A 57671-nucleotide genomic window follows, 5' to 3' on the forward strand; every position below is an offset into this window, starting at 1 on the left:
ATAATACACCAGCAAATAATAGAAAATAAACTCAATGCAACTTTAAAATTGATTTTTTTATTAAAAAATAGAAAAAATAAAGAAAAAACACATGAGATTGAAAATAGATAAATGAAAAAATTAAAATTTGCAAACATGTTTTCTTATGCCTTTTTTATTCTAAAATTGCTGATACTCATATTTTACTTTAACTTCACTGCTACCATTGACGATAGAATCAGAATGATAAAATAAGGTAAACATTAGAAAAAGATATAATAAAAAAGCTTTTATAAAATATTTCATTTAGTAAAATGCTCCACGATAGCTTTATCAGTTAATAACCAACCATATTCCCCCATATGCATAATATCAGTTAATACTCCTGGCTGATATTGTTCTTCAATAAGATTTAAATATCCCATGCCATGAAATTTTATTTTCTCTGATATAATATTTTCAACGGGATTAAAATCATTTGTATCGGTGTATACATAAGGATTTAATGGCTGCATAATAAACAGAGCATCTACATTATATTTCGTCAATAAACTCAATATATTGTCAAGGGCGTTCATTTCTTTGCTGTAATTGATTCCATTAGGGAATGCTTTTTTACTTTTTTTATCCTTTACATATTTTTCATAATATTTTTTATTTACCCATTGCGTCTCCTTACTCATATTTCTAAGTTCAATATTTTTAGCATCGTTAGCTAGATTTAGCCATTGAACTCCGGTATTGACAATTTTAAATTGTTTTTTCGTTAAAGGATCTTCATGAAGGACATAAATATTATCAGATTTAATTTCATGATTGTTGGTTATTATATTTTTGATGTTTATTCTTGCATCTGCTATATAATTTAAAATATTTGCAACTGATGACACTATTGTATTGTCTTTATGAATTAATTTTAATTGGGTAGCGTTTAAATTTTCAAAGTTATTTTTGTTTTCATGGAGATAGTTGGAAAATATATTTTTTGCATTTTTATCATTTGCGAGTTTATTTGCGATATATGATGGAAAGTGAGAATTGTATGCTTGTGGTAACAGATCTGTTTTTTCAAACCATCCTGGAGATAGAATAATGACTATTCTACTATCTTTATTTAAATATTCTTGATAAGCTGATAAATAACCATAAATTGCTAATAATTCAAAATGAGCTTTGCCAATACCTATGGTAGGAATATTTAAATTTTTTGTTAAAAAATTATATGGAATGAATTTATGTGCTCTGTTTGTTAATTCAGAAGATCCAAATAAAATGACATGATTATTTTTAAATCCATATTCAAGTGATTTTTCTTTTGAGAAATCAATAGTATTGTGTTGATCTGTAATCGTAGGTATATAGTTATTCGATTTATTATCGTCTTTGATATATTTGTATTCTAATATTTTCGAATTGAAATTATTAATAAATACTATGATGGATGAAAAAATAATTACTGCGAATAATAACGCTGTAATATTAATAGATATTTTTTTTAACATCATTTCAAGTTGTTCAAATAATTGATAATTGACTTAGGGGTTTCGAGAATAGATTCTGCATCAGTGGCTGATATGTAGCAATCGAACTCCTCTTGTAATTCCAGGATAAGATCTACTGTAGTAATTGAATCTATTAAATTTTTCTTCAAAAGTTCATCATCTAATTCAACATTTTTTCTGGCAATTTTGTTGACTATTGATAATACTTTCTGTTCAATTTCCATATATTGTCCTTTTATGCCAAGATTGTATTTATATAATTTATTGATATTTATAATAGATACTGCTTTATGGCTAGAAAAAAGTAATAGCTACCGCACAAGCTAAAGCGTATTTGCTTGCTAATATAACTGTTATTCCTTTAGCTCATTTGATTGATTTTACATATGTTATTAAACAGTATGGAATATCAATGCCTCAGTTTTAATCGTGATGAATACTAATTGATAGTCTTTTTTTTATCAAGATAATATGATTGCTTTATGCACAATTTTCTAATAAATGAGAAAATAATATTTTTTAAAAAATCTCCTATGGTTTACCATCCCTCAATATAATTAAATGTGTGAGTGAAAGTACTAACCCAATCACACTGAAGTCTAAAACATAAAGAGCCTCACTATCATGAAAATCTATTTAACCTTGCAGTAGCCGTCATTTTTATTCTAGAAATAGGCTATTTCTGTTCATTTTAGAAGAAGATATTTATTGAGTCTTTAAAATGGGGACTGGTATAGATATTCCTACACAATTACTCATTGATAAGTCAAATGATGGATTGACCGTAATATCCCCCTCAGCCTTTTGACGGAGAGGGATATCAGGACCTGAAAAACTATATTGACTCAAATAAACGCTGATGAAGCGTTTGAACAATTTGTTCCGCATCTTTGCCTTGAACAAGTAAACACAAGTTATGGTTACTGGCGCCATGACTGATCATGCGGAGATTAAATCTTTCCAGCACACTAAAAACCTTTTTTCCTAATCCGTTGGTTTGAGAAAGTTGATTACCAATAATTGCCACCAGCGCTAGATCTTCTTCCACTTCAACCCGACACAGTGTCGAAAGCTCAGTCATCAGTGCATTGGTCAGCAGACAGCCATTTGTGCTAGTGGAGCCAGTGGTATCGAGTGTTAATGCCACATTGACTTCAGAGGTGGATATTAAATCCACTGAGATATTATGACGTGACAGAATGGTAAATATTTCAGCCAAAAATCCCTGTGCGTGCAGCATTTTCAGGCTGTGTAGTGTCAGTAATGTCTGTTTCTGGCGCAGGGTAATAGCGCGGAACTGTGGTGGGGCTGCTGTCGTATCGCAAACTAGCGTACCGCCGGCCTGTGGGTCTTTACTAGAGCCGACAAATACTGGAATGCCACAGCGAATAGCAGGAAACAGGGTTGCCGGATGTAGGATTTTGGCGCCAAATGTTGCCATCTCCGCCGCTTCATCAAAGGCAATCTTGTCAATTCGTTGGGCAGTTGGAACGACTCGTGGGTCAGTGGTATAAATGCCCGGAACATCTGTCCAGATATCAACGCGTTTCAGGCCAAGGGCTTCTCCTAAAAGTGCCGCGGTATAATCGCTGCCACCGCGCCCCAGTGTAGTGGTACGGCCGTTCTCTTCACGACCAATAAAGCCTTGGGTGACAACCAGGCTATTTTTCAGATGTGGTAAGAGATGTTCCGTTGCCAATGATTGCAGTTGTTCATGGTTTGGTTCCGCACGGCCAAAACTATTGTCGGTATACATCACTTTGCGTATATCAAACCATTCGGCATCTTTACCACGCTGGCGAAGCAGTTCGGTAAATAATCGTGTGGACATCAGTTCACCGTGGCTGACTAATTCATCTGTCAGAGCCGCAGAGGTTGCCAGAGATGCGGCTTTAGCAAGGGTTTTAATATTTTCCAGTAGACGATTAATCTCTTGACGAATCGTCTCGGATTCATACAAACGATCAATAATTGCGTATTGAATGGAGTGGATCTGTTTCAAGTAGTCAGCCCGCTTATCTGCATGGCAGCCTTCCGATAATGCAACTAATAAGTTGGTTATACCGGCAGAAGCAGACAGTACAACCACACGTACTGCTTTATTTGCCAGTACGATATCTGCACTGCTATTCATGGCATCGAAATTTGCCACGCTGGTACCACCAAATTTTGCGACTACATGCCCGCCAATTTCTGGGCATTGGGATGAAACAGCACTCATTGCGATAACCTTCTGTTAACTGGATAGTCTTTTTAGAAATATCGGGTTAACCGGTTTGAGTCAACGGAGTGAAGAGCTACATCAATATCTTTCATGACACTATGAGAATCATAAAATAAATTGAGGATAGTAGAGAGAAGTGATTGTCTTTTATACGCACAGGCAAATAGAACTAGAAAAACTTAATCGTTTTGACCAATATCAGTGATTAAAGGAAAGGAGACTCCAATCACAGAATTACAGGTTACAATCTCTCTTTACTTCCAATTAATTACAGTCAATTAATAGAGTGCATAGCCATGAAAAATATTAATCCTAGTCAAACCTCAGCCTGGAAAGCATTAGAACAGCATTTTGCACGGATAAAGGATATTCACCTACGTGAATTGTTTGAACAGGACCAAAATCGTTTTGCTAAGTTCTCAATGACGTTCGATGACCAGATACTGGTAGATTTTTCAAAAAATCGCATCACAACCGAGACATTAGAAAAGCTACAGGCACTTGCTAAAGAGACGGATGTTGCCGGGGCTATTCGCAGTATGTTTTCTGGCGAAAAAATTAACCGTACCGAAGATCGCGCTGTATTGCATATTGCTCTACGTAATCGCAGCAACGCCCCGATTATGGTTGATGGGGAAGATGTTATGCAGCAGGTCAACGCGGTGTTGGCAAAAATGAAAGATTTCAGTGAGCGCGTGATTAATGGTGAGTGGAAAGGTTATACCGGTAAGGTGATTACTGATGTTGTGAATATCGGTATCGGTGGTTCAGATCTTGGCCCTTATATGGTGACGGAAGCGCTGAAACCTTATAAGAATCACTTGAATATGCATTTTGTTTCTAATGTTGATGGCACCCATATTGCGGAGACCCTGAAAGCACTTAACCCGGAAACGACGCTGTTTCTGATTGCTTCCAAGACATTCACTACCCAGGAAACGATGACCAATGCTCACTCTGCCCGTGACTGGTTCCTAAAAAGTGCCGGTGATGAAGGGCATATTGCGAAGCATTTTGCGGCGCTTTCCACCAATGGACAGGAAGTTAAGCAATTTGGTATTGATACCAAAAATATGTTTGAGTTTTGGGATTGGGTTGGTGGCCGTTATTCGTTGTGGTCAGCGATTGGTTTGTCTATTGCACTCTCTGTTGGGTTTGAAAATTTTGAACAATTGCTTAGTGGGGCACATGCAATGGATCAGCATTTTGTCAATACCCCATTTGAGCAGAATATTCCGGTATTGCTGGCGTTAATTGGTATTTGGTACAACAATTTCTTTGGCACGGAAACTGAAGCGATTCTGCCATATGATCAGTACATGCATCGCTTTGCTGCCTATTTTCAGCAAGGCAATATGGAATCCAATGGTAAATATATCGATCGCAATGGTCACCCAGTGGATTACCAAACCGGCCCAATCATCTGGGGCGAGCCTGGAACGAATGGTCAACATGCGTTCTATCAGCTTATTCATCAGGGAACTAAATTGATCCCCTGCGATTTTATTGCGCCAGCCATCAGCTATAACCCATTGAGTGACCATCACAGCAAATTGTTATCCAACTTTTTTGCTCAGACGGAAGCATTAGCCTTTGGTAAATCTCGTGAGCAGGTGGATGCTGAATTTGTCGCTAGTGGTAAAACTGCGGTTGAAGTTGAACATGTTGCACCCTTTAAAGTGTTTGAAGGAAATCGCCCGACTAATTCCATTCTGTTACGTGAAATTACCCCATTTAGCTTGGGGGCGTTGATTGCCATGTATGAACATAAAATATTTGTGCAAGGGGCGATTCTCAACATCTTTACTTTTGACCAGTGGGGAGTTGAATTGGGTAAGCAATTGGCTAACCGTATTTTGCCAGAACTTAAGGATGATAATAGGGTTGTCAGCCACGATAGCTCGACAAATGGGTTGATTAACCGTTTTAAAGCATGGCGTTAGTCACTTATTCTGAATCAGAAACTTAATTGATATGAGCGAATTATGTTCATCATAATTCGCTTATTTTTGGTCAACAATATTTATATACCTAATAGACTTCGAGTTGCAGCGCGGCGGCAAGTGAACGAATCCCCAGGAGCATAGATAACGATGTGACTGGGGTGAGTGAAAGCAGCCAACAAAGCAGCAGCTTGAAAGATGAAGGGTATAGAATTTGTTATAACTTTTTATTCTGTATACCTGCAACGTGGTATTCTCTGCGGTGATCAATTGTACTGTCGGATAAAAGAAATTTGTCCTAATGGAAAAGCGTATGTCAACTGACTCAATATTAACAACGGTGCCTATTCAGTGGCTTTCGGCGGATTCGCCCGTTTTGCCTGATGAGGTTTTAGACTGGTTGATGGAATTGGGCTCAATGACCCGCCGTTTTGAGCAATATTGTAACCGTGTGCGTATCATACCGTTCAGAGAATGTTTTATTACCGCGGAGCAACTTTCTGATGAAAGTGAGTGTTTGCTAACTAGCCAAAGATATTGGCTGCGTGAGATCGTACTGTGCGGTGATAATATCCCCTGGCTATTGGGGCGGACGTTAATCCCCGAAACAACATTAACCGGCCCTGATGAAAGTTTGGTTGATTTAGGAACAGTCCCACTGGGACGATATCTTTTTAGTGGTAATAAATTGACGCGGGACTATATTCATGTGGGGCAACAGTGGAACCGTTGGGCAAGGCGATCATTGCTGAGGTTATCCGGCAAGCCGTTATTATTAACCGAAGTCTTTTTACCTGAATCACCAGTATACAAAAGGTAAAATTTAAAAGGGGGAAACAGAAGTGGCGGGAAGTATGGCGCAAAGTAAATGGCTGGCCTATTGCCGTTTATTGCGTATTAATAAACCTATAGGTGCATTGTTGTTGTTGTGGCCGACTTTCTGGGCTTTGTGGATGGCCGGTAAAGGTATCCCGGATATGCACATATTATTGGTTTTTACTGCTGGTGTGTTTCTGATGCGTGCAGCGGGGTGTGCGATTAATGATTTTGCTGACAGAAAATTTGATGGTTATGTTGAACGCACAAAAGCACGTCCCCTGCCTAGCGGTGCTATTAGTGAGAAAGAGAGCAAGATCCTGTTTGTCCTACTGGCGCTGATTTCTTTCGGTCTGGTTCTAACCCTGAATAAAATGGCGATCGGGTTGTCAGTCGTTGGGTTGGCTCTGGCTTGGTTTTACCCCTTTGTTAAACGGTTTAGTCATCTTCCTCAGTTTGTACTAGGGGCAGCTTACGGTTGGGCGATTCCTATGGGATTTGCTGCGGTTAGTGAGTCCTTACCACTAGAGTGTTGGTTATTATTCCTGGTTAATATCTTCTGGTCGGTTATTTATGATACACAGTATGCCATGGTCGATCGAAACGATGATTTAAAAATTGGCGTTAAATCCACCGCTATCCTGTTTGGTCGTTTTGATAAATTGATTATAGGGCTATTACAACTCGCTATGTTACTGGTGCTGGTGCTGGTGGGTTATCTGATGAATCTGGGTGGTATCTACTATTGGTCACTGTTGCTTGCGGGCACACTATTTATTTATCAGCAGAAACTGATTGCCGACCGGGAAAGAACACTTTGTTTCCAGGCATTCCTTAATAATAATTACGTTGGTCTGGTGCTATTCCTTGGCATCTTCTTTAGCTATGTCTGAAACATCTGGTGATAATGATAAATAACCATTATCACCAGTATTCAGAAGATTATCCTTCCTTGGCACTCTCTTCGGTATCGTTATGCTCTGGTGGCAAACTGACACTCTCGATAGTAAGACGAATCTCAGGTGACATTAGTTCACTTAATACCTGATACAGCTCTTGGGTATTTGCTGTAATCGCATTACCACTGTCACTGATATAACCTTCTTCGCGCAGCGTATTTACCGACGTAGTAAACACCGCCTTATCAAAGAATTCAGGTGCGTTGATGCCATGCAATACAGATAAACGTTGCGCTAACATCCGACTCTCTTTTTCCAGCACTCCCCGGCTGACTACTGGGTTGGCGTTCAGTAAAGAGAGTGTGATGGCATAACGTTGCAGTGTTTCACGGATACCGGCTGCCAGCAATTGCAGGGGGCGGATACGTGCTGGATTAAGCACCAGCATGCCATGCTCCTTGTTACAGATAAGGCACTGGCGGGTCAGCTCGTTGAGCAGCGTATTAACCACTTCTGGCAGCTCTGCTTTGCTATAACGCATAAACAGCTCGGCTTTAAGTAGTGGATAAATGATCGCGACCTGGCTTAACAACGCTTCGCGGCTGATACGGCGATGATGAATAACGATGCAGGCAATCAGTGATGGCAGTACTAATAGATGTTGAATATTGTTGCGGTAGTAGGTCATCAAAACTGCACGATCACGTGGCAGAATGATAATGTCGCCCATACTGTCTTTGTCTACCTCGAACTTATCCATTTGCAGAGCGTGTTCTAGCAACTCCTCCGCGGCTTTCTTTGGTACAGTGACATCGGCAGCGTAGGGCGCATTGTGCATGAGCTGTAGATAACAATCCAGTTGCTCAAGCAGTTGCTCACGAGTGAGTGCTCGCTGACGTGATGAAAGCAGGGCAGTTGAACACAAGTTAATGGCGTTAGCCGCCGCCGTGTTGTTGATGTTTACCATAATTTTCCCGGACAGTTGACTGACTGTCGGATTGAACCATTCGGGGCGATGGAATTCTATTGGATCAATAGAATCGCGCCAGCTAGGAACATGATTATTAAGGTATTGGATCAACGGGATGGGTTCGCCAAAGTTCACATAGCCTTGCCCCAGATTACGAAGTTTGCGCAAACCGCGTATCATCTGGAAAAAGCCCTCTTTCTCTTTGGTTGCACCACGTAGCTCTTTGGCATAGGTGGCAACTTCCATCACATGCTCGTAGCCGATATAAATCGGAATAATAGTAATTGGGCGTGATTCGCCTCTCAACAGCGCCTGTAACGTCATGGACAGCGTACCCGTTTTGGGATCGAGTAGACGACCTGTCCTGGAGCGCCCGCCTTCCATAAAGTATTCAACAGAATAACCTCGGGCAAACAACTCACCTAGATATTCCCGGAATATCGTGGCGTAGAGTTTATTACCCTTGAACGTGCGGCGGATGAAAAATGCACCAAGGCGGCGGAATATTGGCCCTGCTGGCCAAAAATTCAGGTTGATGCCAGCGGCGATATGGGGCGGTACTAAACCCTGATGATAGAGCACGTAGGAGAGCAGCAAATAATCCATGTGGCTACGGTGGCAGGGCGCATAAACCAGTTCGTGACCATCCTGTGCCAGACGGCGGATGCGTTCAGCATTGTGAACATTGATCCCTTGATACAGGCGGTTCCAGGTCCAACCTAGTACGCGGCCTGACAGCCGTACCGTTTCATAAGAGAAATTCGCAGCAATCTCTTCCATCATGTTAATGGCATTCTGTCGGGCTTTCTCATGTGAGATTTTCTTGGTACGGGCCTCATCAGAGACTGCTTTTTCTATTGCTTTTGAAGCCAGCAATTTGTTAAACAGCTCTTGCCGAACCGGCAGGCGTGGGCCAACGGCTGCCAGGCGTTGACGTGAATAGTGCATTCGTGCCACACGAGCCAGCTTATGGGCAATAGTCTTGTCAGTGCCATGCTCAGTTGCCATATAGCGTAGAGATACTGTGTTCGAAAAGCGCACAAAACTATCTCGGCCTAGCCAGAGAATGGCAAAGAACTTTTGGATACCATTGAGTAGCTGCAAATGTGGGGTGCTCTGCCCTTCACGTCCGGGGGAACGGCCGAACATGACAGAAACTGGCAGCATTTGAATATCCAAATTTGGATTATTGCGATGCAGATCCAGATAAGCATGGAAAATTTTTACGGATTCCTGCTTTGGTGCACAATAGCGGAATACACGTGGGCCATTATCGATAAAGACATAGCTGGGAAGTTCAGTGTCACCGATCTCCAGTGAATTTAATGGGTCCGGCAGATCCTGCTCAAGACATTGCTGACGTAATGCCAGTAAGTCTGCTTTGGAGTGATACGGCAGCACGTACAGAATCGGGCGTGTCGTATCGAGCCGCAATTCAGTAATAGGATCTGTGGGGATAAGTTTGCTCTTTACCAGTATTTTTAGTGGTAAATTCAATAATTTGTAATATATTTTACGCCAACTTGACATAAATATCTTAAAGCCTCTTGTTAGCAACACGTTGCCAGCATATCAGAAACGGGTGTTGAGATCTGTTGTGTTAAGGCAATAATAAGAGTGGAAAGTGTCAAATAACCTCATATTTGGTGTGAATAATTTATGGCGAATCAATCCAAGGGCTTGGCCCGTATCATTAAAGCAATTGTATATTCGGTGAAGGGCATTAGGGCGACATGGCAAAATGAAGCGGCTTTCCGTCAGGAAATAATTTTAGCGATATTGGCTATGATGGTTGCATTTTATCTGGATATCGGCGCCATTGAGCGCATTTTACTGATTGGTTCAGTGATGCTGGTGTTGATTATGGAAATCCTGAACAGTGCTATTGAAGCAGTTGTTGACCGTATTGGCAGTGAGTTCCATGAATTGTCCGGTCGCGCGAAAGATATGGGATCGGCGGCTGTCTTTCTGACGATGATGTTGTCATTAATTGTCTGGGGGACCATCCTTTGGCGCTATTTTATGGCCTGATTTGGTTTAATAGTTAGGTATTATATTATAATTGGCTGATTTTCTACCCTGGTAGGTTCCCAATCGTTATTTAGCTGTATATACTCACATATTGACTGTATAAACAAACAGGGGACGAAATGAAAGCACTTACCGCCAGGCAGCAGCAAGTTTATGACTTGGTGCGTGACCATATTTCGCAAACAGGTATGCCACCAACGCGTGCTGAAATTGCAGCACGTCTTGGTTTTCGTTCACCTAACGCGGCTGAAGAGCATTTAAAAGCATTGGCTCGTAAAGGGGTGATAGAGATTGTTGCAGGGGCATCCAGGGGTATCCGTTTGCTGTTGGAAGAATCTGGTTTACCGTTAATTGGCCGTGTAGCCGCAGGTGAACCATTGTTGGCACAGGAGCATATTGAAAGTCATTATCAGGTTGATCCTGCATTGTTTAAGCCAAGTGCGGATTTCCTGTTGCGGGTCAGCGGAATGTCTATGAAAGATGTTGGGATTATGGATGGTGATCTGCTGGCTGTGCATAAAACACAAGATGTTCGTAATGGGCAGATTATTGTTGCCCGCATTGAAGATGAAGTGACGGTAAAACGTTTTAAACAGACTGGAAATAGAGTTGAATTGCTGGCGGAAAACCCCGAATTTAAGCCAATTGTGGTGGATTTGCGTGAACAGGGCCTGACAATTGAAGGATTGGCGGTTGGGGTGATTCGTAACGGCAACTGGTCCTGATAGTAAAATATCAAATTGTTGTTTTTGAGATTGTTAAAGAATTGCAATATTCCGGCAGAATCATGTTGTTGAATTTATCGTTGTGATTATCTTAAACGTGATTCTGCGGTTGTTTATTCCAGCCTGACTCTGTGCCAAAAGTAAGTATCTACTTACTATTTATTTCTTTTTACTTCCTTCAATTCTGTGGTCATGCTGGCATTGATCTCGTTTAGTACAGGATTCGATCTCTTCACAAGGTGAACATAAGCCATGCGCTTCGATGACGGTATGACGTAAACTGAACCCGGCTGTTTTTGCTAACTGTTGGATGGCGGATTCAACGGTTCCACCATCTCGCTCTGTAACAGAACCACAACGGTCACAAATAAACATTGCTGAGGTGTGGCTTGGTTGTTCAATATGGTGACATAGGACATAACTGTTGGTGGATTCTATTTTATGAATAAAACCCTGTTCCAACAGAAATTCCAGCGCCCGGTATACGGTAGGTGGTTTAGCCTGTGGTTCTGCTTCCCGTAGCAAATCCAGTAAATCATAAGCACTGATTGCCCCGGGTTGCTCTGAAATTAGCCGCAGAGCCTCAAGCCGCTGTGGAGTAAAGCGGACTCCACGAGCCTGGCAAATAACTTCGGCCTGTTCCAGTAATTTTTTTTGGTTAATCAATTTCATTGCGCCTCTTACAACCAGTACGATGATAATATTGTGATGTTATACCCTTCATCTTTCAAGCTGCTGTTTTGTTGGCTGCTTTCACTCACCCCAGTCACATCGTTATCTATGCTCCTGGGGATTCGTTCACTTGCCGCCGCACTGCAACTCGAAATCTATTAGGTATATCATGTTTCTTCAATAGAAAATATTATCCAGCAAAGTTCATTGCGATTGTCCCCTGATGGAGTTAATTTGGCTAAATTGGTACTCAGTAGCAAAAATAATGTTTCCTTGAAGTTTATGATAATACAGACAAGAATTATCGTATATGGCAGATAATTTTCGGAAAGGAAGCATTTGTGATGAAAGAGCTTTTACAAAATCAGCCTCATTATAGACAGTTCCCTGTTAAAGGCTATCAGGTAATGAAGCATATTATCTATGAAAAAAGAAAGTTACCTTTTCTAAGTGCATTATATGCGTTGATTAATATTTTATTTGTAATTGCGGTATGTATGGGTATTGTATTATCTGTAGCAATTGTTTTATTTATAATAGGTAATGTATTTGTCCCAGATACCGACTATTTACTTCTGGCACAAGTAGGCGGTGTAGCATTATTCGGAGTAATGTTACTCTCGGTTATTATTTATCGCATTGTTAAGCGTCCTGAATGGGAACAACGGCGTTATTATCAACAAGCAGGTTTATCTCTTTTACCAGAAGAGAAGCGTCAAGTATTGCGGTTAAATATTGTTAGTGACTATTGGCTAGGTTTTTGGAGTGAAACGCTAGAGCATTATCCTCTACAATCACGGGTTGCCCATGATAGCTATCGTTACTGTCTGCTTCCATTATCTCCGACCCAGGAACATCAATCCCAATTATACAGCGATTGGGGAATTATTGATGAAGAAGGGTATATGAAAATGCTAACGGGTTTGTGGGAGGGAGTACATTCAAAACATTTTGCTGTTGATGTCGCTCTTAGTGATGGAAAAATGTTTAAAGTACTTGCCAAATTAGTTGAAGTAACACCTGACTATATTCATAAATGTTCCAAACCTATTAATGGACGTCCACCTGAATTAGTGTGGGGATTTGATTTGTGGCTTGCAATCGTTTTAAGTCGTAACTGTTTTTGTGCCGGTTATATCAGTGAAGAAGTCGCATGGAAAAATATGCTGAAAACGGCTGATTATATTTATGAAATCTTCGGTGGTTTTGATGAGTTTTATACCAACTTTCGGCTAGGCAATGCTTACTGGAGTAATGATTTTGACCGGGCTAAAGGGCGGCTGGAGCAATTTAATTATTATAAGTCACATTGTGACTGGCCAATTGCTAGTTTGCCGTGGCCTGAACCAAAAGGCGTTATTATGGAAAGGCAGATGATGACGGGTTTTTCTGCATTAGTAGAAGATGTTTTACGCGGCAACATGGAAGAACAACAAAGTTATGAATTTGATATTACCGAGCTGTCAGCGTCTCGTATACTGCATTAATATTTACATGAAATGTTTCCCCTTGAAGAACATTTCAAGGGGAAGTAAGTAATTAATAATAGGAAATAATGGTGCAAAGTGAGAGAACGGATTTTTCATTATGGGAGCCATTATTTCTAAAGCTAACATAATTTACCCCGTTTCCTGAAATCACCTGCTGCAAATGAAACGGGGCCAATATTTGCTTTATTAGTTCATTGGTTAAATCAAACTAATAAATTTTCTCTCTATATCTTTAATGGCTGCGCATCCTGCCAGCTTCATGCTAAGTTTCAGCTCATCCTTAAGTAGGTTTAAAATGGAAGTTACGCCGGGTGCTCCACCCAATGCCAGCGCATACAAAATGGGTCTACCGATAGCGACAGCCTTGGCACCTAATGCGAGAGCTTTAAACACATGGGTACCGCGGCGGATGCCTCCGTCTAGATAGACTGGAATTTTAGATCCAACAGCTTCAACAATGCTTGGTAATGAAGCGATTGCTGCCGGGACAGTATCCAACTGTCGGCCACCGTGGTTAGAAACTTGAATCGCTGCGGCCCCGTGGTCAACACACTCTTTAGCATTTTCGGCAGATTGAATGCCTTTCACGATGATTGGAAGGCCCGATTCTTTGGCAAGAAACTCCAAATCATTGAAATCAAGATCCCGTTTAAATAGCGCTGTAATCTCTGATAATGCTGCCCCTACGGGAACGCCGGGGATATTAGGGAATGGCAGTGAGCGTGGGAAAACAAATTTATTACGTTTATCTGTTTCTCTGTTACCACTCCACTCTAAATCGACTGTAAAGACGATTGCGGTTGCCCCCATAGCTTTGGCTCGGCGTATCAGTTCACGGTTAATACCCATATCTTTGGTAAAATAAATTTGAAACCATTTGGGGCCGTTACTCACTTTGGCTATCTCTTCAAGAGATGAATTAGACAGAGTTTGTGCAGTAAACAGGGCACCGGCAGCGGCAGCGCCTCTCGCGGTTCCCAATTCAGCGGTCGTATGAGCTAGCCCATGTGCTGCCATTGGGGGAATGAAGATAGGCATATCCACTTTACTGCCGAACAATTCGGTTGTTGTGTCAGGCTCTTTTACTCCTGCGAGATAGCGGGGAATAATTTGGAAATCGTCAAAGGCTCTGGTGTTTTCACGTAGAGTCCATTCATCACCTGAACCGCCGCTGATATAGCCAAATTGGGGCGCAGGAATCAATTTACGTGCTTCTTCTTCCAAGTCATAAAGATTAATAATATCCAGGGATTTTTCTGCGCTATTTGTTTTGTAGGCTCCTGTCAGTTTTATGTTAGCAGTTGCAGCGTTGGCTGAGGATACAGCGGATAGCGTACCGGCAGCAGCAAGACTTAATCCTCCAACTATGACGTCTCTTCTTGATGGCATATAATTCTTCCTTACTTAGTAGGTTTAATAAGTATTGACAATAGAATCTGTCCACATATTAAGAATAGACCTATTCTGAATAATTCAAGCTAATAAATCCTCAAGAATGTTTTTATAAGCTGATCAATCCTATTGGAACTGGCGGTTTTTTGTTGTGAGAGCAGTATCACAAAACTCAGATTAAAGTATGGTGGCTTATCTTATTTGCTTACCTGAGTTTTTGGGGAATAGTTCAAATAGAGGGTCTTTCGGATGCTGAATGTAAATGAATAGCTTAGGTATACATTTGGTTTCAGGTATTGTTCTATTAACATCATCAACTATAATAAAATAATTAATTTCTCTAAGTTATAAAAATATTTCATCATTCCTTGTCAGAAAAAGACTATTATTGAAGTGCAATCTAAAAATTATATACGATGATCAGTTGGATATTTAAATTTTCATTAATTAAGAGTCTTATTTAATGAAAATATCAGTTTTTTCCTTAAGGAGAACTCATGAGTAATAAAAATGACTTTAAAGCTTTTTCTATTAGTCAGGATGCTAATGTTGTTTCTCAAGGAGAATATGAAGAAAGTCAGGAGTTGAATACGGGAATTCCCCCCAATATTATTTCCATTGGTTTATTAAATAAGGTCTTGCGTCAATCGTCAACGATATCATCGGTGGTGGCTAATTTTATCTCTACACAATGTAGTGATGATGTTTTGGATGATGGCGATATAGACAAGCTCGCCACCCAATTAAATATCGCTTTAGAGCAAAAAGCTTTAACAGAGATTCCAAGTGCTTCATTAACACAAAAAGGTGTTATTCAACTTACAGATGCACTTGGTGATAGTAATACGCTGGCAGTCACGCAAAAGCTTGTCCAGGAAATAATAATTTCGTTAAGTGAAAGTATTAATAGCAGAGTACCCAATATCCGGCAGGTGAATGGTAAGGCGTTGTCCGAGGATATTGATCTGGATGCCGTGGATATCGGGGTATACACAAAAGAAGAAGTAGACAATGAAGTTAATGCCAAAGGTAATCGGAATAGTGCCAGTAAAGCGATTAATGGTTGGTGGAGATGTGGAGATACAGGAGTTATCTATCAATGGGGGCGTACTAAGGTCATTGATGCTGGCCGTATAGAACGTATTCGATTGCCAATTAGTTTTTCCAATACGCAATACACCATCAATATTAATCCTATTCAAAGTAAATTAGGTCTTATGGGTGCGTCTGTTGGCTATGTAAATATCATTGATGATTCATCTTTCGATTTATTAAATTCTTGGGTAAATGCCAAATGGGATAGCCCATTCTTTTGGATAGCGATAGGATATTAATTATGTATTATTACAGTGCAAAAGCGAATGCATTCTACCCGGTAGAATTGAGAAAAAATTATATTGCTGCTGGTTCATTGCCGGATGACATTATAGAAGTCAGTAATGATATTTATCAGGAATATGCTGCTAATAATGGGCCAGAAGGAAAACACCGTGTAGCAAATAAAAACGGTTTGCCGGAATGGGCAGATATTCCTCCGCCAACGAAAGATGAATTACGGCAATATGCTGAATATCAGAAGCAACAATTAATGGCTGAGGCAACAAATCAAATTGCACCACTGCAAGATGCTGTTGATTTAGGTATTGCGACTGAGGCAGAGAAAATAGCTTTATTGGCATGGAAAGAATACAGGGTAATACTGAATCGGATAGATGTTTCACAGGTAATGGATATTGATTGGCCGGAAAAACCAGAGGGATAGATAGACGCAATTTTTTTAATTCACCCCCCAATTGACCTGTTTGATTGGGGGGGATATTTGGTTTCAAATTTAATTCTTAATTATCTGCTGTAAGCTAATTTTATTTTTGTTATCTTTTATTTTTATCGTGATTATTTCTAAGTTTACGGCAGGTAAAAAATAGCCCAGAAGATTAGGCTATTGTGAAAGTTGTATTAAGAAAAAACGACTTTAAGGCTACCGGGTGTCCGGCGCGGTTTCCCGATCACAATCTGAACGTCACGTCCTAGTCGATTTAATTATACTAAAGTAGTAAACTTACTCCCCGCGTTCCCCAAAATATTCCTGATAGCAACCTGTACGGTTATACATTAAATCACCTGCAATACTTCTTTATGTCAATTGTCAACAATACCTGATAGTGCCATCAGCGTGAGGGCGTTTCACTATGTTATAATAGGCCATTACTCACCTCTAGGATGCCAGTACACCATTGAGTATGGTGTACCGATAAACCGAAAATAGCCTAAAATATATTGAAATGCACCAAAATAAAGAAATTGAAAAAACTTTTAAATTCAGTGGGAAAGATCAAGAAATGGTTAAATATAGCCTTAACCGTTTCTCCGTTGCCCCGATGTTGGACTGGACAGATCGTCACTGCCGTTATTTCCATCGTTTATTAAGTCAGCAAACGCTGTTATATACCGAAATGGTGACAACCGGCGCGATTATTCATGGTAAAGGCGATTATCTGGCGTACAGCGAAGAAGAACATCCGATAGCATTACAATTGGGTGGTAGTGATCCGCAGGCGTTGGCGCATTGTGCGAAGATTGCGCAGGAACGTGGTTATGATGAAATTAACTTAAACGTCGGTTGTCCTTCTGATCGGGTACAAAATGGTCGTTTTGGCGCTTGCCTGATGGGGGAAGCTGAACTGGTCGCTGATTGCGTCAAAGCCATGCAGGATGTGGTTAATGTGCCGGTGACAGTTAAAACCCGTATTGGTATTGATGAACAAGACAGTTACCAATTCCTGTGTGATTTTATTGATACTGTTGTGCAACGTAGTGACTGCAATATATTTACCATTCATGCCCGTAAAGCGTGGCTTTCTGGTTTGAGTCCAAAAGAGAACCGTGAGATCCCACCGCTGGATTACCCACGAGTTTATCAATTGAAAAAAGATTTCCCTCAATTGATGATTGCTATTAATGGGGGTGTTAAATCGTTGGAAGAAGCGAAACAGCATCTACAACATGTAGATGGAATTATGATGGGGCGTGAAGCTTATCAGAATCCATCTATTCTGGCACAGGTTGATCATGAATTATTTGATGCTTCAATTCCGGTAGTTGATACTATTGCAGTGGTAAGAGCACTTTATCCTTATATAGAGCAAGAACTATCAAAAGGAACATATCTGGGTCATATTACCCGCCATATTTTAGGTATTTTTCAAGGAATTCCGGGGGCGCGTCAGTGGCGTCGTCATCTTAGTGAGAATGCACACAAATCGGGCGCGGATATTTCTGTTGTGGAACAGGCGTTAGCTATGGTGACTGAGCGGATGTAATATCCGCTCGTTTTACTGCTATAAGAATTCTATCCGTGCCACCTACAGCTCCTGGCCCAATGTCACCTAAGATACCAATTATTTTTTTCATTGTATCATTATGGAAAGTAAAATGGTTGAGACCTGAAGTTTAAAAATATTCTTTAGATCTCATACCGGGCCTTACATATGTGATTAAATATTAAATAACTGGCTTGAGGTATTTAAGATAATGATGATCTTAAATAGCCATCGAAAAAATTTTAAGCTAAGAAACGTAATGTATTGATGTAAATTCAAAAAAAGCATTAGCTATTTATGGAGCAAGTAAAGCAAATGCCAGACCATTGGTATATTTTCATCAAGACGAAATCCCACATACGGCTAATGAATCCACCTTCTTCAATCGTTTCCATTACAATAAGTGGTCTTTCCTCAATGGTTTTACTGCCAATCTTAAATGTTATGGTGCCGACTACCTGGTCTTTCTTTATTGGGGCAGTAATCTGAGGGGTATTAAGAATATAGCTGGTTTTTAATTTTTTAAGTTGGTCACGAGGTATGGTAATAGAACCTTGTTTACCCACATTGAGTTTGACTTCTTTTTTATTTCCAAACCATATCCGTTGAGTAATAAAAGTATCTTCAGATTTAATAGGTGTCACTGTTTCAAAGAAGCGAAATCCCCATGTCAGAAGTTTTTCTGATTCCTGGAAACGAACAGAATCCGTCTTGGCTCCCAGAATAATAGAAATTAAGCGCATATCACCCAAGGTTGCTGATGCAACTAAGTTATAACCGGCCTCAGAGGTAGTTCCGGTTTTCATGCCATCTATATTGAGGTTGCTGTTCCATAACAGTCGGTTACGATTGTATTGACGAATCTTATTAAATGTGAATTCTTTCTCTTTATGAATTGCATATTCATCCGGGACATCATGAATGAGGGAGCGAGCTAACAATGCCATGTCTCGTGCTGTACTAAATTGCCCAGGAGCATCTAAACCATGCACTGTTTTAAACGTTGTATTGTTAAGCCCCATTTTTTGTCCATAGCCGTTCATAAGACTTATGAATGCGTCCTGACTGCCAGCTATATAATCAGCTAGTGCAACACAGGCATCATTACCGGATTGAATAACAATCCCTTTGTTAAGGTCTTTCACTGAAACCCTGTCCCCAGGTTTAAGAAACATGACAGAAGACCCGCGTAGAACAGGATTGCCTGTAGCCCAAGCATTTTTATCAATGGTTACAGTATCGGTCAGATGAATTGTACCTAACTTAAGTGCTTGTCCTACAACATAACTGGTCATGAGTTTAGTTAGGCTCGCCGGATCTATCTTTTCATCCGCATTACCTTCCGCCAGAACTTTTCCACTGTTGTAGTCCATTAAGATCCAAGCTTGTGAGTCCACTTGTGGAGTTGCTAGAGCTTCTTCAGCTTGAATGAATGGAGCATTGAGAAACAGTAAAAATGTAGCCGCAAACTGGACTTTCCATGTAAAAAAGGTGATATCTTTCATAAAAAAACCAAATGTCTATTATAAAATTATTAAGCCAATCTATTTTATTTGAACTTTAGAAAACGTTTAGTCCTGAAACTCTGTAAATTCAAACACGGCACGTCTATTCCATTTCTTGGTTTATTCCTTATAGCCAAAAACTACCGGATATGAATCTACCCATGAATTCTATTTACCTAAGTGGATTTATTTTATTGAACTGCTATTTAGATTAAAGTATATGATGTTATCGTTATAAAGTGCCAATAACTTATTTTCGAGATCATTACTGTATTTGCCCTGTATCGGATAATTTAAGTATATTTCCCCCCGTGAATATATACGTTTTAATAAAAACTAATGTATTATACCTAAAATAACAGGGAAAACATTTTTATCTGGCCCTTTGTGACATTCAACCGCTTTCTTTTGATTGTAAATAAAATAATGTTTTTCATTTTCAGAATTTACAATCATCATATCTCCATTCATAAACTGATATACAAGTTTCTTTCCGTTCTTATTAAATAGTTTAGTGGGAGATGGTGATACAATAAAATCATCATCCCACTTCAAAGTCGTTATCCTATAATTTGTATGCATGACAGTCATTTCACTACGGCCTTGACAGTTTAAAGTATACTGCTTCATAGCGTTAACTGGACATGATCTGAAAATAAGTAAAATAACGATATATTTCATAATGTTTTTGTCCATATGACTTGTTTTTCAAGAAAATATAGGGATTTTGATATCGTGTGATGCTTTTGTTCGTCTGGACAGCGCGGCCATAGGTGTTTCCTTCTTCTCAAGATGTTTCTGATGCGTAATAGTGTAGATACGTCTAATATCAATCAATATTTGAAAAGGACTATCTGTTATGAATTATATTGATATTGAGAATATTGACCTCAATTTGCTCAGGGTGTTTGAGGCTTTGATCGAGGAAGGTGGGGCGAGTCGTGCCGCTATTCGGCTTGGATTAACGCAACCTGCGGTAAGCGCAGCTCTTGGGCGTTTAAGACGCGTATACTCCGACCCGCTGTTCGAACGGACGGGGCGCGGGCTACGTCCTACGGTTAGAGCTAATGAGTTAGCACCTCTCGTTGAAGAGGCACTGACGCAATGCCGACAGGCACTAGCTTTAACCACTGCTGGAAAAGAAATAAAGGGTCGCACGGTGACGGTGGGTTTATCAGATGACAGTGAAATTGCTTTAGGGCAAAAGATACTGAAAGAAGTTGACGAGCATCTCCCTGGTTTGCATATCATTTTTCGGCAAACTCATAGTGGCTTGGCTCAGGATATGTTGATGCGTCATCAAATTGACCTTGCTATCACCGCTGGTGGTTTATCATCTCACTTAGTTAAAAGTCACCGTTTAGGAAAGGGGAATTACTTGTGCATAGCCGACAAAAATACTTCGGTGCCGGTAACGGTGGCTGATTACGCACAACGCCCTCATTTATTAGTTTCCTCAGGTGGGTTCGTAGGTGTGGTAGATGAAGCATTAAATGCTGTTGGCTATAAACGCAGTGTCAAGGTTTCTACTACACATTTTGCGGCAGTGCCATTTTTGATGATTGAAACTGATTTAATCACTACGGTGCCATCACATGCAGCACGAGCAATGGAGAAGAACACATCGCTACAAATATTCCCATGCCCCGTTAGCATGCCACCCTATGAACTCGAAATAGGCACACGAGTGGGGAGCAGACATGATAAAGTTCTGCATGAATTAAAATCTATGATAGTGAAGATATGTCAAACACCCGGTTTTTTGTCATGAGTATTGGTATGAATGCCACAGGCTTTATATATACCCGTTATCTTTCAAGTTGCCTCTTTGTTGGCTGCACTCACTCACCCCGGTCACATAGTTCGCTATGCTCCCGGGGATTCGCTCCCTTGCCGTCGCGATACACCTTGAAATACATAGGGTATATAGTCATTTCGTTGTTGAAAATATTTTTATGGACATAAGATTGGCTATCTTGCTTCGAATAAATCGTGAGAGTTACGTGTAGCGAATCAATAGCAAGATGGTTTGGATTTCTGATATAAATACGATTTATTTTAGTTATATTAATAACCAGATTGATTAATAGTGCTTGTGTTAGGTAACCTATTCCATCTTAATCGTTGAATACTGAAATCTGCGCGTTATGAAAATTTTTAATATTGAGTTTTATCTTATTAGAGTGTGATTGGTTATTATATTTAAAATAATATTCTAACTATGTTTTAGCGATTAATGATTTCTTCAAGTGGATTTATATGCAGTAATCAAGAGTGTTAAGACGTAACATTGAAGTTGCCTTTGAGTATACATTACGGGTTGGTTTATATGAAAGAAATTAATGCAACGGAACCTTTAGGAAGAAGAAAGAAGAAAAAAGATAAAAAGATAAAATTAAGTTTCCTTTTTAAGATTATATTGGCCGTTTTATTTTTAGTGTTCTGTTTTGCATTTCTCTACATATATAATTTGGCAGAAAGAATCGATACTATGATAAATGAGAGAGTAAGTAATGGATTCTGGGATATGCCAGCTCAGGTTTATGGCAAGATATATACGTTGAAACTTGGGGAGTATAAAAACAAAGAAAATGTAATAAAGATATTAAATGGTGCCAGATACCATCACGTTGACTCGATAAGAAGTCCTGGCGACTTTCATGAAGATAGAGATAAGGTTTTTATTTACTTACGGGAGTTCTCTTATCCAGACCATTTATCTAAGTCAGTTAAAGTGGAAGTTGAGTTTGACAAAAATAGAATTAAAAAGATAGTGAATTTAGATTTAGGATTGGCTGTTAATAACATACTCATTGAACCGAGGTTAGTGGAAATTATATATTCACCCGGTGATGAACAACGGATATTCATGCCGTTGGAAAACTTCCCTAATGATATGATTAATATGTTGATTTCCACAGAGGACCGAGAGTTTTATAATCATCATGGTCTTAATCCTTATTCTATAGCCAGAGCCTTGTACAAAAATATTAAAGCTGGAAAGCGAATTCAGGGTGGAAGTACGATAACACAGCAGGTTGTGAAAAATATGTTCTTGTCCCGGGATAGGACAATTAGTCGTAAGTTGACTGAGGCTATTATGTCTTTGGTCTTGGAGTTTAAGTTTAACAAGGATAAAATTCTTGAGCTTTATCTGAATGAAATCTATCTGGGACAGAACAGTTCGTTCGGGATTTATGGGTTTCCACTTGCTAGCATTTATTACTTTGGTAGGCCAATCAATGAAATATCTTTAGAGCAGCAAGCATTATTAATAGGGATGGCTAAAGGAGCTTCATTGTATAACCCGTGGACTAAACCGACAGTAGCTATGGAGAGACGTAATCTCGTTTTAAAGTTGTCATCGGAGAGTGGAGTTATTAATAAAGACGACTACTTATCTTCAATGAAAGAAGGTCTCAATGTCCAGGAAAAAGGTTCTGTTTTCACTAAACATCCTTCTTTCATTAGCATGTTAAAAAAAGAGATTAGGAATAATAAAAATATTGTCCTTAATGATTTGTCCGGAGCAAGAGTGTTTTCCACTTTTGATCCTGTGTCACAAGAAGATGCAGAGAATGCAGTAAAAAAAACCATGCCAATGTTAGATAAGAAAACAGGTTTAAAAGATTTGCAATCTGTAATTTTAGTTGTTGATAGAAAATCGGGGGCGCTATTGGCTATTGTGGGAGATAGAAATGTAGACTATAACGGGTTCAACAGAGCTTCAGATACTAAAAGACAAGTCGGTTCACTGATTAAGCCGGCAGTCTACCTTTCTGCACTAACTTCTCCTTACCATTTTAATTTAAATACTTGGATTGAGGATGAACCTCTTAGTATAGATGTTGGTGAAAAAAACTCCTGGTCACCAAAAAACCCTACAAGAACGTACAGGGGGCGAGTAATGCTTTTAGATGCTCTTGCTCATTCTATTAATGTAGCTACAGTAAATTTGGGTATGTCTGTAGGAATTGATAATGTCGCAAAAACACTAAAATCAATAGGAATTCCTTCTGATAGAATAGTAATGGTTCCATCTATGCTGTTAGGCACACTTGATATGGCGCCAGTAGAACTTGTTGAAGGGATTCAGACGATATCTAATCTTGGAAAGCATACGGGTGTTTACACGTTAATTTCAATTCAAGACAGATATGGGAAAGAAATTTACCATAGAACCGAGACTCTAGCACAAGTCGTTCCAGAAGAAGCTGCTTGGCTCACGCTTTATGCTATGCAGGAGTCTGTTCGCTCAGGCACATCAAAAAGATTAGGGGCTGGATTTAAAAAATATGCTCTTGCAGGGAAAACGGGATCTTCCAGTGGCTTACGCGATAGCTGGTTTACTGGGATTGACGGAGAAAAAGTAGTGCTTTCTTGGATTGGAAGGGATAATAACGAGCCGACTAAATTATGGGGGGCTAGCGGTTCTTTACTTCTTACTAAAGCATTTTTTGAAATTAATGGAGTGGATAAGCTGGAGCTTGTTAAACCAAACGATATATATATGGTTGGGGTTGATACTCAAGGTGATATTTATTGTAAAGAAAACCTTTCAGGGGATAGCATGATTGGCGGGGAGGCACGCGAAATACCTATCTGGGGCAATGATCTCAATACGATTTGTAATACACCACCACAATTTCTTCCTGTTTCATTTAAAAAATCTTACTCTGATGAAAGTTTAGATGCTCTTTTTTAGATATCAGTAGAGCATTCAGAACATTTTCATGTTGCTGAGTGGAAGTAGAATGCAGGATAGTATATACCCGTTATCTTTCAAGTTGCCTCTTTGTTGGCTGCACTCGCTCACCCCGGTCACATAGTTCGCTATGCTCCCGGGGATTCTCTCCCTTGCCGTCGCGATGCATCTTGAAATCCGTAGGGTATAGAACTCCGTTTATTTTTTTAAGTTGATTTAATAAGTTGATTTTTATTTTAATATCTGAGGTGTGATACCCCTATCACGAGGGGTATTGTTCTGTTTTATCTTTCATATATTCAGCCAGCATTGCCCTCCGGTCTAAGGTTATTCGTGCAGGCAATTGCGGCATAATGAGGTTTTAGACTTGTTGATTTGGTTAATAACCCGCTCATCTTACCGTTAAGGGATCAGTAAACTTGATCCTTGCGTTGCCCGGCTTTCTAGAATCTGATGTGCCCTTGTCGCTTCACTTAGCGGGAACTTCTGATCCTCTGGTACATCCACATTAATTTTGCCGCTGGCAATCAGATCAAACAGTTCTTTACTCGCCTCATCTAACTCTTCGCGAGTTGAAATATAGCCGGCGATAGAAGGGCGGGTAACAAACAGTGAGCCTTTCTGATTTAAAATCCCCAAATCGACACCGGTAACTGGCCCGGATGCATTGCCAAAGCTAACCATCAACCCGTGGCGTTTCAGGCAATCCAGTGAATCCAGCCAGGTCGATTTACCAACAGAATCATAAACTACGTCGACTTTTTCACCGTTGGTGATTTCATAAACTCGTTCGACAATATTTTCACGGTTATAGTTAATGACCTGCCATGCACCGGCATCTTTAGCGCGTTGTGCTTTCTCATCAGAGCCAACCGTTCCGATCAGTTTTGCACCCAAAGCTTTTGCCCATTGGCAAGCAATCAATCCAACGCCACCGGCGGCGGCATGGAACAAAAAGGGTTCACCTGACTGGATTTTGTAGGTACGGCGTAGAAGATAGTAGACTGTCAGCCCTTTTAGAAAAGAAGCCGCCGCTTGTTCAAAGGAGATGGTATCCGGTAGAGCAGCGACTTTGTTTTCCGCGACATTATGCACTTCACTGTAAGCGCCTAAAGTTGATTGCGCATAAACTACACGGTCACCCACTTTTATGGTAGTGACAGCAGAACCCACTTTGGTGACTATGCCTGCGGCCTCAGTGCCTAGGCCGCTTGGTAATTGTGCCGGTGGGTATAGCCCGCTACGAATATAAGTGTCGATGTAATTGATTCCAATCGCTCTGTTTTCTATTTGTACTTCATCGTCAGCAGGAACTCTGGGGGTGAATTCACAATATTGCAGGACTTCGGGGGTACCGGTAGCGGAAAATGTGATCTGTTTTGCCATGACTCAGCCTCATAAGTGTAGGGGAATGTTTGCATGTAGTAGTTGAACTGATTGTAAACGGGCTTGAATGTGTCAGAAATAATTACAAACTATATGTAATTACTCAAGGCACTTCATAGCGTATACTCATGTGCTGTTGCAGATTTATCAGTAGATTATTGCGGGATTCATGGCGGGAAAAAAATCAACTCACAACAAAATGGCTGAACCGAAAGATCGCCAAATGGAAGGGCTGAAACTTCCGCCACACTCTCTGGAAGCAGAGCAGTCCGTGTTAGGCGGTTTAATGCTAGATAACGAACGGTGGGATAATGTTTCCGAACGTGTTACTAGCAATGATTTTTTCAGTCGTCCACATCGGCGCATTTTTGCTGAAATGCAGCGGTTGCTGGAGATGGGCAACCCCATTGACCTGATTACATTATCGGAATCCCTTGAGCAGAGTGGGGAGCTGAATAATGTAGGGGGTTTTGCTTATCTGGCCGAATTATCCAAAAATACGCCAAGTGCGGCTAACATTAATGCTTATGCGGATATTGTCCGCGAACGTGCGGTTGTTCGCGAGATGATCGCCGTCGCAAATGAAATTGCAGATGCCGGTTATGATCCTCAAGGCAGGAGCAGTGAAGAATTATTGGATCTAGCCGAATCACGGGTGTTCCAGATCGCTGAAAATCGTGCCAGTAAAGATGAAGGGCCGAAAGGAATAGAACAGATCCTTGAAGAAACCGTCGAGCGGATTGAGCAACTTTATCAACGTCCTCACGATGGTGTAACTGGTGTTTCAACCGGTTATCAGGATCTGGATAAGAAAACCGCAGGCTTACAAAAATCAGATTTGATCATTGTGGCTGCGCGTCCTTCTATGGGTAAAACCACTTTTGCCATGAACCTGTGTGAAAACGCAGCCATGATGCAGGATAAGCCGGTTCTGATCTTCAGTCTTGAGATGCCCGGCAACCAGATCATGATGCGTATGCTGGCATCCCTTTCACGGGTGGATCAAACCCGTATCCGTACCGGTCAGCTTGATGATGAAGACTGGGCGCGGATCTCCAGTACGATGGGGATATTGCTGGAAAAACGCAATATGTATATTGACGACTCATCTGGCCTGACGCCTACCGAAGTCCGTTCCCGCGCTCGGCGTGTCTTCCGTGAAAATGGTGGATTAAGCCTGATCATGATCGACTACCTGCAATTAATGCGGGTTCCGGCCTTATCTGATAATCGTACTTTGGAAATTGCAGAGATTTCCCGTTCACTAAAAGCCTTGGCTAAAGAGCTTCAAGTGCCGGTGGTTGCGCTTTCTCAGCTCAACCGTAGCCTTGAACAACGGGCAGATAAGCGCCCGGTTAACTCTGACTTACGTGAATCCGGCTCAATTGAGCAGGATGCCGACCTCATTATGTTTATCTATCGTGACGAGGTTTACCATGAGAATAGCGACATGAAAGGTGTGGCTGAAATCATTCTTGGTAAGCAGCGTAACGGCCCAATCGGTACCGTTCGCCTAACGTTTAATGGTCAATGGTCGCGGTTTGATAACTATGCCGGGCCAAGTTATGACGACGAATAAGTATTAACCACCAAAGAATCAATAAATTTAAGGAATAGAATGAAAGCGGCAACCGCAGTTATTGACCGCCGCGCTCTGCGACATAACTTGCAACGGGTAAGGGAGATCGCCCCTAAAAGCAATCTGATTGCAGTTGTGAAAGCAAACGCTTATGGCCACGGTTTACTGGAGACAGCACATACGCTGGACGACGCCGATTGTTTCGGTGTAGCGCGAATTGGTGAAGCATTGACGTTGCGTCATGGTGGTATCGTCAAACCGATTCTGTTATTGGAAGGATGCTTTGATGCGGCTGACCTACCAGTACTGGTTGCTAACCATATTGAAACTGTGGTTCACAGCATTGAACAGTTGGAAGCACTGGAACAGGCTAAGTTACCTCATCCGGTAAAAGTGTGGATGAAACTGGATAGCGGGATGCATCGTTTAGGTGTGCGGCCGGAAGATGCCGAAGAATTTTATCAACGGCTAAGTCGTTGCCAAAATGTACAGCAGCCCGTCAATATTGTCAGCCATTTTGGTAGGGCTGATGAACCAACGGTAGACACCACTTGCCAGCAGATAGCCTGTTTTCAGGCTTTCTGTGCTGACAAACCGGGAGAAAAATCTATTGATGCATCGGGAGGTATCCTGTTGTGGCCGGAAGTCCATCAGGATTGGGTGCGTCCTGGGCTGATGATGTATGGTGTATCACCATTATCTGATAAAACGGCCGCAGATTTTAACCTGATCCCAGCGATGACGTTAAAGTCGAGCTTAATTGCTGTTCGTAAGCATAAAGCTGGCGAGTCGGTTGGCTATGGTGGGACCTGGGTCAGTGAACGTGATACTTGTCTTGGGGTTGTGGCTATCGGTTACGGTGATGGTTATCCGCGCAGTGCGTCTTCGGGAACACCAATATATATTAATGGCCGTGAAGTGCCGATTGCTGGCCGTGTCTCGATGGATATGATCTCTGTTGATTTGGGGCCAGATGCGACAGATAAAGTGGGTGATGAAGTCGTGCTCTGGGGAGATGCTCTGCCAGTGGAACGGGTTGCTGAATGCACCGGTATCATTACTTATGAGCTGGTGACCAAACTCACTTCCAGAGTGGTAATGGAATACCTGGACGAATGATGTTGTAGGTTATATTGTTTATTAAATAACTCACTGATAAGGAGTAGAGCCTGATGTTCCAGAATGTTGATGCTTATGCTGGTGATCCGATTCTTTCGCTGGCTGAAGAATTTAAAAAAGATCCTCGTGCGGAAAAAATTAATCTGAGCATCGGGCTGTATTACGATGAGCAGGGAGTGACTCCACAATTGCAGGCGGTGGCTACCGCAGAAGAACAACTTAGAGCGTTGTCACGGACTGCTTCTCTTTATCTGCCAATGGAGGGATTGGAATCATATCGTCTCGCGGTTCAGGAACTGTTATTTGGTAAAGATCATCCAGTGTTGAAACAGCGGATGGTGGCAACGATTCAATCATTAGGCGGTTCTGGCGCTCTTAAAATTGGTGCTGACTTTTTGCATCGCTATTTCCCTGATTCAGAAGTGTGGTGCAGTGATCCAACTTGGGAAAACCACGCAGCTATTTTTGCGGGGGCGGGTATTAAGGTGAACTATTACCCTTATTTTGATACACAAACCAAAGGGGTAAAATTCAATGAAATGCTGGAAACATTCAGGAAGTTGCCGGCAAAAAGCATTATTGTGATGCACCCTTGTTGCCATAACCCAACCGGATCGGATCTGACCTATGATCAATGGGATCAAGTTGTTCAGATTGTTAAAGAGAGAGAATTACTGCCATTCCTTGATATTGCTTATCAGGGGCTTGGGGATGGTATGGAAAAAGATGCTTATGCCATTCGTGCTATGGCGACAGCCGGTTTGCCTTGTCTGGTGAGCAACTCCTTCTCCAAGATATTTTCTATGTATGGTGAGCGCGTGGGTGGCTTGTCTGTTATTTCTGATGATGAACAGACCAAAGAGCGGGTATTGGGGCAGTTGAAAGCGGGCGTGCGTCGCGTCTACTCTAGCCCACCGAGTTTTGGTGCGCAGGTTGTGGCTAAGGTGCTGGCTGATCCCGTTTTAAAAGCACAATGGTTGACAGAAGTTGAACATATGCGCTTGCGTATTTTGGAAATGCGCACGGTGCTGGTGGATGTTTTGAAAACCGCATTACCGGAGAAAAACTTTGAGTATTTTCTGAAACAGCGCGGGATGTTCAGTTATACCGGTTTTAGCCAGAAACAGGTGGATCGCTTGCGCCAAGAATTTGCTGTTTACTTGGTCGGTAATGGTCGAGTCTGTATGGCGGGTGTCAATCATCAGAATGTTGCACGTATTGCTGAGACATTTGCGGTGGTAAATAAGTAATGAATTCTAATATAAATAATCTGCTATTAATGATAATGATCGACAATTTTGTAAAATAGCAGTAAACATCTCCTTGAAGCGCGCTATTTATGGTGCGCTTATATTTCTCCCTCTGTAATATTTAACGGGTTGAATTTATAATAACTTTATTTCTATGTTATTTTCCACTTTTCGCATTTAGCTACTCTCGTAATAAACCGAGAGTACATCAAACTAATGAGTTCCAAAAAATAATCGAAAAATTATCTGGATTAAAGATCATCGTCGTGGATGATAAAATCATATTGAGAGATGGGGAACATTGTAAAGTACCTAAATTCGTAGTTGATAAAAAGTATGATATTAAATAACGTGTAAGCTAATAATCTAAATTTTCTCTATCTATAAAAAATAAATCAAACAGATAATAAGAATTCTGCTCTATATTGAATAGAGTCAGTTCTTTATATAATCCTATCTTGATGGTAATAACGAATATACTCCATCATTAGTTTGTTGAATTTACTTGCTTAAAAAATGATGATTACTTACTCTAATTTGGATTTATCTACGACATAATTTTTATAATATGTCTTGACGAGCTTTATTCTTTGATTATGATAATTAAAGAATAATTAACATCGTTTTATTTAATAAGGAAGCCAAATGGAAAAATTACATCGTTGGGAAAAGAATGGTTATATTATTTCTACGGATAAACATGAATTAGATATTAATTTGATTCATCAGTTTCTGGAAAAAACGAGTTGGGCAGAAGGAATTGATAAAGAAACTGTGAATTTATCAATTGAAAATAGCTTAAATTTTGGTTTGTACAAAGATTCCCAACAGATAGGATTTGCGCGTATTGTGACTGATTTCACGACCTTTGGTTATCTATGTGATGTTTTTATCTTGGAGGATTATCAGGGGTTAGGATTAGCACGTTGGATGATGGAATATTGTCTGGAGCATCCTCAAATAATAAAGCTCAGAAGAATTATGCTGGTTGCTACCACAGCTCCTTGGTTATATGAAAAGACGGGTTATTTGCCGATAAAATCAGATAACTTTGTTTGGCAAATTGTTCGTCCTGATATTTACAAGAAAAATAAAATTTAATGTAATTAAATCAACCTATTGGTTAATTATAAATAAGGCATTCATATATGCAGGGAATAATTTATCGTGTCAATATACAGATATAAATTGCTGTGAAAGTCATGTTAATCAAGATTCGGTGAATTGAACAGTTTACCAAAAATATTGTCATTTGAACGTGGTCTAACTCTTGCTATTTATTGTGAAACAGATCACTTTTTCATGAAACATGTTTCAGATGGTAAAAATGATTTTCACTATTTTAAGGCATACCCAAACATTTGTTAGCTTCCAATAATATTTTTCTTATTTCTTTGTTTTGTTAAATCTATTTCCAGTATAAAACACTAGCTGATTCTTAATATTCTAGAAGGATGGGTATTCCAGCAGGATTTAACTTGATGGTTATCACATAAAATAGGGCTGGAAATCCAGTTATATACTCTTACGATCATTCTCCCAACTTCGTTGTAAAATAAAAAATCTTGCTTTACTGTTTTGTTTTTAACACATAAAACAAACGTGTGTTTAAGAACAAACAAGTGTCTAAAAATGACGAATCGGGAAAAACAAATATTGCAACTTCTGAGACGAGATCCGTTAATTCCACAGCAGGAAATTGCCGATATTTTAGGTATAAGTCGCTCGGGTGTTGCTGGTCATATTATGAATTTAATGAATAAAGGATATATAAAGGGGAAAGGTTATATTTTATCTGACCACAATTATGTAGTAACGGTTGGCTCTATTAATATGGATGTTTGCGGTTATGCATCGGATAAACTGATTTATCAAGATTCTAACCCAGGAAAAATAAAATGTACCCCTGGTGGTGTAGGCAGAAATATTGCCCAAAATATCGCGTTATTAGGTAAAGAATGTCATCTTATTTCTGTTGTTGGCGATGATTTTTATGGTGGAACTTTACTGGATCAGGCCAGATGCGCAGGTGTTAATATCGACTATTGCTATAAGCTTTATGGTGAAAATACCTCAACATATGTCTCTTTTTTAGATGACGGTGGTGAGATGTTGGTTGCCATCAATGACATGCATATTTTGGAAAAACTGACGCCATTGTTGTTAGCGAATCATTGTGATCTTATTCAGCACGCCGGCGTACTGGTTATTGATTGCAATTTATCTGAAGAAGCTTTGGTTTGGTTGTTGACTAATGCCGGAACAGTGCCGGTATTTGTGGATACAGTATCCGCATTTAAAGCCCCGAAGATTAAAAACTGGCTTTCCTATATCCACACCTTAAAACCTAATTGTCTGGAGGCGGAAGCACTGAGTGGAATGAAAATCACCCAACCTACCGATGTTCCGGCAGTAGCGCGGTGGTTTCACGATCAAGGTGTGCAGCGGTTGGTACTCAGCATGGGCGTAGAAGGTGTCTACTTTAGTGAAAGTGATGGCGTGGCGGGGTGGTCACTTCCCATCAGTATCAAGATTGTCAATGTAACAGGTGCCGGAGATGCCATGATGGCCGGGTTGGTGAACTGCTGGCTAGAAAATATGACGCTGGCGGAAAGTGTTCGCTTTGCTCAAGGATGCTCTGCACTCACACTTTCTTGCGAATTTACCAATAATCTAAATCTGTCCAATGGCAGTGTCCAAAAACTGCTGGAATTACCATCATGAAAAATCATGCTATTAGCAATAAATATTTGGATATTTCCCCAGAAGTTACAGAGGCTTTAGTGAATAACCGACCAGTTGTGGCGTTGGAATCGACCATTATTGCTCATGGAATGCCTTATCCACAAAATGTAAAGACCGCACTACACGTTGAGCAGAAAGTCAGGGAAAATGGTGCTATTCCTGCAACAATTGCTGTTATCAATGGGATTATGAAAGCAGGTCTGTCGTATGAAGAAATAGAGTTTTTGGGTAGAGAAGGTGACAAAATAACTAAAGTCAGTCGTCGTGATTTACCCTTTGTGATGGCGGCTGGAAAAAATGGCGCGACGACGGTTGCTTCTACTATGATTATTGCTGCAATGGCCGGAATTAGAATTTTTGCTACCGGCGGTATTGGTGGTGTGCACCGTGGCGCGGAACAGACTTTTGATATTTCAGCCGATTTACAGGAATTAGCGAAAACCAGTGTCGCAGTAGTCTGTGCTGGTGCTAAATCCATTCTGGATCTTGGCCTGACAACAGAATATCTTGAAACTCACGGTGTACCACTGATTGGCTATCAGACTCATGTTTTGCCGGCGTTTTTCTGTCGTACCAGCCCATTTCCCGTCAATATTCGTCTGGATTCCCCAGAACAGATAGCTCGGGCGATGGCAGTAAAATGGGATACTGGATTACAGGGCGGTTTGGTGGTTGCTAATCCGATCCCTGAGCCATACGCTATGCTGGAAGCGGAGATCAATGCTGCGATCAAGCAGGCTGTGAGCGAATCCATTGAACAGGGGATAAGAGGAAAGGCGTGTACACCGTTTCTATTGGCTAGAGTGGCTGAATTAACCAAGGGTGATAGTTTGTCTGCCAATATGCAGTTGGTACTTAATAATGCTGAACTGGCAGCGAAAATTGCTTGTTGTTATTGGGAAAGCCGTGGGTAAAGCAACTCGTTATGCTTTGAGCCTTATCTTCAAGTTGGTTAATAGATGGGTTCTGCCTCAAAGGATTGAAAGGTCGTTGCCAGAAATAAAGGGGCTTAAATTGCCCCTTGTTTGCGAATTATGCTTTTTTCTTCAATATGGGCTTTAGGAAACGTGCAGTATGTGATTTTTCACATTCGGTGACTTCCTCTGGTGTACCAGAAATTAGAATTTCACCGCCGCCACCACCTCCTTCGGGGCCAAGATCCACGATCCAGTCAGCAGTTTTAATCACATCAAGGTTATGCTCAATAACCACAATGGTATTCCCTTGATCGCGTAATTGATGCAGAACGGCTAATAGCTGCTGAATGTCAGCAAAATGCAAACCTGTTGTTGGCTCATCAAGAATATATAACGTCTGTCCAGTTCCGCGTTTAGATAGTTCACGCGCCAGTTTTACTCGCTGCGCTTCACCGCCTGATAACGTTGTTGCTGATTGACCCAGACGGATATAAGAAAGGCCAACATCTATTAGGGTTTGCAGTTTACGGGCCAGAGCAGGAACCGCATCAAAGAACTCACGCGCTTCTTCGATCGTCATATTCAATACTTCATTGATATTCTTGCCCTTATATTTTACTTCCAGTGTTTCACGGTTATAACGCTTACCTTTGCACTGATCACAAGGGACATAAATATCAGGCAGGAAATGCATTTCTACCTTAATAACACCATCACCTTGGCAAGCTTCACAGCGCCCACCTTTAACGTTAAAACTGAATCGTCCAGGGGTATAACCACGGGTGCGTGATTCAGGTACGCCAGCGAACAATTCACGGACGGGTGTGAATACGCCGGTATAAGTTGCCGGGTTAGAGCGGGGAGTTCGGCCAATCGGGCTCTGGTCAATATCAATCACTTTATCGAAGTGCTCTAGCCCTTGAATATCGATATAAGGCGCAGGGGTGATATTGGTCGCGCCATTTAACTGACGTTGGGCAATGGGGAACAGCGTATCATTGATTAGCGTCGATTTACCGGAACCAGAAACCCCGGTAATACAAGTAAATAACCCAACTGGCAGATTGAACGTCACATTTTTCAGGTTATTACCTTTCGCGCCAATCAGTTTCAGCACCTTTTTCGGATCAGCCGGGATACGCTTTTCTGGGATAGCAATTTCCCGTTCACCACTCAGGAATTGGCCGGTCAGTGACTCTTTGCTCACCATGATATCTTTAACTGTGCCTTCCGCGACGATTTCACCGCCATGCACACCTGCACCGGGGCCAATATCAATGATATGGTCGGCAGCCCGGATGGCATCTTCATCATGCTCAACTACAATCACAGTATTTCCCAGGTTCCGCAAGTGGATTAGCGTTTCCAGCAGGCGTTCATTATCCCGCTGATGCAACCCGATAGAAGGTTCATCAAGTACATACATCACTCCCACTAAACCTGCACCAATCTGGCTGGCAAGGCGGATACGTTGGGCTTCGCCACCGGACAAAGTTTCGGCGGAACGGGAGAGAGTTAGATAATTCAGACCAACATTAACCAAGAATTTCAGACGGTCGCGGATCTCTTTCAGTACTTTTTCAGCAATTTGCGCGCGTTGACCGCTGAGTTTAATGTTTTGGAAAAAATCCATTGCATGGCCGATACTAAAATCTGAGATCTCCGGCAGAGTGGTATTCTCAATAAATACGTAACGGGCTTCTTTACGTAAGCGGGTTCCGTGGCAGGAAATACACGAACGATTACTGATATATTTCGCCAGTTCCTCTCGAACGGCAGTGGATTCCGTCTCTTTATAACGGCGTTCCATATTATGCAGTACACCTTCGAACGGATGGTGGCGTACTGTGGTATCACCACGATCATTGGTGTATTTAAATTCGATGGATTGTTTACCGGAACCGTACAACACCAATTTCTGAATATTGGCGCTGAGGGAATTGAAGGGTACTTCGATATCGAATTTATAATATTCCGCTAATGAACATAGCATCTGGAAATAGTAGAAATTGCGGCGATCCCAGCCACGAATTGCCCCACCGGCCAGGGAGATATCACCATTCTGAATGACTCTATCAGGATCAAAAAATTGCTGAATGCCTAAACCATCACAAGTTGGGCAAGCCCCGGCTGGATTGTTGAAAGAGAACAGGCGAGGTTCCAATTCACTCATGCTGTAGCCACATGTAGGACACGCAAAATTAGCAGAGAAAATCAGCTCTTCGGCTGTATTATCATCGATATTGGCGACAATAGCGGTACCGCCTGAAAGTTCCAGTGCTGTTTCAAAAGATTCAGCTAGGCGTTGTGCCAGATCAGCGCGAACTTTAAAGCGATCAATGACCACTTCAATGGTATGTTTTTTCTGTAATTCTAGCCTTGGCGGATCGGATAGATCACAGACTTCACCATCAATACGGGCGCGGATATAACCTTGTGCTGCCAGATTATCCAACAATTTAGTGTGTTCACCTTTTCGCTCTTTGACGACGGGTGCCAGCAACATCAGGCGATGACCTTCTGGCAGAGTTAGCACATTATCTACCATCTGGCTAACAGTCTGTGCCGTCAACGGAATATCGTGATCTGGGCAACGTGGTTCACCTACGCGGGCAAACAGCAAACGCAGATAATCATGAATTTCAGTAATTGTCCCCACGGTTGAACGTGGGTTATGGGAAGTAGATTTTTGCTCAATAGAAATGGCCGGGGATAATCCTTCAATATGGTCAACATCGGGTTTCTCCATCAGTGACAGAAACTGGCGCGCATACGCTGAAAGTGATTCCACATAACGACGTTGCCCTTCTGCGTAAAGCGTATCGAATGCCAGAGAAGACTTACCTGATCCGGACAAGCCGGTGATAACGATCAGCTTGTCTCGGGGAATTATCAGATTGATATTTTTGAGATTGTGGGTACGTGCGCCCCGAACTTCGATGTTATCCATGAACCATTTCCCGGATTATTCATACGTGCATAACTAATAATAAGTGCGTTATTATTACACAGAGTTGACTGATTAGATATACAGTATTTAAGTGAAATAATGTAATAAGTACAGTATGAAGTACGGTGAGCTTCGCAAAGTCTGCTTTAAAGCGGTTGCGTTTCATTTTTAGCGTCGCATGTTAAACTGCGTTGTTTGATAATTGTAGAAATTCATTTCATCAGGAGTATTCCCAATGGCCAGCAGAGGCATAAACAAAGTTATTTTAATCGGTAACCTGGGGCAAGACCCGGAAGTCCGCTATATGCCAAACGGCGGTGCAGTGACTAATATTACTCTGGCGACTTCTGAAAGCTGGCGCGATAAACAAACCGGCGAGATGAAAGAGAAGACTGAATGGCACCGGGTTGTTTTGTTTGGCAAACTGGCGGAAGTCGCGGGTGAATACCTGCGTAAAGGTTCGCAGGTTTATATTGAAGGTGCTCTGCAAACCCGTAAATGGCAGGATCAGAACGGTCAGGAGCGTTACACCACGGAAGTGGTGGTAAACATGGGTGGTACCATGCAAATGTTGGGTGGTCGTGCTGGTGGTGGTACTCAGGATACCCAACCGCAAGGTGGCGGTTGGGGACAGCCACAGCAGCCACAACCACAGCAACAATCTCAGCAGTTCAGCGGTGGTGGCGCTCCTGCTCGTCCAGCTCAATCCTCTGTTCCACAAAGCAATGAGCCACCAATGGATTTCGATGATGATATTCCGTTTTAAGTGCGACACTTTTCTTTGTAAAACAATTGGTTATCATGTTTAGATGTGATAATCATAGGCTGTTGGAATGCCTATTGCGAGCCTGACTAATCCTTACCCAGTAATGGGTTTGAACCCTCGAAAGAGGGAGGAAAGTGCAGTATGTCAGGAAAAGGCTGGTTGCGGGGAAATAACCTACTTTGCGCCAGCCATTGCAAATCCCATATGGTTAAGCCTGATTGGTTGAATCATAGTTCATAGTGGGTTTCGGGACATCTTTGACTCACGGTTATTCAGGAGTCATACCAATATTTATAGTGATTATTGTTAGAAGGTTGCTATATCCAATAATATTGGTACCTGCTCGGTGAGAGTGGTAATTGAACGTAAATGAAACCTAAGTGGGATGCATCTTGCTTACAAAGAAATGTGGGATTACCTAAGTTGGTTAGATAATTAACCAATAGGGGAAGGGGAGTCAGTTGGGTAAATACTAACAGATGCGAGGTTCGATAGTCAGTGCTATCACAAAGAACACTCAATGCTCTGAGTGGTATAAGCAAAGCCAGTACACAAGGTTGCAAGATCAAGAAATTACATAAAATTATGTGTAGCAACAAAGATCTTTGGGTGCAGGTTTACGCCAATATTTATTCCAATCAGGGAGCAATGACAAGAGGCGTAAATAATAATATGTTAGATGGAATGAGTGTGGACAGGATTCTTAATCTTAATCCAGCTTGTGAACTCAAGTTCGTATAAACCCAAATCTTGCAGACGCACACACATAACCGTTGTTAACTAATTTGACCTACACCATAGTGTCATATACAACGCACAGTGCAGGGAGTTTACATTATGATTGAACTCTGGTAGTGCGTGGCTAATGAATCGCGACAGGTTTGGTAGACACTCTATAGCCATAAGATGTTTTAAGAAGAGGTGCTCATGAGCGCTTCACGTTATCCCAAGAGCTCATAGGGAATAGGTTAAGCAAGTGGTTAATCGCAGACTGTTTTGTTAGAGCTCGGGATTATCGGTTGCGACTTAGTAGCTGATAGATCGTAAGTGCCAGTTTAATCTAGTTAATTCATAAAATCATATATTCTTATTGATAAGGTTTAAAGAGATTAACATGTCATATAATGAAAATGACTGGGATAAAGAACATCTACTATCGTTTCCAATAAATGTGAAAGCGGTGATTGCACATATGCGTCAGGACATGAGAGACGATTGGTTTCCTGATCCTCTATCCTATAATGACCTATTTGAAAAAGCGGATGATCTCAGAGAAGTACTAATGGAGTTGCTGCTTGAAGGTAATGGGCGCTATGAAGGGAATCTACGAAATTTATGTAACATACCCAAAAAAGGGCTTGGCATAAGATATTCTCTAGAAACTGATTTTTACGATAGATTTATTTATCAGGCAATTTGTTCATTTTTAATTCCTTTTTTTGATCCATTACTTTCGCCTCGAGTTTTAGGGCATCGATATAACAAAAAAAGAACTAAGGAAAAGTACCTTTTTAAGTCTAGGATTGAATTATGGCAAACTTTTGAAGGTGTAACCTATACTGCAATCACTAGTAGTAAAGCTTTGATGGCTACAGATGTTCTTAATTATTTTGAAAATATATCTATCGATAAAGTCAAAGAAAGCTTTGAGTTACTAATCCCCCAGGTGAAAGCAAATGGCGCGGAAAAATTAAAGATCAGAAATGCAATCAATACACTCTGTGAATTACTTTGCAAGTGGGGGTTCAGTAAATTTCACGGATTACCACAAAATAGAGATCCTTCTTCATTCATAGCTAATGTCATGCTTAATTCTATCGATCAGAAAATGGTTGTTTTAGGTTATGATTATTATCGTTATGTGGATGATATTAGAATAATTTGCCCAGATATAAGTAGTGCTAGGCGTTCACTAATTGAGTTAATTGGTGCATTAAGAACTATTGGAATGAACATCAATTCAAGTAAAACAAAAATACTTACATCTGATTCAGATAAGGATTTGGTAGCAGAATTTTTTCCGTCACTTGATGATAGAAGTATAACTATAGATAATATGTGGAAGTCACGGAATCGAAGAATTATTGCCAGATCTGCCAAGTATATTCATGCAATGATTAAGGATTGTATAGAGAGACAAGAAACACAATCTAGACAATTTCGATTTGCAGTTAACCGCTTGATAAAACTTGTTGATGCAAATGTTTTTGACGTACATTCTTCATTAGGTGAAGAATTGCTTGATATGATTATAAGTACCTTTATCGATCACCCAGCCTCTACAGATCAATACTGTAGATTAATTTGTGCTTTGCAGCCGTTAGATAAACATTTTGAAAAAATAACAGATTTCCTATGTGATCATGATTCTGCGATACATTCGTGGCAAAACTATCATATCTGGTTGACTTTAGCCTACCATAATTTTAAATCAGACCAGTTAATTGAGACGGCATGTGAGCGGTTGAATTTAATTTCAAATGATCCAGAGGTTGCGGCTGTATTTATATACTTGTCTTGTATTGGTGAGACGGAAAAACTCATTCCGGTAATCTCTCAATTTGATGCCAGTTGGCCTAACAGGCATCAACGAAGTTTTCTTCTTGCAACTAAAGATTTGCCTCAAGACTCATTAAAAAAAATAGTTGAAAAATTGACAATTAAGCTTAGGAATACGGCTAGAAGGGCTACGCCACACTATTATAATAATCGCCCGTTAGCAGAACGGAAGTTTCCTAAGATTGTTGATCTATATGACGAGGTTACCACCTATGATTGATGCTCAACCTAAAGTATTTTTATTTATTAAAGATTATTCTGAGTTAGGTGAAGATAGGTATTTTCTATTAAATGGGAATGTCTTCTCTGAGGTTTGTGCAGAGCAAATAGTATCACAAACAGAGCTGATTGTTTGCCACGATTATTGGTTAATCGCTCCGTCAATTTGGATGTCTATTGGGTCACTCCCATCTTTGATTGTAGATGTAGATGAATTCCAAATTATTGTATCTGGAATGAAGAAAGAAAGATTGTTAAGAGACTGCAAGGATATCACGAGAAGGTCGAATATATATGAAGGTAATGAGGACTTATGTTCTAGGTATTTTAAAATATTTAACCGAACTTTACCTTTTGAAGAGGCGGTTTTTAGGGACTTTAGCCTTTTACTAAGGGAACATTATCTTTCAGTTAAAAATTATGCATCTTTAAATGATGAGTTATATCGGTTTGAAAGTATAGAGATTCCTGTTTCGAGATATGTTATAAATTCAATTTGCAGGGGAATTAAAATAAATCAGGGCCAACTTTTAATACATAAAAAAAACCTTGAGCATGATTTCTACACTGCATTGAAAGAATACTCAGCAAAATATAATGTACCTCTTGAAGTACCTGATGATCAAGATGTTATAGAGTATTTAGAGCCTATGGGATATGATTTTACGGGTGTAGACGTGGACTATATCCTTAAATTTGTCCCTATGGAAAGTAATTACGCGAAAGATGTATTGTCGCTTAGGAAACTATCTCGATCTAGAAACGTTCTTAATTCTATACCTTTAAGCACGCGCCGTGCTTATCCGATGGTTGATACTTTTGGGTCTATTACTTCTAGGATTTATTTAAGAGACCCATCCTTGCAGAATCTTGCAAAAAAGCATCGTAACATACTAATTCCGGACGATAGAAAGCGATTTGTATATGTTGACTATGATCAATTTGAGGCTGGAATAATGGCAGCTCTTTCACAAGATGAGGAGCTGTTATCATTATACTCGGGGAAAGATATGTATGTGGGTTTCGCTGAGAAACTTTTCAATAATATAAATATGAGGAAGGACGCGAAGAGGTTATTTCTGTCATATGCTTATGGGATGTCGATGAAATCATTGATAGATGCAGCGGTAGGATTTGGTGCGAATAGAAAGGTGGCTAAGGAAATATTCAAAAGCTTTGTCTATTTTGAAAAATGGAAAGAAGGGATATGGAGTGATTTTGCCAGAAGTGGCAAGATTGGGACTGCTAATGGTAATTACCTTATACGTGATAGAGAGGGGCCATTAGATGGAAAAGAGAAACGTTCATCTGTAAGTCAAGTGATTCAAGGAACAGCTTCATTAATATTTAAGGAAGCCTTGATGTCGCTGGAAGCTTTGAAAGCTGTAGAATTATTATTGCCTATGCATGATGCTGTTTTGGTACAGGTGCCGTTAGATTTCGAGGATAAAGTTATAGCAGAATTGCTTGCAAATGTTATGTCTGACCATTTTGGACAAAAGATTGTAGGTAAAGCTTCTATCGACACTTTCTTTGAAGATTAGGTCATGGCATGACTTCTTATTACTACATGTCAGATGTAACATCAATATAATAATGTCACTTTCTACCAATTTAGAAATGTCACTTTTTACGGCATAAAGGATAAAACTTTTTTGCTGGAAGGCCCATTTTTAACCCATTATTGACATTCATAGTTAACATTTCTGTTTAGATGATGAAATGCAGGGTGCTGCATAACAAAGTGGAGTTAATTTTTCATGAGGCCGCTGCCACAATTTGGGATCGCGAGGCGTTATTATTGCCACCCGAGACATAAGCGCCTGCATTGCGCCAGCCATTAATAAGGTAATTTTCTCTCTACGATTAGTTCTTTGTCTGCATTCCCAAGCCTGTACTCCTGCTTGCTGCACTTTAATGCCGATTTCACGATAGATACCATGAGCAGAAGCTATGACCCAGGCTGAACGCAAAGGTAAACCAGCAAGCCCTGTCAGAGCCGAAGTATAATAAGACTCCGCTTCCACCATCAATCGGGATACCACCCGAGCTAGTGCAGGACGGTTTTCGGTATAAATAAGTGTGTCCGGCATTAGTCCTTCTTGGTAAAGCCATTCTAGCGGAAGGTAGCAACGCCCGGCCTTCGCGTCCTCAATAATATCCCGAGCAATGTTAGTTAACTGAAAAGCAATTCCTAGATCGCAGGCCCGATCCAACACACTCGCCTCACGAACCCCCATCACCCTTGCCATCATCAGCCCAACCACTCCCGCGACATGGTAACAATATCTCAGAGTATCATCTAACGTTCTGCAAGGGTCACCGCGTACATCCATCGCGAATCCCTCCAGATGTTCGAAGGCCTGTTGCTGAGGGATTTCATGACTCAGAGCGACTATCTGAAAGGCTGCAAAGGTAGGTTCGGTCATCGGCAAACCGTCATAAGCCTGCTTCGTCAGGTATTGCAGCATTTGAAGTTTCTCGTGGGCGTCATACTTATCAACATTGCTTATTTGTCTCCCCAGTTCTTGCCCGTCTATTATATCATCACAATAACGGCACCAGGCGTACAGCATCATTGTGCTGTGCCGTGTTGCCGTATCGAAAAGTCGGGTGACACTAGCAAAACTTTTTGAGCCTTGCTCCATTATCTGAGTAACGTGTTTAAGTAGCATGGAATTCATCTGGTGATATCTTCTAACATCAATGTGGCTGTGGTTTTTGCTGATCCAATCACGCCGGGAATACCCGCTCCAGGATGCGTGCCTGCGCCGACGAGGTACAGATTATCAATGCGGTTGTCCCGATTGTGTGGTCGGAACCAGGCGCTTTGTGTCAGCAACGGCTCAAAGGAGAAGGCCGAACCTAGATGGGCATTTAGCTGATCACGAAAATCAAATGGGGTAAAGATACGATGAACGACTAACTGCTTGAGCAGACCGGGCATATAGTACTTTTCCAGATACGCGAAAATACGGTCACGTAAGCGTGGCCCCTCTATATCCCAGTTGAGATTAGCTGTCCCTAAGTGCGGTACAGGGGCCAGAACGTAGTAACTTGCGCATCCCGGGGGAGCAAGGGATGGGTCAGTAACACAGGGGGCATGGAGATAGAGCGAAAAATCCTCCGCCAGTCGGTCATGATAAAAAATATCTTCGATGAGTTCCTTATAGCGTGGACCAAAACAAACTGTATGATGGGCTAACTGCGCATGGTGGTGGCTCAGACCGAAATAAAGCACGAACAGTGAGTTGCTCATTCGTTTACGCACCAGTGTTCGGGCGCGGGCCATTCCGACCGGATGCTGACCCAACAGGTGCTTATAGGTATGCACAACATCGGCATTCGAGGCCACAACGTCACATGTCATATTTCGTCCATCAGTCAATTGTACACCTGTGACCCGATTGTCATGGGTGGTGAAGCGTTTTACCTTTGCATTAAGCTCAATTTTTCCACCAATGTCAGTAAACAATTTCACCATTGCCTCGACCAGGGCGCTGGTTCCTCCACGCGGAAACCAGACCCCCCATTCTCGTTCCAGTGCGTGGATCAAAGTATAGATAGAAGATACAGCAAAGGGGTTACCTCCTATCAGTAGCGAGTGAAATGAAAATGCCTGGCGCAGACTCTCATCCTTGATAAAGTGTGCCACCTGACTATAAACACTACGCCATGCGTGTAGACGTACCAACTGTGGAGCCGCACTCAGCATGTCGCGAAAAGAGAGGAAGGGCACTGTTCCAAGTTTCAGGTAGCCTTCATCAAAGGCTTCCCGGGAATAGTCCAGAAAGCGTCGATACCCGTTAACATCTCTTGGATTGAACGTATGGATTTGCGCTTCCAGATGTTGCTGATCATTGTCGTAATCAAACATCTTGCCCGACTCCCAACAGAGCCGATAAAAAGGGCGTACGGGAAGTAAATCGACGTAATCAGCCATACGTTTACCAGCCTGTGTGAACAACTCTTCAATGGCATTGGGAGCGGTGATTACGGTGGGACCGGCATCAAAGGTGAACCCCTGTTCCTTATAGACATAGGCGCGTCCACCTGGTTTATCCCGTTGTTCCAAAATACATGTCGAAATCCCCGCGGACTGGAGCCTTATTGCCAGCGCCAGCCCACCAAAACCAGCACCAATTATCAGCGCTTTAATCATGATAAAAACCCTGAAGCTTCTTGTGTTGTTTAAACATTGCCTTTAGGGCACCCTTTATCGGCACCGGTGGTTTACCTATGAGAATCCGGGCCTTATCGACGGAATTAAGTTGTTCCGCATAAAAACGCGCTATCAGGTCTGGGGAAAGTTGATAAAAACGTTGCATCACTTTCCAACGTTGTTGTGGCTCCCCAGCAAGGAAGAGCATGCGATTTAGAAGACGGAAAAAGCGTTGGTGTTGCCACTGCTGTCGTGCGTAATCCCTGAGGGTAATGAATAAGGAGGTATCGGTAAGCTCTGGCAGAGCAACAATACGATCTGCCAACCGAACGGCGTGTGGCAGAGAGTAGCCTGTTGTGGGGTGAAACAAAGCTGCACGTAACCCGCAGGTGGGCTGGCCTGCTAGTTGTGCCCAGAAAGAGGTAAAATCCCCTGTAAGTGTAATCGGGAGACAACCGCTCTCTTCTCGAACGAGTTTACCCAGTTTCCAGCCATGCCTCTTCGCGTACTCTGCGATAGTTGTTTGTGACAAGGACTTATCCGGTGTCCCTCGATCAACGTAATGAGTGTCCTCTATCAGCAGACGAGTTGAGGAAAACGGCAGGACATAGACAAAGCGATAACCTGTATTCTGTCCCACACTGGTATCCATTAAAATCGGATGGGTTAAAGAGTGCGGCTCTTCCAGCTCCCATTCCTGACCAAAAAATGCCTGGGTACCATTCCCCATAAACGGTCCTGGTCGCCAGCCTCTCCCATCAATGACTGCGCCTGCACTTAGAGCCGAACCGTCTTGTAAGTAAACCTTCCGTGGCGTCAGCTCCTGTACCAATAAACGAGTCTGGATACGCTCACCCAAATACGCATGGAGTATGTTGGCAAAGTGTCGGGACGTGACACTGAAATATGAATGTGGCAATGTGCGTTGAAATGCTGGAAAAATTACGTCGTAACCTGACCATCGATAGGTGATCAGCGGTGCTATCCACCTATGTTCTGCCTCGGTAAGATCGTGTTGATGAAATGACCACGTGTGATTGCCCCCTATTGTTTCTGTGTTTTCAATAATCAATACTCGCAGATGCGGTTTACACTGCTGAAGACGCATCGCGATCAGCCCGTTAGCCAATCCTCCCCCCACCAAAATCAGATCCCAGTCGTACATCATTTTATTGATCCTCCGACAATCACAAAGTTATTAACCTCATCGAGAGTCATATACATCACGGAAATTCGTGTTTGTTGAAAGGGATTAAAGATATTCAGTCATAGCGGAAAAACTCATGTTGGTAGCAGAACAGCTGTACGCAGCGCAGTAATATCGGCGCTTCCTGTGCAAAAGCAGGCGACTTTTATCTGTTCAATAATTAATTGGAAATGTTCTATAACTGCATCTGTGGAGAGGGCTGCACTATGTATGACGGCAGCGGCCTGACCGACCAATTGTGCCCCCATGCAATAAGCTTTGGCGGCATCAACACCATTTCTGATACCGCCAGAGGCGATCAGTGGCATATTTGGAAGTGCCTCGCGTATTTCACGCAGTGCTGTTGTGGTCGGAATTCCCCAGTCAGCAAATGCCATGGCCAATGCGCGGTGATACGGTGTGGGCGCTCGTTCGGCTTCAATCGCTGCCCAACTGGTTCCCCCAGCTCCGGCTATATCCAGCATACTGACTCCAGCTTCTGCCAATTGGTATGCGACAGGCAGCGATAAACCTGAACCTACTTCTTTAACAATTATGGGCACCCCAAGTTTTGTTACGAGTTGTTCAATAGCATATAGAACATGGCGCCAGTTACGGTCTCCCCCCTGTTGCAGCGCCTCCTGTAGCGGATTCAGATGGATAATTAGAGCATCGGCTTCAATCATCTGTACTGCTCGCAGAGCATAATTAAACCCGCGCTCGCCACGAATTTGGGCTGCCCCGAGATTAGCGAAAAGGAGAATATCAGGAGCTATCTGACGTAGTGAGTGGCTAAGCCCATCGTTTGCCTCATTTTCAAGAGCAACACGCTGCGACCCGACCCCCATTGAAATTCCCAGTACTTGAGCTGCCTCTGCAAGATGATGATTAATCGCATGAGCACGATGAACCCCTCCCGTCATAGAGCTTATGAGCAGTGGCGCCTGCAAAATTTTTCCAAAGAGGGAACACTTAAGATTTATACTGTCTAGATCCAATTCTGGCAGAGCACAATGCTGAAATCGCCACTCAGCAAACCCCGTTTTTACCTGGGTCTCAGTTTGAGGGGAATGGAATATAATATCCAGATGCTCATTTTTACGCTGAGTGTGATCGATCTTTTTCATTTTTTTCGGGCCAAGGTTGAAATTAATTAAACATCGCAATATTTTTATCAAACCAGCGTTGTATAAAATATCGTGAGGCTGAATGTCTGCGACACACTACCGCCAAGTATTTATCAATGTATCTGATGTGCTTGTGTAAATGTTCATGTACTTTAGATTTTCCGAGAAGAGTCACCATTGTTAACTTCTCCTTATCCTGATACATATCTTTCCCTGTATTATTCTGGTCATCGTTCAAGTCATCCAGTAATTGAAACGCCTGCCCCAAATGTTGTGATACATGACGTAATGCCTGACGAGTTATATCAGGTGCATTCACAGCAATTGCCGCTAACTGGAATGTTGCGTCGAAAAGCAAGCCGGTTTTTAAATCGTTGGTAGCCGTAATGGTATGATAATTACCAGTACATGATCTATTGTTCAGATCGCGAAACTGCCCTTGGACAAGACCGTTTAAACCGATTGCATGGGAAAGTATGGCGACAGCAGCAGATTTATCGTATTCAGAAAGGTTTGTTTTTACAATGAGGCCAAAAGCCCGGCTCAGCAAGGCTACAGCCGCCAGGATCGCGACACTTTCACCATACTGCCGATGAATAGCTGGGCGTCCGCGCCGATGCTCAGCATTATCCATGCAGGGAAGATCGTCTAAAATTAATGAGGCTGCATGCACTATTTCAATTGCAGATGCCAGCTGTAGAAAGTCACTCTTCCTGGGGTTTTCTCCAAGATCCAAGACTATGAGCAGCAATAAGAGAGGGCGGATACGTTTTCCAGACACCAGTGTACTTTCTCGCATGGCTGCGCAGACTTTGTCATCCGGGGCTCCTGAAGGAAGTACCAGTTCTAGGTGCTGTTGTAGTGCACTCTGTAGCTCCAGTAATGTCTCTTCGTAATTCATAACGCGTGCAGTATTAACGTTCATAAATATTTCCCGAATCACGTAAATAATTTCACTAATCATTTGAAAAACAATGATAAGTTTATATTGCTACTGGTTTTAGGTTTCTAGCATAACTTCATTTATCCAGCAGTGGTGCATTCCCATTGGGATATGGTGCGGCAAACGTAATCTGCACGCCATTGAGAGATCATCAGCATTTAAAACCACGATATCTGTACAGTGTAATTTTTCGACATAAACCTTGAAAATAAGCCAACCATCATCTTCTTTAACAGAATCCTCTTTGGCTACAAAAACAGGTTCTTCAGGCAAGTCATTATCAAAACTGTGGCTTAATACACTCTCGTTAAAAAAATCAAATTTAATTATTGATCTCTCTTCACTTTCAGAATCCCCCCAGCAAACGAACCAGGCATATCGGTTCTTTCTACCACAGACTATAGGGTTTATGGCTGGGAAATCAGTATTTCCCCTGAATAAAATTTCTTTATCGACATTCCCGGATACAGTGGATAAAGTAAAACGACAAAGCTCTGAACTATTATTTTCAAATATATTGTGTGTAAATACTGGGAATGACCTCCAAAATGAGGCATCAAAAATCACATTCCCACTGGCATCTTCATAGCCATTTACGAAGTGAAAAATAAATCCAGGAACTGCATCATAGAATTTCGCATCATGGCATTCTCTTGAAACTAAAAGAATTCTGCTATCTTCACTTTCACGTGAACTCATGGATGCAAGGATGCTTTCATTGCCAATTATATTCCTCAACGTAAGCTTTATATGCGGTCCACCTAAAAAAAATAAAAAGTAATTTTTTGTCACTATGAAATCGTGAATTAAGTACCTTTTCTTAAACCGAATATTGCGTATAACAGTCAGGTCACCGGCACTGTCTATTTTGTATAGCGTCAACTTAGAACCAATACCATATGTCACACCAAATCCATATAAATTATCATCATCTGGTATTTTTTTAGGATGTGCTGTAAAGGGTACTTCACAAAGGTTAAGTTTGGGAAGGAAAGAAAATCGTGTTCTTAGCTTTCCAGAAAAATCATATTTTGAAATTGTCTCAAGAGTTACCGGATTAATTAAATGTGGCATCCCTCCTTCCCATAACGCCAAAAGTCTATGAGAATGATACACAATATTTGTATTTGCCGGATTTTTAATAATAAAAAATCTCATCCTGAGTTTTAGTTTTTTGGGGACGGTTCCAACTGAGCGATACAGTAACCTTTGAGCTTTTTCCTCTCTTAAGTATTCCTTTGTTAATACATGTCTGTTTCTATAGAATACCCCATTATCACTGAACGTTACTTTAAATATCATCCCATCTCCATCAAATGGATGATTATAATATTCGTCTCCTCTGTGCAGGCGACCGGGACCAATTCTAAAGAAAGTACCTTTTAACTTTGAAGGAACTTCTCCCTCAATAGGAACTAATTTTGAATCAAGTTCCTCCAACTGAGATTGAAAGGGATTCAGATGGTTTTTCGAGAATACAAAATTGCTCAAGTCTTCACCTCTATATTTCCAACCGAATACCGAATAATAAGTAATGATTTAATACCGGCGCTCTATTAAGAAGATACAACGATATTAAAGTAACAGCACTGTGCTGAAGATGAACAGAACTATTTTTTTTCAAATGGATTTTTATAACTGAAATCACAAAAAAGAATTCTGCTACTAACTAACACACTTTTGGTGTGATGGTGTACATGTAGAAGGGTGACTGAAATATTAGGAGCAATGCCTGATAAACGTGTTCTCAGGCTCGGAACGTGAGAGAGTGCAAGCATGAACTGTCCCCCAAATGTTGGACACTAATCCGTACATAGGGAGGCAGTTTAAAAATGGAAGGTTTATACTCGTTATCCTTCAAGTTGCCTCTTTGTTGGCTGCGCTCACTCACCCCGGTCACATAGTTAGCCATGCTCCCGGGGATTCACTCCCTTGCCGTCGCGATGCATCTTGAAATCCATAGGGTATATATGTATTACGAAATATCGATCAAACCAAGATCACTACTTAATGTCGTACCACTGATATCGTAGCTGGCAAGTACTTGGCTTCCTTTTTTGTATAAAAAAGCTTTACGGGCTTCATTATCATTTCCCCATACTACAAATACATGCATAAAAACTATTGAGCCATCAGGAACTCCAAGATCGCCAGGGTCAACAGTATCTGTTAATCCAAGAGTAATATTATTACCTTGTTTACTTAAATGCTTTTCACCGTCGCCATCCATATAACTGAATTGGATTCTAGCAACAAATCCACCTGAATTTTTAAGACTCATCTTGCCAATTTCTTGCAATGTCATCACAGTCTCCTTTTGAGAAAAAATTAATAACATTTAGCTATTCAACTACATAAGTCGTCTAAGATGTATTAAATAAAAAATAAACCTTAACAGGTGAGGTAAATAACACATTAAAACCACTATAACAAATAATTATTATAGGTATTCTATGAAAAAATAAAAATTATCTTGATAAGCACCAAGAATAAATGATTWCCTTTCGTTAGATATTTAGTATGGTTACTATTTCTATTTTCAATCCAATGATATATTTATTTTTATATAATAACACCTTAATTGTTTTAATTGTTTTAATTGATAATAATTTCAATTTATAATATTTTGCGGTTTATCATAGTAATTAAGACATAATCACACTGTGAGTAAGTAATTTCGTGTTTCTTTAATAACTCAGTAGATACTTTGCCATCTTGATTTTTTCTCAATCGATTATCTAATTGGTTTATGACAACAATTTACTTTTGGGTAAATACTTAATTAAAGTCTGTGCATGCGTATAATAAATACAAATGACTTTATCTAATACTATAAGATAAAGTCATTGGGTGTTTTGTACCCCAATGTCTTACATGGGAGATTATTAAGTTTATTTATGACGAATTTCATTTCCTACTTTTGTTACCGATGAAAAGTCTGTTTCCTAATATCATCTGCCCTTTTTAGCTGTTCAAGTAACTCTTCATAAAGTTGTTGTAGGATTTGGTATGAAATATCAGTTAATCCGTTGTTTATATCGTCAAATGCAACAAGCAGTTCTTGTTGCAAAGCAGTTAAATGCTGAGAAAAAATGATACCTTATTCCATGACCAATCCTCTAAATGGATGCTCCAGTAAAACGAATATAGCTATTTAATTTTGGCTCAATTGACTCAGTGTGGGGCCTCCATCCATTATTACAAAGGATGTATTTTAGTAGCTTTGTCTCATTGTAAAGTATCTAACAAGTCGATGGCTATTCACCTCTGGGTTTGAATATTCTGATAAAGTTACTCTTAAATGGTTGTATTAATATGTACCATGGTCTTTTTGGGTATGGCTAATTGGGCTTTTGATTTCTGAATTCTTTTTTGGTCTGCTCTATTGAAACAGGGTGATATTAATCACTTAAACCGAATGTTGAAATTAGAGTCGAGCACCCAAAGCTTAATGGTTAAAAGGGAACTGACAACGTGTTACACTCTTAGTTCAAAGTCGGTTTGAGTGGTTAAGGTGGTTCGTTTGGGTTTGGTAGACTCTCTTTTCATTGTCAACTATAGTAATCTATAACAATTAAATAGCCATCGTTGAGCGAACTACAGGTATTTAAAATTCATCCAATCAATTGTTGTCTCTATTATTCCCATATGAGGTTAATCGTTGGAGAATCAGCTGCTGATAGTAAATAGGGGGCAGTTTTTCACCTAAGAGCCAGCTCTGAAGTGTTCTATGTGGGACACCGAAAAGCACATCACACATCATCTTTTGTGTAAGCTCCAGTTTTTCTTGGTGTTTTTTGAGTTCTTTACTGAAGTTCGGCTTTAAAGTCATAGTATCTTTTTTCAAATTAACAATTGACCAATGCGCACTGAGTGCGTATTATTGAATTTAATATATGATACCTGAAGTAGGTCAAGCATACCATGTCAACAGCTGTCGAAGAATACACTACTCACTATACTGATGCGAATAATTGCATAGAAAAATTGCAGGATAAATACCGAGAAAAACTTCTTGTAAACCAAGACTTAAATAGGAAAATGGTCAGTTTTCAAGCTAATAAGAGTGAACCTATCTTCCGTTGGTTTTATTATAGAGAAGGTTTTTCAAAGCAATTAATAGAGTATATTTTAGACAGTCTAGGTGCTCGAACTGGGCAAACATTGTTAGACCCATTTGCTGGTACTGGTGCAGCTCCTTTTGTTGCAGAAACGTATAAGCAGATGAATGGAATAGCGGTGGAATTGATGCCTGTTGGTGCTTTTTTTATTCAATGTAGGAATGCATTTGCACAATTGTCTTCGGAAGAGATTATCGATTATGCAAAAAGAGCATTAAATAGCCGTGAAGAATGGTTGTCAATTAAACCGGAATGGACCTTTGGTCATCTTAGAATTACTAAAGATGCATTTTCTCAAGAATCAGAACTCGAGTTATGTAAGTATAAAAGTTGGTCGTCCCAGCAGCTTGATGAAACTTTTCGTTTATTTCTGGATTTTGTAGCGTTTTCTATTCTTGAAAAATTCAGTTTTACTCGCAAAGATGGACAATATTTACGTTGGGATTATCGCTCTCCGAGATTTTTCAATAAAGAGAAAAAAACTAATTTCAACAAAGGAACGATTTATTCTTTTTTTGAAGCCCTAAGTGATAAATTGAAAAACATTATTGATGATCTCAACCACGCTGAAGACTTATTTGAAGAAAGTTGCAGATTGGAAAATAACCAAATTAAAATTTTTCAAGGGTCTGTATTAGAGAAGATAGATGAACTTGCAGATGAATCTGTAGATATCGTAATAACATCGCCGCCATACTGTAACCGTTATGATTACACAAGAACTTATGCTCTTGAGCTCGCTTATCTTGGGATAGGTGAAGATGAGCTCCGAGAGCTTCGTCAAACACTGCTGACTTGTACTGTAGAAAATAAGCCGAAGCAATTTGAATGGATTGAAAGTTCACTTAAAAATACAGTTGATACTGTTTTTTCTAAGCAAGAGTGTTTACAAAAAATTATCGCATTTTTGGAGGATGAAGCTAAGAGGGGAGCCCTAAATAATAAAGGCATAAAAACGATGGTCGAAGGGTACTTCTATGACTCTGCTATTCACTTAGCTCAAGTGGCTAGAAAAATGAAAAAAGGGGCTAAATATGTCATGGTGAATGATAATGTACGTTACAATGGCTTGGAAGTACCGGTTGATCTGCTTCTAAGTGAGATCGCCTCAGAATTTGGATTAAAAACAGATGTAATATGGGTGCTTCCTAAAGGAAAAGGCAACAGCTCGCAACAAATGAAAAAACATGGGAGAAGCGAGCTGAGGAAGTGTATTTACATTTGGGAGAAAGAGTAATCGTAATAGCTGATGCTATCCGACTATGAAATTATGATATCAATAACTTCATTAAATTGGTCAATATAGTTTATGTTAGCTGCACCGGAAAGCCAGCCCGACTGCAATAGACTAAATATTTCAGTCGACATGGCTGTTTCTATTGCTGATCCGAGAAAAATGAATTTAGGCATATTGATACCCTGATTTTCGAAGGAGACAGCTATTCTTTCCAGTGCAGTTTTTGCTGTTTTCCAGTGTTCGTCGGCTCCGGCTGGATCTATTCCGCCTTTTAGCTCTCCGCAACATAAATAATCTTCAGGGTTTTCGAGGTTACCAGTTGCAGCAGATGTGCCTTTAACCACTATTATGTCTACAGATTTACCAATAAATTGTGGTTTTTTATCGAAAATTACTCTTCTATCATTCCAGCAAATAGTAACTGTCTTGTTGGAGGTATTAAATAACCTACTTGGTCTGATGCCTATCTGTCCTAATCTAGTAACGATTGCTTCTGTAAGTTTTTCTTGGGCAGACTGACCGACAATATTACGCATTGTACCACCTAACGAGTCGCCTGAAGTCAAGAAATACTTTCTTACTAGTGAGTTTACATATTCCGGATCTTGTAATTTTTCAAACTCGATAAGATTAGTGATAATTTCATCTTGAGCTTCTCTAGTTAAGTGGGATAGGCTTTTTTTCGATAACATACAAGACGCAATGACAACATCAGTGATTATCTTGTCTCGACGTATATCTTCGATAGATTTAATTTGGTTTGCTGCTTTTATGAAATAATTTGCGTTTGAAAAAAAAGCCTTTGTTCTATTGGCTTTTTCGTTAGCCTGCCAAGAAAAACCATTTACAGTAGCTTCTTTTGTTGTGACTAGATCACTAGCCTTTGTAACTGTTCTCATTTTAATCTAAACCATTTTTTGTTGGACTTATGAAGTTAGTTATACCTGAGATCTGGTATAAGATTTTTATGAATCATAACTTAATAGTTTTAATGAATCTTTACAATAAGGTTGCTTGGGCTGATTAAGAACTTTGTATGTTTATAGTAGTTAACTATCCAAACAGTTAAAATCAATCGTTCCGTGTTACAGCTTAGCGCAATAGCACGATGAGCCTAAGCTAGGGGGAGACCTTGTAAATAATTCTGTGGTGCGACACAAGGCTGCTCCTGTGATTGTTTCAGCTAATAAGTTGTATTTTAAGAGCAGTGAAACCTGCTGTTTCACCAGCCGTTCTCCACCCGGTTGTGTGTTGAAAGTAATTTCAGGGTGCAGAGCATCGGGAACAACGTAGCCGCAGGTGGTGAAGGAGCAAGGGATAAGGGGATGGTCAGCAAAAGTGAAGTAATGTTTATGTGACCAAAGCGGCTGTCAGGTTTCAGCCAAAAGGCACGAAGGAATCCTCCCACACATAGTCGAATTACAATTCGACCCTATCACAAACGGAGTTAGCTAAAGAATTATGATCACTAAGGTGTGCTCTAGTTTTATAGTCTCGATTTTGAGTGCATTGGAATGAATGCCTTACTCTCGTACGTTATCTGATCAAATGCGGAGTCGAACTGATTCAGGGTGTGTTTAACAATAGAGCTCAATGTCAATTAATATTTATAACCATCTGTTTTTATTATGGTATTTTTGTCTGGATTCGAATGTAATTCATTGATTATCAGAACAAGTTCCCTTCAATACGTTGGCATGATACGTGATATGCTCGCCGATAAAACTGGCGACAAAATAGTAGCTATGATCATAACCAGCGCGCAGGTTCAATGTGTAGGGATAACCCGTATTTTCGCATACATCTTTTAGCAGCTCAGGACGTAACTGTTCTTTAAGAAACGGATCATCAGTACCGATATCAATTAACATATGCAATGGTTCGGTGCTATTAGCTAGCAGCTCGACTGTATCATAGGCTTTCCATGTGTCACGGACCTCTCCCAGATAAGCGCGAAAAGCTTTTTTCCCCCAAGGAACCTGAGAGGGAGCAATAATCGGTGAAAAGGCCGATACACTGCGGTAACGATCCGGATTACGCAGCGCGATTGTCAGTGCGCCGTGGCCGCCCATAGAGTGGCCACTAATGGCCCGATCGTCTGTTGCTGGGAAGTGTGCTTCGATCAGTTCCGGTAGCTCTGACACCATATAATCATACATGCGATAGTGCGGCACCCAGGGCTCCTGTGTTGCGTTGAGGTAAAAACCGGCTCCCTGGCCCAAATCATAAGCGTCATCATCTGCAACTTTCTCACCACGTGGACTGGTATCTGGGGCGACAAGGACAATACCCTGTTCGGCAGCGTAGCGTTGAGCACCGGCTTTAGTAATGAAGTTCTGCTCATTGCATGTTAGTCCTGAGAGCCAGTACAGCACCGGTAATTTCTGATGTTCAGCCTGAGGAGGAAGATAGACAGCAAAATTCATGGTGCAGCCAAGTACGGCTGAGTCGTGCTGATAAACATCTTGCCATCCCCCAAAACAAGCGTGGCGTTCAATCCTCTCCATTCTTTTCCTCTCTGTAAAACGTATAGGTTCACTCATTTCACGGTGAACTTGACCATCGTTTCCTATTTTGTTAAAAACCGCCTGTCACAGCACGGTTTTTAACTCCCGCAAAACCTTAGTAATGGATAACTGTGCGAATCGATTTTCCCTGATGCATCAGTTCGAATGCTTCATTGATGAGCTCAAGCGGTAAAGTGTGAGTAACAAAAGGTTTTAATTCAATTTCACCTTGCATTGCCTCTTCCACCATTTTGGGCAACTGACTGCGGCCTTTAACACCGCCAAAAGCAGTGCCTCGCCACGAACGGCCAGTGACCAGTTGGAATGGTCGGGTTGATATTTCCTGACCAGCACCAGCCACACCAATAATCACTGATTGCCCCCAGCCACGGTGCGCACTTTCGAGCGCGGCACGCATAACATTGACATTACCAATACACTCGAAGGTGTGATCCACTCCCCATTCCGTCATCTCGATAATAACTTGCTGGATAGGTTTGTCGTGATCATTTGGGTTCAGGCAGTCGGTTGCACCGAACTGTCTTGCCAGCTCAAATTTTGCCGGATTTGTATCGATGGCAATGATCCTGCCAGCTTTTGCCTGACGAGCTCCTTGGATCACGGCAAGGCCAATTCCGCCGAGCCCAAAGATGGCAACAGAGTCATCAGGCTGCACTTTAGCGGTATTGTGCACTGCTCCAATGCCGGTAGTGACACCACAGCCCAGTAGGCACACTTCTTCATGATTTGCTTCGGGGTTGATTTTTGCCAATGATACTTCGGCTACGACTGTGTATTCGCTGAATGTGGAGCACCCCATATAATGATAAATAGGCTGTCCTTTATAGGAAAAACGGGTTGTGCCGTCCGGCATTACCCCTTTCCCCTGAGTTGCCCGTACAGCCACACACAAGTTGGTTTTTCCTGATTTGCAGAACAGGCACTCTCCGCATTCTGCGGTATAAAGAGGGATAACATGGTCACCGGGTTTGACGCTGGTGACGCCTTCGCCAACCTCAATGACTACACCTGCGCCTTCATGCCCGAGTATGACAGGAAAAACGCCCTCTGGATCATCCCCTGACAGGGTGAAGGCATCCGTATGACACACGCCGGTATGACTGATTTTGACCAACACTTCACCGGCTTGGGGCGGGGCTACATCGATTTCAATAATTTCAAGGGGGTGGCCTGGTCCGAATGCAACAGCAGCTCTTGATTTCATAAGCTCTCCTTTTGAATAGACAGTGCTACGCGTTTGCGAATACAGATTAATAAAGTCAATCGAGTTGTCAGCGAAGATATCTTTGTAATAATTTGTTAAGAAAATGACTTCGCATCTGTAGGAATGATACAAAAATTTTAACATTAATACGTGTTTTAAGATAACTTATCCATCAGGAACACCAAGATCACCTGGGTCAGCAGTTTTTGTTGCTCCAAGATTAATATCATTACCTTTATTACTTAAATGCTTTTCACCGTCGCCATCCATATAACTAAATTAGATTCTAGCAATAAATCCACCTGAGTTTTTAAGACTCATCTTTCCAACTTCTTGTAATGTCATAATAGTCGAATCCGCCCCCTAAGTTTATTAATTCATTATATTTTAAAGCGAATTCAGGTAACTACTCCATTGCATGTTCAGCAAGTTGGGTATCTCTCCATTTTCCACTTTCATATCCAACACACATTCCTAAAATCTAAGGTTCTACATCCAAACAGCGAACCCTGGCCATTAAAAAAGGGGATGGATGTGGAATGCTCTCACTTTTACTCATCAAATACTTCAGTTATCAGTAGGTATTGCCAGATGTTTTAATATACTTTGAGGACTAAATTAATTGTATAGCTTAACTCTTTGTTATATTAGTAGCTTACTGAGTTGCATAAATTTATTATATAAATAGTTTTAAAATAAAACTATCATTATCAATGAAGCCCTTGATAGCGGTAAAACTTTGGAGGATTTCGCTATTCATGCTCATCCTAATCTTGCATATGTTATGGACGGCCCGCTTAGACATCACTCAAATGGTAAATATCTGCTATGTTCTCTAAAAAGTCGATATTCATGTTCTATTCCGGTAATTTGTTAAAAGAAAATTTTTATACTTGCCTGGTAAAAGTGCAACTTCTCCCCAATTAAGCTCTTTTGTCCAATATCCAGTCCCAACGGAAGTAATAGAGGCATAAAAAACAATGATACGATTTTCTGCTCTCCCTGAAACTATTCTTCTGGGCTCAGCGACTTTATTCCAGACTCTAACTCTGAAATCTGCATAATGTTTCGGAGTATTAAGTTTTAACCAAACTGTAGAATGATTAGTGTGTTTATCTATCTTCGTTATTTCACCAAAATAGAAGTTTGGGATTTCAACTTCATTGTGTATATCGTTAACATCTTTCAATGAATCGCAAAAAAGGTAACGATTAGAATATCCGGTTTCATCAACAACAAAGATCTCTCTATAATAATTATTTCTGAAGTTGGCACAGAGAGATTGAACACTTGTTATTTTGCTTGGGAGTTTAAAAGTTTGGCCATTATGTCTTGATACAGGAACGTCAACTATTCGCCCGTCTTTGCTTTCGAAGTGTGTCTCAAGCGGTTCTTCGTCACCATCATAAGGTTGACGGGGATTGTTTTCGGGCCTCTCCTGCATAAACCCATCGATAACGATCAGTTCCTCATCCTCAATCGCTTTCTTGGCTTCTTCCT

General features: G+C 40.9%; 42 protein-coding genes and 1 pseudogene (1 of these 43 running past the window's edge). 22 read left to right on the forward strand and 21 right to left on the reverse strand.

Annotation, left to right across the window (positions count from 1 at the left end):
- Positions 1 to 281: 281 nt before the first annotated feature.
- The 3 genes from D3222_RS13130 to lysC form a co-directional block, all read right to left on the reverse strand.
- A complete protein-coding gene (locus D3222_RS13130; protein WP_118986577.1) occupies positions 282 to 1484 on the reverse strand; it encodes a D-alanyl-lipoteichoic acid biosynthesis protein DltD in 1203 nt (400 codons plus the stop codon).
- Entirely contained in the window at positions 1481 to 1705 is a 225-nt protein-coding gene (locus D3222_RS13135; RefSeq protein WP_118986578.1) for a phosphopantetheine-binding protein, read from the reverse strand. The genes D3222_RS13130 and D3222_RS13135 overlap by 4 nt, the downstream gene beginning before the upstream one ends.
- A gap of 611 nt (positions 1706 to 2316) precedes the next feature.
- Positions 2317 to 3702 carry a lysine-sensitive aspartokinase 3 gene (gene lysC, locus D3222_RS13140; protein ID WP_118986579.1) on the reverse strand — a complete coding sequence of 462 codons (1386 nt, stop codon included), beginning with the start codon at positions 3700 to 3702 and terminating at the stop codon, positions 2317 to 2319.
- 299 nt (positions 3703 to 4001) lie between these two features.
- On the opposite strand from lysC, the gene pgi reads away from it, so the two are divergent.
- From pgi to ubiA, 3 genes are all read left to right on the forward strand, one after another.
- Positions 4002 to 5648, forward strand: a complete 1647-nt coding sequence (gene pgi / locus D3222_RS13145) for a glucose-6-phosphate isomerase (RefSeq protein WP_118986580.1) — start codon at positions 4002 to 4004, stop codon at positions 5646 to 5648.
- Positions 5649 to 5961: 313 nt separating this feature from the next.
- Positions 5962 to 6468 (forward strand): chorismate lyase, encoded by a 507-nt coding sequence (gene ubiC, locus D3222_RS13150; RefSeq protein WP_118986581.1) that lies wholly within the window; start codon positions 5962 to 5964, stop codon positions 6466 to 6468.
- Between the two features lie 34 nt (positions 6469 to 6502).
- Positions 6503 to 7357, forward strand: a complete 855-nt coding sequence (gene ubiA / locus D3222_RS13155; protein ID WP_198672811.1) for a 4-hydroxybenzoate octaprenyltransferase — start codon at positions 6503 to 6505, stop codon at positions 7355 to 7357.
- 49 nt (positions 7358 to 7406) lie between these two features.
- On the opposite strand, the gene plsB is transcribed toward ubiA, so the two are convergent.
- Positions 7407 to 9863, reverse strand: a complete 2457-nt coding sequence (plsB, locus tag D3222_RS13160) for a glycerol-3-phosphate 1-O-acyltransferase PlsB (protein WP_118986583.1) — start codon at positions 9861 to 9863, stop codon at positions 7407 to 7409.
- Positions 9864 to 9992: 129 nt separating this feature from the next.
- Between plsB and D3222_RS13165 the strand changes: the two genes are divergently transcribed.
- Positions 9993 to 10364, forward strand: coding sequence for a diacylglycerol kinase (locus tag D3222_RS13165; protein WP_113026562.1), 372 nt, complete (start codon positions 9993 to 9995; stop codon positions 10362 to 10364).
- A 119-nt stretch (positions 10365 to 10483) separates the two neighbouring features.
- Entirely contained in the window at positions 10484 to 11089 is a 606-nt protein-coding gene (gene lexA / locus D3222_RS13170; protein WP_118986584.1) for a transcriptional repressor LexA, read from the forward strand.
- 159 nt (positions 11090 to 11248) lie between these two features.
- Here lexA and zur read toward each other — a convergent pair whose 3' ends face one another.
- On the reverse strand, positions 11249 to 11761 hold the full coding sequence (zur, locus tag D3222_RS13175; protein ID WP_118986585.1) for a zinc uptake transcriptional repressor Zur: 513 nt from the start codon (positions 11759 to 11761) through the stop codon (positions 11249 to 11251).
- Between the two features lie 344 nt (positions 11762 to 12105).
- Here zur and D3222_RS13185 point away from each other — a divergent pair, with 344 nt between their 5' ends.
- Positions 12106 to 13248 carry a DUF1266 domain-containing protein gene (locus D3222_RS13185; protein WP_118986587.1) on the forward strand — a complete coding sequence of 381 codons (1143 nt, stop codon included), beginning with the start codon at positions 12106 to 12108 and terminating at the stop codon, positions 13246 to 13248.
- A 201-nt stretch (positions 13249 to 13449) separates the two neighbouring features.
- On the opposite strand, the gene D3222_RS13190 is transcribed toward D3222_RS13185, so the two are convergent.
- Positions 13450 to 14640 (reverse strand): lactate oxidase, encoded by a 1191-nt coding sequence (locus tag D3222_RS13190; protein ID WP_232832513.1) that lies wholly within the window; start codon positions 14638 to 14640, stop codon positions 13450 to 13452.
- Positions 14641 to 15140: 500 nt separating this feature from the next.
- Here D3222_RS13190 and D3222_RS13195 point away from each other — a divergent pair, with 500 nt between their 5' ends.
- The 3 genes from D3222_RS13195 (at position 15141) to dusA (ending at position 17963) form a co-directional block, all read left to right on the forward strand.
- A complete protein-coding gene (locus D3222_RS13195; protein ID WP_118986588.1) occupies positions 15141 to 15977 on the forward strand; it encodes a gp53-like domain-containing protein in 837 nt (278 codons plus the stop codon).
- A gap of 2 nt (positions 15978 to 15979) precedes the next feature.
- Positions 15980 to 16405, forward strand: coding sequence for a tail fiber assembly protein (locus D3222_RS13200; protein WP_118986589.1), 426 nt, complete (start codon positions 15980 to 15982; stop codon positions 16403 to 16405).
- Between the two features lie 577 nt (positions 16406 to 16982).
- Complete coding sequence (gene dusA / locus D3222_RS13210) at positions 16983 to 17963, forward strand: tRNA dihydrouridine(20/20a) synthase DusA (RefSeq protein WP_232832514.1); 981 nt, start codon at positions 16983 to 16985, stop codon at positions 17961 to 17963.
- A 287-nt stretch (positions 17964 to 18250) separates the two neighbouring features.
- Here dusA and D3222_RS13215 read toward each other — a convergent pair whose 3' ends face one another.
- Both D3222_RS13215 and D3222_RS13220 read right to left on the reverse strand, forming a co-directional pair.
- Positions 18251 to 19468 carry a serine hydrolase gene (locus tag D3222_RS13215; RefSeq protein WP_118986591.1) on the reverse strand — a complete coding sequence of 406 codons (1218 nt, stop codon included), beginning with the start codon at positions 19466 to 19468 and terminating at the stop codon, positions 18251 to 18253.
- A 336-nt stretch (positions 19469 to 19804) separates the two neighbouring features.
- Positions 19805 to 20149 carry a hypothetical protein gene (locus tag D3222_RS13220; RefSeq protein ID WP_118986592.1) on the reverse strand — a complete coding sequence of 115 codons (345 nt, stop codon included), beginning with the start codon at positions 20147 to 20149 and terminating at the stop codon, positions 19805 to 19807.
- A 178-nt stretch (positions 20150 to 20327) separates the two neighbouring features.
- Here D3222_RS13220 and D3222_RS13225 point away from each other — a divergent pair, with 178 nt between their 5' ends.
- A complete protein-coding gene (locus tag D3222_RS13225) occupies positions 20328 to 21239 on the forward strand; it encodes a LysR family transcriptional regulator (RefSeq protein ID WP_118986593.1) in 912 nt (303 codons plus the stop codon).
- Positions 21240 to 21797: 558 nt separating this feature from the next.
- On the forward strand, positions 21798 to 24173 hold the full coding sequence (mrcB, locus tag D3222_RS13235; RefSeq protein ID WP_118986594.1) for a penicillin-binding protein 1B: 2376 nt from the start codon (positions 21798 to 21800) through the stop codon (positions 24171 to 24173).
- Positions 24174 to 24575: 402 nt separating this feature from the next.
- On the opposite strand, the gene D3222_RS13240 is transcribed toward mrcB, so the two are convergent.
- A complete protein-coding gene (locus D3222_RS13240) occupies positions 24576 to 25559 on the reverse strand; it encodes a quinone oxidoreductase (protein WP_118986595.1) in 984 nt (327 codons plus the stop codon).
- A gap of 169 nt (positions 25560 to 25728) precedes the next feature.
- Here D3222_RS13240 and dnaB point away from each other — a divergent pair, with 169 nt between their 5' ends.
- The 6 genes from dnaB (at position 25729) to D3222_RS13270 (ending at position 33166) form a co-directional block, all read left to right on the forward strand.
- Positions 25729 to 27138 carry a replicative DNA helicase gene (gene dnaB / locus D3222_RS13245; protein ID WP_011148449.1) on the forward strand — a complete coding sequence of 470 codons (1410 nt, stop codon included), beginning with the start codon at positions 25729 to 25731 and terminating at the stop codon, positions 27136 to 27138.
- Between the two features lie 39 nt (positions 27139 to 27177).
- Positions 27178 to 28257, forward strand: a complete 1080-nt coding sequence (gene alr, locus D3222_RS13250) for an alanine racemase (protein WP_118986596.1) — start codon at positions 27178 to 27180, stop codon at positions 28255 to 28257.
- A gap of 53 nt (positions 28258 to 28310) precedes the next feature.
- Complete coding sequence (locus tag D3222_RS13255; RefSeq protein WP_118986597.1) at positions 28311 to 29507, forward strand: amino acid aminotransferase; 1197 nt, start codon at positions 28311 to 28313, stop codon at positions 29505 to 29507.
- 645 nt (positions 29508 to 30152) lie between these two features.
- Complete coding sequence (locus D3222_RS13260; protein WP_118986598.1) at positions 30153 to 30608, forward strand: GNAT family N-acetyltransferase; 456 nt, start codon at positions 30153 to 30155, stop codon at positions 30606 to 30608.
- A gap of 531 nt (positions 30609 to 31139) precedes the next feature.
- Positions 31140 to 32231 (forward strand): PfkB family carbohydrate kinase, encoded by a 1092-nt coding sequence (locus tag D3222_RS13265; protein WP_118986599.1) that lies wholly within the window; start codon positions 31140 to 31142, stop codon positions 32229 to 32231.
- Positions 32228 to 33166: a pseudouridine-5'-phosphate glycosidase gene (locus D3222_RS13270; RefSeq protein WP_118986600.1), complete on the forward strand. Its 939-nt coding sequence runs from the start codon at positions 32228 to 32230 to the stop codon at positions 33164 to 33166. The genes D3222_RS13265 and D3222_RS13270 overlap by 4 nt, the downstream gene beginning before the upstream one ends.
- A gap of 118 nt (positions 33167 to 33284) precedes the next feature.
- On the opposite strand, the gene uvrA is transcribed toward D3222_RS13270, so the two are convergent.
- Positions 33285 to 36119: an excinuclease ABC subunit UvrA gene (gene uvrA / locus D3222_RS13275; RefSeq protein ID WP_118986601.1), complete on the reverse strand. Its 2835-nt coding sequence runs from the start codon at positions 36117 to 36119 to the stop codon at positions 33285 to 33287.
- Between the two features lie 235 nt (positions 36120 to 36354).
- Here uvrA and D3222_RS13280 point away from each other — a divergent pair, with 235 nt between their 5' ends.
- From D3222_RS13280 to D3222_RS13295, 4 genes and pseudogenes are all read left to right on the forward strand, one after another.
- The gene (locus D3222_RS13280) at positions 36355 to 36885 is read left to right on the forward strand and encodes a single-stranded DNA-binding protein (protein WP_118986602.1); all 531 of its coding nucleotides are present in this window, start codon (positions 36355 to 36357) and stop codon (positions 36883 to 36885) included.
- 498 nt (positions 36886 to 37383) lie between these two features.
- Positions 37384 to 37654 (forward strand): annotated as a pseudogene (locus D3222_RS26550) (reverse transcriptase domain-containing protein); the annotation flags it as partial.
- A 345-nt stretch (positions 37655 to 37999) separates the two neighbouring features.
- Positions 38000 to 39664 (forward strand): RNA-directed DNA polymerase, encoded by a 1665-nt coding sequence (locus tag D3222_RS13290; protein WP_118986603.1) that lies wholly within the window; start codon positions 38000 to 38002, stop codon positions 39662 to 39664.
- Positions 39657 to 41207, forward strand: coding sequence for a DNA polymerase (locus tag D3222_RS13295; RefSeq protein WP_118986604.1), 1551 nt, complete (start codon positions 39657 to 39659; stop codon positions 41205 to 41207). The genes D3222_RS13290 and D3222_RS13295 overlap by 8 nt, the downstream gene beginning before the upstream one ends.
- A 153-nt stretch (positions 41208 to 41360) precedes the next feature.
- Here the strand turns inward: D3222_RS13295 and crtB are convergent, their stop codons facing one another.
- The 7 genes from crtB to D3222_RS13330 all read right to left on the reverse strand — a co-directional run bounded on the left by crtB (position 41361) and on the right by D3222_RS13330 (position 49386).
- Positions 41361 to 42347 (reverse strand): 15-cis-phytoene synthase CrtB, encoded by a 987-nt coding sequence (gene crtB, locus D3222_RS13300; protein ID WP_118986605.1) that lies wholly within the window; start codon positions 42345 to 42347, stop codon positions 41361 to 41363.
- Positions 42344 to 43825, reverse strand: coding sequence for a phytoene desaturase (locus tag D3222_RS13305; protein ID WP_118986606.1), 1482 nt, complete (start codon positions 43823 to 43825; stop codon positions 42344 to 42346). The genes crtB and D3222_RS13305 overlap by 4 nt, the downstream gene beginning before the upstream one ends.
- Positions 43818 to 44993: a lycopene beta-cyclase CrtY gene (gene crtY, locus D3222_RS13310; RefSeq protein WP_118986607.1), complete on the reverse strand. Its 1176-nt coding sequence runs from the start codon at positions 44991 to 44993 to the stop codon at positions 43818 to 43820. The genes D3222_RS13305 and crtY overlap by 8 nt, the downstream gene beginning before the upstream one ends.
- A gap of 113 nt (positions 44994 to 45106) precedes the next feature.
- Positions 45107 to 46138 carry a type 2 isopentenyl-diphosphate Delta-isomerase gene (gene fni / locus D3222_RS13315; RefSeq protein ID WP_118986608.1) on the reverse strand — a complete coding sequence of 344 codons (1032 nt, stop codon included), beginning with the start codon at positions 46136 to 46138 and terminating at the stop codon, positions 45107 to 45109.
- A gap of 22 nt (positions 46139 to 46160) precedes the next feature.
- Positions 46161 to 47063 carry a polyprenyl synthetase family protein gene (locus D3222_RS13320; RefSeq protein WP_118986609.1) on the reverse strand — a complete coding sequence of 301 codons (903 nt, stop codon included), beginning with the start codon at positions 47061 to 47063 and terminating at the stop codon, positions 46161 to 46163.
- A gap of 75 nt (positions 47064 to 47138) precedes the next feature.
- Positions 47139 to 48572 carry a carotenoid oxygenase family protein gene (locus D3222_RS13325; protein WP_157975325.1) on the reverse strand — a complete coding sequence of 478 codons (1434 nt, stop codon included), beginning with the start codon at positions 48570 to 48572 and terminating at the stop codon, positions 47139 to 47141.
- Positions 48573 to 49056: 484 nt separating this feature from the next.
- Positions 49057 to 49386, reverse strand: coding sequence for a hypothetical protein (locus D3222_RS13330; RefSeq protein ID WP_118986611.1), 330 nt, complete (start codon positions 49384 to 49386; stop codon positions 49057 to 49059).
- Between the two features lie 1619 nt (positions 49387 to 51005).
- Between D3222_RS13330 and D3222_RS13340 the strand changes: the two genes are divergently transcribed.
- Complete coding sequence (locus tag D3222_RS13340; RefSeq protein ID WP_118986613.1) at positions 51006 to 52439, forward strand: site-specific DNA-methyltransferase; 1434 nt, start codon at positions 51006 to 51008, stop codon at positions 52437 to 52439.
- Between the two features lie 23 nt (positions 52440 to 52462).
- On the opposite strand, the gene D3222_RS13345 is transcribed toward D3222_RS13340, so the two are convergent.
- The 4 genes from D3222_RS13345 to D3222_RS13360 all read right to left on the reverse strand — a co-directional run.
- Entirely contained in the window at positions 52463 to 53338 is an 876-nt protein-coding gene (locus tag D3222_RS13345) for an AvaI/BsoBI family type II restriction endonuclease (RefSeq protein ID WP_118986614.1), read from the reverse strand.
- 759 nt (positions 53339 to 54097) lie between these two features.
- Positions 54098 to 54946, reverse strand: coding sequence for an S-formylglutathione hydrolase (gene fghA, locus D3222_RS13350; protein ID WP_118986615.1), 849 nt, complete (start codon positions 54944 to 54946; stop codon positions 54098 to 54100).
- Between the two features lie 115 nt (positions 54947 to 55061).
- A complete protein-coding gene (locus tag D3222_RS13355; RefSeq protein WP_118986616.1) occupies positions 55062 to 56171 on the reverse strand; it encodes an S-(hydroxymethyl)glutathione dehydrogenase/class III alcohol dehydrogenase in 1110 nt (369 codons plus the stop codon).
- Between the two features lie 850 nt (positions 56172 to 57021).
- Positions 57022 to 57671, reverse strand: partial view of a hypothetical protein gene (locus D3222_RS13360; protein WP_118986617.1) — the 3' portion only. 292 nt of this gene lie beyond the right edge of the window; only the last 650 of its 942 coding nucleotides appear in the window; the start codon falls outside the window, past its right edge — the gene reads right to left on this strand; it ends in the stop codon at positions 57022 to 57024.

This window comes from Photorhabdus sp. CRCIA-P01 (assembly GCF_003545805.1).
GTDB classification, from domain to species: Bacteria; Pseudomonadota; Gammaproteobacteria; order Enterobacterales; family Enterobacteriaceae; genus Photorhabdus; species Photorhabdus antumapuensis.

Excerpts from the sequence above, each read along its gene's own strand:
- D3222_RS13305 (WP_118986606.1), bottom strand. The coding sequence starts at position 43,825 with ATGATTAAAGCGCTGATAATTGGTGCTGGTTTTGGTGGGCTGGCGCTG.
- D3222_RS13220 (WP_118986592.1), bottom strand. The coding sequence starts at position 20,149 with ATGAAATATATCGTTATTTTACTTATTTTCAGATCATGTCCAGTTAAC.
- alr (WP_118986596.1), top strand. The coding sequence starts at position 27,178 with ATGAAAGCGGCAACCGCAGTTATTGACCGCCGCGCTCTGCGACATAAC.
- dusA (WP_232832514.1), top strand. The coding sequence starts at position 16,983 with ATGGTTAAATATAGCCTTAACCGTTTCTCCGTTGCCCCGATGTTGGAC.
- dnaB (WP_011148449.1), top strand. The coding sequence starts at position 25,729 with ATGGCGGGAAAAAAATCAACTCACAACAAAATGGCTGAACCGAAAGAT.
- D3222_RS13165 (WP_113026562.1), top strand. The coding sequence starts at position 9,993 with ATGGCGAATCAATCCAAGGGCTTGGCCCGTATCATTAAAGCAATTGTA.
- D3222_RS13185 (WP_118986587.1), top strand. The coding sequence starts at position 12,106 with ATGAAAGAGCTTTTACAAAATCAGCCTCATTATAGACAGTTCCCTGTT.
- D3222_RS13195 (WP_118986588.1), top strand. The coding sequence starts at position 15,141 with ATGAGTAATAAAAATGACTTTAAAGCTTTTTCTATTAGTCAGGATGCT.
- D3222_RS13345 (WP_118986614.1), bottom strand. The coding sequence starts at position 53,338 with ATGAGAACAGTTACAAAGGCTAGTGATCTAGTCACAACAAAAGAAGCT.
- D3222_RS13330 (WP_118986611.1), bottom strand. The coding sequence starts at position 49,386 with ATGACATTGCAAGAAATTGGCAAGATGAGTCTTAAAAATTCAGGTGGA.
- fghA (WP_118986615.1), bottom strand. The coding sequence starts at position 54,946 with ATGGAGAGGATTGAACGCCACGCTTGTTTTGGGGGATGGCAAGATGTT.
- D3222_RS13320 (WP_118986609.1), bottom strand. The coding sequence starts at position 47,063 with ATGAACGTTAATACTGCACGCGTTATGAATTACGAAGAGACATTACTG.
- ubiA (WP_198672811.1), top strand. The coding sequence starts at position 6,503 with ATGGCGCAAAGTAAATGGCTGGCCTATTGCCGTTTATTGCGTATTAAT.
- D3222_RS13340 (WP_118986613.1), top strand. The coding sequence starts at position 51,006 with ATGTCAACAGCTGTCGAAGAATACACTACTCACTATACTGATGCGAAT.
- D3222_RS13135 (WP_118986578.1), bottom strand. The coding sequence starts at position 1,705 with ATGGAAATTGAACAGAAAGTATTATCAATAGTCAACAAAATTGCCAGA.
- pgi (WP_118986580.1), top strand. The coding sequence starts at position 4,002 with ATGAAAAATATTAATCCTAGTCAAACCTCAGCCTGGAAAGCATTAGAA.
- D3222_RS13270 (WP_118986600.1), top strand. The coding sequence starts at position 32,228 with ATGAAAAATCATGCTATTAGCAATAAATATTTGGATATTTCCCCAGAA.
- D3222_RS13260 (WP_118986598.1), top strand. The coding sequence starts at position 30,153 with ATGGAAAAATTACATCGTTGGGAAAAGAATGGTTATATTATTTCTACG.
- lysC (WP_118986579.1), bottom strand. The coding sequence starts at position 3,702 with ATGAGTGCTGTTTCATCCCAATGCCCAGAAATTGGCGGGCATGTAGTC.
- D3222_RS13280 (WP_118986602.1), top strand. The coding sequence starts at position 36,355 with ATGGCCAGCAGAGGCATAAACAAAGTTATTTTAATCGGTAACCTGGGG.
- plsB (WP_118986583.1), bottom strand. The coding sequence starts at position 9,863 with ATGTCAAGTTGGCGTAAAATATATTACAAATTATTGAATTTACCACTA.
- D3222_RS13215 (WP_118986591.1), bottom strand. The coding sequence starts at position 19,468 with ATGAAAGATATCACCTTTTTTACATGGAAAGTCCAGTTTGCGGCTACA.
- lexA (WP_118986584.1), top strand. The coding sequence starts at position 10,484 with ATGAAAGCACTTACCGCCAGGCAGCAGCAAGTTTATGACTTGGTGCGT.
- crtB (WP_118986605.1), bottom strand. The coding sequence starts at position 42,347 with ATGAATTCCATGCTACTTAAACACGTTACTCAGATAATGGAGCAAGGC.
- ubiC (WP_118986581.1), top strand. The coding sequence starts at position 5,962 with ATGTCAACTGACTCAATATTAACAACGGTGCCTATTCAGTGGCTTTCG.
- D3222_RS13255 (WP_118986597.1), top strand. The coding sequence starts at position 28,311 with ATGTTCCAGAATGTTGATGCTTATGCTGGTGATCCGATTCTTTCGCTG.
- uvrA (WP_118986601.1), bottom strand. The coding sequence starts at position 36,119 with ATGGATAACATCGAAGTTCGGGGCGCACGTACCCACAATCTCAAAAAT.
- D3222_RS13290 (WP_118986603.1), top strand. The coding sequence starts at position 38,000 with ATGTCATATAATGAAAATGACTGGGATAAAGAACATCTACTATCGTTT.
- D3222_RS13355 (WP_118986616.1), bottom strand. The coding sequence starts at position 56,171 with ATGAAATCAAGAGCTGCTGTTGCATTCGGACCAGGCCACCCCCTTGAA.
- D3222_RS13295 (WP_118986604.1), top strand. The coding sequence starts at position 39,657 with ATGATTGATGCTCAACCTAAAGTATTTTTATTTATTAAAGATTATTCT.
- D3222_RS13190 (WP_232832513.1), bottom strand. The coding sequence starts at position 14,640 with ATGCCATCAAGAAGAGACGTCATAGTTGGAGGATTAAGTCTTGCTGCT.
- mrcB (WP_118986594.1), top strand. The coding sequence starts at position 21,798 with ATGAAAGAAATTAATGCAACGGAACCTTTAGGAAGAAGAAAGAAGAAA.
- zur (WP_118986585.1), bottom strand. The coding sequence starts at position 11,761 with ATGAAATTGATTAACCAAAAAAAATTACTGGAACAGGCCGAAGTTATT.
- D3222_RS13240 (WP_118986595.1), bottom strand. The coding sequence starts at position 25,559 with ATGGCAAAACAGATCACATTTTCCGCTACCGGTACCCCCGAAGTCCTG.
- D3222_RS13200 (WP_118986589.1), top strand. The coding sequence starts at position 15,980 with ATGTATTATTACAGTGCAAAAGCGAATGCATTCTACCCGGTAGAATTG.
- fni (WP_118986608.1), bottom strand. The coding sequence starts at position 46,138 with ATGAAAAAGATCGATCACACTCAGCGTAAAAATGAGCATCTGGATATT.
- D3222_RS13130 (WP_118986577.1), bottom strand. The coding sequence starts at position 1,484 with ATGATGTTAAAAAAAATATCTATTAATATTACAGCGTTATTATTCGCA.
- D3222_RS13265 (WP_118986599.1), top strand. The coding sequence starts at position 31,140 with ATGACGAATCGGGAAAAACAAATATTGCAACTTCTGAGACGAGATCCG.
- crtY (WP_118986607.1), bottom strand. The coding sequence starts at position 44,993 with ATGATGTACGACTGGGATCTGATTTTGGTGGGGGGAGGATTGGCTAAC.
- D3222_RS13225 (WP_118986593.1), top strand. The coding sequence starts at position 20,328 with ATGAATTATATTGATATTGAGAATATTGACCTCAATTTGCTCAGGGTG.